Source organism: Streptomyces antnestii, assembly GCF_004005495.1.
In the GTDB taxonomy this organism is placed as follows: domain Bacteria; phylum Actinomycetota; class Actinomycetes; order Streptomycetales; family Streptomycetaceae; genus Streptomyces; species Streptomyces antnestii.
Window position 1 is genome coordinate 111,128 of sequence record NZ_RZYA01000009.1, and the last position, 57,671, is coordinate 168,798.

Here is a 57,671-nt window from a genome sequence, read left to right on the forward strand (position 1 = left end):
GGAAGGTGCGCAGGCACTGGCCGGGGGCCGGCTCCCGGTCGAATTCTTTGCCGTTCACGAGGTAGCTCATGCCAGGTCCCCAGCCGCGAGTTCGCGGCAGATCTCTTCGGCGAAATGCCGTGTCAGATGCCGCCGGTGGTCAGGGGTTCCGTTGGGATCGGCGAACCAGACGTCGGCCGGCACGGCGTCGATGCTCTGCCGCAGGGTTCGGACATCGGGCAGGGAGTCGAAGGCGATGCGGACCGGCCGCGTGGTGCCGGCGGTGATGGTGAGCAACAGGTCGTTCGCTCCCAGCCGTTGCGTGCCGACGAGGAACACCGTCGAACGGCCGAGCCGGGTCAGCGTGAAGCGACGGTGCGCGGTGCGTTTGCGCAGCGCGTGCTCCGGAATGGTGATGCGTCGGAGGATCTCCCCGGGGGCGAGAACGTTGCGGTGGTCGCCCGTGACGAAGTCGAGGGCGTCGACGAAGCGCACGGAGCCATCGGGCGCCCACAGTTCGTACTGCGCCTCCAACGCGACCGTCAGGGTGATCATCGGGCCGGCGGGCAAGGACATGCAGATATTTCCGCCGACAGTCGCCGCGTTCCAGACCTTGAACGAGGAAAGGAATGCCTCACAGCTCTTCCGGAAAAGAATTCCGGCGGTCCAGTCCTCCGGCCATGGGAAGGCGTACAGGTCGCGAATAGTGCATGTGGCGCTGATCTCCAGGCCCTTGTCCATCGGGACAAGAGGCTCCCAACGCAACGCCGTCAGGTCGATCAGCCGTCGCAGGTCCGGCTGCTCCGTGGAATAGAGCCATGTTCCGCCTGCGAGCCAGGCGTCACCCTCGTGCCAGTCCACGCCTGGCCGCTCGGACGGTCGCCGGACTACTTCGGTGATGGTGTTGAGGTCCATGAATGCCGACCTAGGGGGAACGGAATACGGGAAGACAACTGTCCCCTGGCACTGTTGGAGTAGATTTCCTGCTGATCGAGCAGGTGTTGGCCGCCATCCCGCACCGTTCGGGCGGCTGAGCCGCGAGGGACCGGCGGGCCCGGATACTTTTATGCCAGCTTATCGCAGGATACGGGTGAGAGCCCGGCCGAGGGCCGAGAGCAGCCGGCCCCACCCGGACAGTCACCCCGGTGTTCGTCGGGCGGCCATGTCCCAGGTCAATCCCGAACAGTGGGTGAGTGTGTGACCGGCGGTGTCAGCGCAGACAGCCGGAATTCACCGGTCAAACGCGGGGACACTCCACGCAAGCGTGACAGCAGAGCACTCGACAAGAGTGATTCACCGCTGCCTCCACCTGCATTTCAAGGGGTCCGACACGGTGATCGTATGGATATCGAAAGCCGCGGGTCAACTTCAGTCGCCCCTGCGGGATTTCTGTAACGTTCCCGCCATATAACCGGGGGAGCCTGCGTCCCGGCGGTTCACCAACCGGGGTCGGCCTGCTGACGCGGTTCGCCGTTGCCCCACAGCCGCGGTCCCTCGGTCGGAGCCTATGACACTCGTCTCCCCGGTTCGGGCCATTCGTAGCGATTTGAGAGTTCTACTGTTGCGACAATGCGAACCCTGAAACATCTTCGCAATCCAAGGTCAACGAGCATGTCAACCTTGGGATTTGCCGTATTGCAGGCCTGGCGATCTTCCGATCTAATGTCCGGCGTCCGGAGCGGAGACCCCGTCTCCGGCGTGATCCAGGGCGCTCCTCCACAGCTGGAGCGGCCGAGGCAAGTCGGGAGTGCGGCGGCATGGCAGCGGTATCGGTGGCACACGCGTTCCGGCGCGACCGGTTCGGAATCGTCTCGCTCGGCGTCGTCGGGTTCTTCCTGCTTCTCTCCGCCGCCGCACCCCTCGTCGCCGCCCTCTACGGCAAGAACCCCACCGAGCACTACGGCCAGAACGAGACCGGCCTGCTGAGCCCGGAAGGCCTGCCCCTGCTGCCCAACGGCGGTGTCTCCGCCCAGCATTGGTTCGGCATCGAGCCCGGCCTCGGCCGTGACGTCCTCACCCAGCTCCTCTACGGCATGCGCACGTCGCTGCTGATCGCCCTCGCCTCGGCCGCTGTCGTCGCCGTCATCGGCGTGGTCGTCGGCGTCACCGTCGGCTATCTCAGCGCCCTCGTCGACAGGGCGTTCACCTTCGTCTGCAACGTCCTGCTCGCCTTCCCGGCCCTGCTGTTCCTGATCACGCTGGGCCCGGTCATCCAGACCCGCTTCGTCGGGCCCGGCGAGGACGAACCGGCCTGGATGCAGTTCGCCGTCCTCATCCTCGTCTTCTCCGCCTTCGGCTGGGTGCCGCTCGCGATGGTGCTGCGCACCGTCGTACGGTCCCTGCGCGAGCGGGAGTTCGTCGAGGCGGCCCGGGCTCTCGGGGCGAGCCGGCGGCACATCGTCTTCCGTGAACTACTGCCGAACGTCTGGGCGCCGGTCCTGGTGCACCTCACCCTCGCCGTGCCCGCGATGGTCACCACCGAGGCCGCGCTGTCCTTCCTGGGCGTCGGCATCAACGAACCCATCCCCGACTGGGGCCGCATGATCTCCCGGGGCTCCGACGTCTTCTACGACGACCCCACCTACATGGTGTTCCCCGGCGCCTCACTGCTCGTCTTCGTACTGGCCTTCAACCTGCTCGGCGACGCCGTACGGGACGCGCTCGACCCGCACACCGTCCGCTGAGCCCCCGCAGCACCACTCACCCTCACCCTCACCAGCAACACCCGCACCAGGTAACGGAGTTCGTCATGCCCGTATTCACCCCGCGCGCCACAGCCGTCCCGGCTCTGGCCACCGCCGCCGCCCTACTGCTGTGCTCCTGCTCCGCGGGCGCGGGTGCGAACACGGGCGCGGACAAGGCCAGGAACAGCACCGCGGCCAAGAGCGGCCAACGGCTGACCGCCACCCTCGGCACCGCGAAGGACAGCCAGGGCCCCGCCCCCGAGATCCCCGGCGCGCGCAAGGGCGGCACCGTCAACGTCGCCAACGAGGCCGACTTCCCCCACCTCGATCCGCAGAAGATCTACGCCGGCGAGAGATACAGCACCTCGCTGCTGTGGGGCAGGCAGCTGACGCAGTATCAGATCATCCACGGCAGGCCCCGGTTGGTCGGTGACCTCTCCACCGACACCGGCACCTCCTCCGACGGCGGCCGCACCTGGACGTACCACCTGAAGAACGGCATCGCCTGGGAGGACGGCAAGCCCGTCACCGCGCAGCAGGTCAAGTACGGCATCGAGCGCACCTTCGCTCCCGGCTTCGAGGTCGGCCCCACCTACTGGCAGCCGTGGCTCACCGGCACCAAGGACCTCACCGAGGCGGTGAAGAAGTACGGCGGCCCCAAGAAGGACGGCGACCTCGAGGCCATCGAGACGCCCGACGACAGGACCATCGTCTTCCACTTCCCCCAGCCGCAGTCCGACGTGCCGTACATGGCCTCCCAGTCCTCCTCCTCGCCGGTCCGCAAGGACAAGGACACGGGCACCGGCTACGACGTGAAGCCCTTCGCCACCGGGCCGTACAAGATCGTCGAGCACAAGCTGAACAAGAGCCTCACCCTGGAGCGCAACCCGTACTGGAAGCCGGAGACGGACTCGATCCGGCACGCCTACCCGGACCGCTTCGAGTTCACCTTCGGCAAGGCCGCCCTCAACACCGCGCAGGAGGTGTTCAACGGCCAGGGCACCGGCGCGACCACGCTCACCACCAAGGACAAGCTGCCGCCGGAGCTGATCTCGACGGTCGAACGCGACCCCGCCAAGCGGAAGCTGGTCGTCTCGGGCAGTCAGGGCGCCTACACCCAGGACCTGTACATCAGGAACGACCGGGTCACCGATCCCGAGGTCCGCAAGGCCATCCACTACCTCTTCCCGCGCGAGCAGGCCCGCCAGGTCCTCGGCGGCCGCTACGCCGGCGACTTCGCGACCACCCTCTCCTCGCCGGCCGTCGTCGGCTGGAAGAAGTACGACCTCTACCCCGTCGCCCCCACCGGCGACATCGCCAAGGCCAAGGAACACCTGGCCAAGGCGAAGACGAAGGTGACCAAGCTGACGTACGCGTACCCCACCGAGAGCCCGCAGGACGACCAGGTCGCACAGGTCCTCGCCGACGCCTTCGCCAAGGCCGGCATCAAGCTCGTCGTGAAGGGCCTTCAGCCCGGCGCGTTCAACGACCAGATCTTCGGCGGCGAGGACAGCCCGTACGACCTGTTCCTGTCCACCAACTCCGTGGACTGGCCCACCCCGTCGACCCTGCTCCCCCTCGGCTACGAGAGCCACCTGGACGCGGTGTCCAACAACACCCGCTACAGCAACCCGCAGGTGGACAAGGAGCTGTCCCGCATCGCGAAGATCGGTGACGCCCAGAAGAAGGCTGAGGAGCTGATCGGTCTGGAGGAGACGGTCATGAAGGACGTTCCCCTGGTGCCCTTCCTCTACAAGAGCATCTCCCAGTTCCGCGGCGAGAAGATCGGCGGCGCCGCCACCCACCCGATCTACGGCGTCCCGGCCCTGGCCAACGTGTACGTCAAGAACTCCTGACCTCCTGCGACCATGACCCGATACCTCATCAAAAGAGTCGCGCAGGCAGTGGCGGTGCTCCTCGCGATCAGCGCCACTGCCTTCGGGCTCTTCTACGCCGCCCCCTCCGATCCGGCTCTGATCGCCTGCGGCCCCAAGTGCACCTCCGCACAGCTCGCGGCCGTCCGCACGAGCATGGGACTCGACCAGCCGATCGTCTCCCAGTTCACCGACTACGTCGGCGGCATCGTCACCGGCCGCACCATCGCGGACGTCGACGGCACCCCGATCCCCTGCCCGGCCCCCTGCCTCGGCTACTCCTACAGCCTTCACCAGCCCGTGCTCGCCGCCATCGAGGACCGCCTCCCGGTGACCGTCTCCATCGCGGTCGGTGCCCTCGCGGTGATCCTCGTCCTCGGCGTCGGCTCGGGCCTGGCGGCGGCGCTGCGCCGGGGCAGGGCGACCGACCGTCTGCTGTCCGGCTTCAACCTGCTGGGCGCCAGCGTCCAGATCTACTTCCTCGGCTACGTGCTCCAGCTCCTGCTCGTCTACTCCACGGGCCTGTTCGCGCCCCCGCGATACGTCCCCTTCACCACCCAGCCCGCCCAGTGGGCCCTGGGCCTGCTGCTGCCCTGGCTGGTGCTGGGCTTCGTCAACGCGGCCGTGTACGCGCGCCTCACCCGCTCGCAGATGCTGGAGACCATGCACCACGGGTACGTCCGCACGGCCCGCGCGAAGGGTCTGGGCACCCTGCGCACCCATCTGAAGTACACCGCCCGCGGAGCGGCCGGCCCGCTGGTGCAACTGCTCGGCCTGGAGGTCGGTGCGCTGCTGGGGGGCGCGTTCATCACGGAGACCGTGTTCGGGCTCGGCGGCGTCGGCAAGCTGGCCGTCGACGCGGTGAACGGCAACGACCTGCCCACAGTCGTCGGCACCGTGCTCCTCGCCGCGTTCTTCGTCGTCGTGTTCGTGGCCGTGGCCGACCTGGTGGTGGCCTGGCTGGATCCCCGAGTGAGGTTTGCATGAGTGCTCGACCCGCCTTGCGTGTCCGTGACTTGACGGTCACCTTCGGCACCGCACGCGGCCCGGTACCGGCCGTCCGGGGCGTCTCCTTCGACGTGGCACCGGGTGAAGTGCTCGGCCTGGTGGGGGAATCGGGCTCGGGCAAGTCGACGATCGGCCTGGCGTCCCTGGGCCTCCACGACCCGGCGCGCACCCGTGTCGAGGGGAGCATTCAACTGGGCGACGCTGGAACCGAGTTGGTGGACGCGCCGGAATCAGCCCTCAAGAGGATCAGGGGATCCCGAGTCGCGATGGTCTTCCAGGACGCCCTGGACGCGCTCTCGCCGTACCACACCATCGGCGCCCAGATCGCGGAGGCGTACCGCATCCACCACCCGAAGACGGGCCGCAAGGAGGCGCTGGAGCGGGCGGCGGCGATGCTGGAACGGGTGGGCATCGCGGCCGCACGAGCCTCGGACCACCCCCACCACCTCTCGGGCGGCATGCGCCAACGGGCGGTCATCGCCATGGCGTTGATCAACCATCCGGACGTCCTGATCGCCGACGAACCGACCACGGCGCTGGACGCCCGAGTCCAGCACCAGGTCCTCGACCTGATCCGCGAACTCCAGTCGGAGACCGGCACGGCCATGCTCCTCATCACGCACGACGTGGGCGTGGTGGCGGCGACGTGTCACCGCACGCTGGTGCTGCGCGACGGCGAAGCCCTGGAGGAGGGGCCCACGAAGCGCCTCCTGACCTCTCCCACCCACCCCTACACCCGAGCCCTGATCGGAGCCGCCCCCACCCTGAACACCCCGCCCGGCACCCGCCTCCCCACGGTCGACGACCCGAAGCCGAAGCCAAGGACGAAGGCCCGCCTCCGTACGGCCCCCGACCGCGACCGCGGCGTCCTGGCCGAAGTGCGCGATCTCCGAGTGGACTACCCGGGCCGCCGTCGCGCCCGCCCCCACCCCGCGGTCAAGGGCGTGAGCCTGCACGTGGCGCGCGGCGAGACCCTGGGCCTGGTCGGCGAGTCCGGCTCGGGCAAGTCCACCATCGCCCGAGTCCTGGCCGGCCTGCGCCGCCCCACGAGCGGGGAGGTCCGCTTCGACGGCAGGGACATCTCGGGTGCGGCGACGAGCACGCGTCTGCGCCGCGAGCTGAGCCGGTACGTCCAGCTGGTCTTCCAGGACCCGTACGCGTCACTGAACCCACGCCACACGGTGGAGCAGATCGTCACGACGCCGTTGCGTATCCACACCGACCTGGACGCGGCGCGGCGCAGGAAGCGCGCGGCGGAACTCCTCGAACAGGTGGGTCTGTCCGCGTCGCACCTCTCCCGCCATCCGCACGAGTTCTCCGGCGGCCAGCGTCAACGCATCGGGATCGCACGAGCGTTGGCCGTACAACCCCGCCTGATCATCGCCGACGAACCGGTCTCCGCGCTGGACGTCTCCGTTCAGGCGCAGGTCCTGAACCTCCTCATGGACCTGCGCGAGGAACTCGACCTGTCGCTCCTCTTCATCTCCCACGACCTGGCGGTGGTACGGCACTTCTGCGATCGGATCGCGGTCCTGAAGGCGGGCGAGCTGGTGGAGGTGGGCCTACGGGACACGGTCTTCGACGCACCGAGCACGCCGTACACCAAGGAACTGCTGGCGGCGGTTCTGTGACCGGGCGTGCGTGAGGACGGGGTGTCAGGTGGGGTGGGGTGGTGGACCCTCCTGGGCCGAGTCGCCCGCCCCTGGGACTCGCAGGAACGGCGGGGGCTTGCCGTGGCCACTTCGCGGCAAGCCTCCGCATCACCACCGCACCATCGGCTCAGTGCAGTCGATCCTTGGCCTTGTAGTAGGCGCCGCCGAACGGCAGGAACCAGGCTGTGCCGTTGTAGAAGGGGACGGGGACCTTGGGGAAGCCGAGGCCGCGCAGCGGGTTGGCCTCCGGCCTGCCGTCCATCATCTCGGCGACCGCCCGGCCCATGTACGTGGCCATCTGCACGCCGTGGCCGCAGTAGCCCATCGAGTAGTACAGGCCGTCGAGCTCGCCCGCGTGCGGGAGTCGGTCCCAGGAGAAGCCGACCATGCCGCCCCACACGTAGTCGACCCGCACCCCGGCCAGTTGCGGGAAGATCTCGGTCATCTCCCGCTTGAGGACGTCCCCGCTCTTGACGTCGGAGGCCGGGTTGGAGGGCGCGAAGCGGGCCCGGCCGCCGAAGGCGAGGCGGTTGTCGGGGGTGAGGCGGACGTAGTGGCCGATGTTCTTCGAGTCGACCACCAGGCGGGCGTTCGGGATCAGCTCCTTGGCGCGGGCCTCGCCGAGCGGCTCGGTGACGATGATGAAGCTGCCGACGTTGATCAGCCGCTTGCGGAACCACGGCATCGCCTTGTCCGTGTAGGCGTCCGTGGCCGCCATGACCTGCTTGGCGCGGATCGTGCCGTGCAGTGTCTCGACCAGGAAGCCGCCACCCGGAATGCGGGTGAGACCCGTGGCCGCGTTGCGTTCGTGGATCTCGGCGCCGGCGCGTTCGGCGGCCTCGGCAAGGCCGTGGACGTACTTGCCCACGTGAAGTCCGGCGCTCAACGGGTCCAGCAGGGCGCCGTGGTAGTAGTCCGAGCCCAGTTCGGACTTCAGCTCGCTGCGGGTCAGGAGTCGGGTCTGGTGGTCGAAGTTCTCGGCCAGGTCGCGCTGGGTGGCCTTCATCGACTCGAAGTGCTGGGGCTTGAAGGCGACTCCGAGGCGTCCCGAGCGGTTGAAGTCGCAGTCGATCTTCTCGGTGTGGGTGAGCTCCTCGACGACGTCGACCGCCTCGCGGAACGCGTCGTACAGCTCGCGGGCGCGCTCCTGGCCGAAGCGCTTACGGGCCTCGCCGACCCCGATGGTGATGCCCTGGGTGCACATGCTGCCGTTGCGACCGGAGGCGCCCGAGCCGACCTTGTCCTTCTCGACGAGGACGACCCGGGCGCCTTTGCTGGCGGCGTGGTAGGCGGTGGACAGGCCGGTGAGGCCGCCGCCGATGACCACCACGTCCGCCTCGTCGGGCAGGTCCTTTCCGGACCGGTCGGGCAGGGCTGGAGCGGTGTCGAGCCAGTAGGGGATCTGCTTCATGGCGTGCGTCCTCTGTGTTCTCTGTCCTGTGTCGCCCTGGTTCAGCAGCCGAGCAGTGCGGGCAGGCCCGACAGGTCGGGCAACTCGTCGTAGGGCTGGTAGTCCGCGCTGCCCCGACGGCCGTAGCGGTTGATCCACACCCGGCGCTTCAGGCCGAGGTCTCGGGTCGGGATGTGGTCGTACTCCCAGCCCTGCGCGGTGTGGATGACCTGTGACGGTTCGACGCCGATGGTCTTGAAGGCGTGCTCGAAGGTCTGGCGGTCCGGCTTGTACGCGCCGGCCTGCTGGGCGGTGATGACGTGGTCGAACTCGACACCGATGTTCTCGACGTTCCGCGCGATCAGGTTGTCGTCACTGTTGGTGATGATGGCGATCTCGTATCGGGACTTCAGCGCCCGCAGGGCGTCCGGGACCTCCGGGAAAGGGCCGAAGGCGGGGACGGCCTCGACGAGGGCGTCCCCGTCGGACGTGCGGTACTCTAGGCCGTGCAGACGCATGGCCATGCGCAGGCTGGAGTGCAGGATCTCGTGGTAGGGGCGGTACGCCTCGAGGACGGCCTGGAAGCGCATGACGCGGAAGTCGTCGAGAAACTCGCCGACGTCCAGTCCGTCCAGGTCCAGCCGGTCGGAGAGAACCTTCAGGGTCGTGGGGCCGAGCTGGAAGTCGATCAAAGTGCCGTAGGCGTCGAAGGTGACTATCTCTCGCATGGTGTTCAGCCTCGATTCACGTCTTTTGAACGGGGGTTGGGGTGACAAAGCGCTTCAGACGACGCGTTCGCCGGGGGTGACGATGGCGTCGAGTGCGGCCATGTCGGCCGTGTCGGGGATCCAGTCGGCCGCCGCCGCGTTGGCGGTGACCTGTACGGGAGTCATGGCGCCGCAGATGACCGAGCCGACGGCGGGAAGGGCGGCCAGTCCGCCCACCGCGACCTGGAGGAGGGTCAGGCCGCGTTCCGCGGCGTACGCGGTCAGCGCCTCCACCCGGTCGAGGGCCGCGTCGGTGAGCCAGCCCTCACGCCAGGACAACCGGCTGCCGGCCGGGGGCCGCTCCCCGCGCCGGTACTTGCCGCTGAGCAGTCCATTGGCCAGCGGATAGTACGGCAACAGGCCGAGGCCGTGGCGCAGACAGGCCGGGATCAGGTCGTCCTCCACGCTTCGGTCGAGCAGGTGGTACCGGGCCTGGGTGGACACGAAGGCGTCCGTGATCTCCCCGGCCGGCAGATTGGAGCAGCCGATGTGGCCGATCTTGCCCTCGTCCACCAGCTCCAGCAGCGCCGCGACCGTCTCCTCCAGCGGGGTGACGCCGTCCGGCTCGTGGTACTGGTACAGGTCGATCCGGTCGGTGCCGAGCCTGCGGAGCGACGCCTCGACGGCATACCGGATGTAGGGGCGTGCACCGCGTGGGCCGTGGCGGTCGGCCTCCGCCCCCATCTCCATGCCGAACTTGGTGGCCAGCACGACCTCGTCACGCCTGCTCTTCAGCGCCGCGCCCAGCAGCCGTTCGCTGTCACCGCGCGAGCCGCCCGAGTCACCGAACCCTCCGTACATGTCGGCAGTGTCGAACAGGGTGATCCCCGCGTCGAGGGCCGCGTGGACGACGGCCTTCGTGCCGTCGTCGTCGAGCCGGGAGCCGAAGTTGTTGCCGCCGACGCCGACGACGGAGACCGTCGGTCCGCGTTCACCGAGCTTGCGGTATCTCATGACCGGTTCCCGAATCCGATGCAGACGTTCTTGGTCTGCGTGTAGCTCGCAAGGGCTTCGAGGCCCTTCTCCCTGCCCCAGCCGCTGTGCTTGTAGCCGCCGAAGGGGAGCTCGACGCCGGTGCCGACGCCGGTGGCGTTCACGTACACCTGGCCGGCCCTGATGCCCTCGGCCATGCGCATCGCCTTGTCGATGTCACGGGTCCAGATGTAGGAGGAGAGGCCGTACGGACTGTCGTTGGCGATCTCCAGTGCCTGGTCCGCGTCGTCGAAGTCGATGACGGTGACGACCGGGCCGAAGATCTCCTCGCGAGCGCAGCGGGCGTCGTTCGTCAGGCCGGTCAGGACGGTCGGCTCGACGTAGTAACCGTCTGCCAGGTCGGGGGCGGACGGGGCGCCGCCGCCGGCGCGGACCGTCGCGCCCTCCTGCCGGGCCAGGTCCAGGTAACCCAGCACCCGGTCGCGCTGCCGGGCGGCGACCAGCGGGCCGATGTCGGGGTCCGTCAGGCCGGGGCCGACGCGCAGGGTGGCGATCTTCTCGACCAGCCGGTCCAGGAACCGGTCGGCGCCGCGCTGCAGGAGCAGCCGGGTTCCGGCCGAGCACATCTGCCCGGCGTTACTGAACGACGCGCCGAGGATCGCGGTCAGCGCCAGGTCGAAGTCGGCGTCGGCGAAGACGACGATCGGCGACTTTCCGCCCAGCTCGGTCACGGACGGCACCACGTTGGCTGCGGCCGCCTGAGCGACCTTGATGCCGGTCGGCACCGAGCCGGTGAAGGTGACCTGGTCGATGTCCGGGTGCCCGGCGAGGGCGGCGCCCGTCTCTACGCCACCGGGGACGACATTCAACACCCCGGGCGGAAGCCCGCACTCCAGAGCGATCCTGCCGATCTCCAGCGGGGTGAGCGGCGCCTCGGGCGACGGTTTGAGCACCACCGTGCAGCCCGCGGCCAGCGCCGGGGCGGAGCCACGCGCGGTGTTCTGCAGCGGGTAGTTGAACGGGATGATCTGCCCGGAGACGCCGATCGGCTCACGGACCGTGTAGTCGATCAGGCCGGGACCGAGGGGGATCGTGGTTCCGCCGAGCTTGTCGGCGAAGCCCGCGTAGAACTCGAAGTAACGGGCGGCGGCTTCGACGTCGGCCTTGGCCTGGCTGAGCGGCTTGCCGGTGTCCTGGCTCTCCAGCCGGGCCAGCCGTTCGCCCTGGTGGCGGATCGCGTCGGCGATGCGATGCAGCAGCCTGCCCCGGTCGGCGGCGCGCATCCGGGCCCACTCCGGTGCCGTGAAGGCCGCCCTGGCCGCCGCCACCGCCTGGTCCACGTCCGCCGCGCCGGCGAGCGCCACCTGGGCGATGGCCGTCCCGTCCGACGGGTCGAGGACGGTGAAGGTGCGGCCGTCGGCGGCCGGGACCTGCTTGCCGTCGACCAGCAGCTCGGTCAGCTGCAGTTCGGCGGTCACGGCTGGATCTCCCCCTGCACCTCGCCGAAGATGACGACCTCGTCGCCGGGGCGGACGGTGCGGATACGGCGGACCCAGAGAACGACGCCGTCCTGCGGAGCCCGGACCTCCTCCAGCGTGTTGCCGTAGTGGTCGACGATGTGGGCGATCAGATCGCCTTCCTTGCAGTTCTCCCCCGGCTCGGCATGCCCGAGGAAGAAGCCGCCGGCGGCGGAACGGGCGAAGGTGCCGGAGACCGTCGTGTAGCTGTCGCGCAGCTTCGCCTCGCCGTCGATCATGCCGAGCTGCCGCATGATGTTGCGGATCGAGGCGATGTGCAGCTCGACGTTGGCCTCGCGGTACGTGCCGCCGCCCGCCTCGATGGTGATGGCGGGCTTGCCCGCCGCGAGCGTGGGGTGGCGCACCGTACCGCCCCACTTGCCGCCCTTCCAGACCAGCTCGTGACCGGCCGCGAGGGCGAGGTCGGTGGCCAGGTCCTCGTAGCCGCCCTGGAGGATGGCGAGAGGGGCGATCTCGCCGAAGGTTCCGCCGGTGTGCAGGTCCACCAGCGCGTCGATGACCGGGACGACCTGCTCGACGAAGGTGGCGGCCAGGCGCAGCGAGTACGAGCCGTCCGCGTCGCCGGGGAAGATGCGGTTGAGGTTCAGGTGGTCCAGGCCGCTGGTGCGGGCGGCGGCCTCGAAGGCGGGGGTGTTCATGCAGGGAATGCCGACGACGGTGCCGCGCAGGGTGGCCGGGTCGGTCTCGGCGAGGACGCGGCGGATGGCCTCCTGGCCGTCGTACTCGTCGCCGTGCACGCCCGCGTCCACGCACAGCACCGGGCCGTCCTGGGCACCGTTGACCACGATGACCGGTATGCCGAGCTCCACGCCGTAGCTGCTGGTGCCGACCGGGATGAGGCCCTGGGCGCGCTCGCCGGGGGCGACGGTCAGCGGACCGATGGAGTACATCAGGGGATTCCTTTCGAAAGCGTGTGTCGCAGGTGTCATGCGTGGATCACAGGCGGGCGGACGCCTCGTCGAGCGCGTCGGCGAGGATGTCGGCGATACGGTCGAGGAGTTGGCGGTCGCTGATCAGCGGGGGCGCGATCTGGACCAGCGGCGCGGCGCGGTTGTAGACGCGGGCGAGGAGCCCCGCCTCGCGCAGCCGACGTGGGATGAGGTCGGCGACGAGCGCGGCGCGGGCGGTGTCGCCGAAGCCGCCGCCCTCCTGGTCGCCGACGAGTTCGCAGGCGTAGAAGAAGCCGGCGCCGCGAACGTCGCCGACGATCGGCAGGTCCACGAGGGACGCCATGCGGCCCGCGAGGTGGTCCTGGAGGCCGCGGACGTTGTCCAGGATCCGGTCGCGCTCCATGATCTCCAGGCTGCGCAGGGCGATGGCCGCGCTCAGCGGGTGTCCGGCGAAGGTGTAGCCGTGGTTGAGGACCGTGCCCGGCCGGTTGATGACCTCGACAACGCGTTTGTTGACCAGGGTTGCCCCCATGGGGGCGTAGCCGGCGGTGATGCCCTTGGCGACGGTGACCATGTCTGGGCGGGCGCCGTAGCGGTCCCCGCCGAACCACTCCCCCACCCGTCCGAAAGCGGTGATCACCTCGTCGGCGACGAGCAGGAAGCCGTACCGGTCGGCCAGCGACCGCAGCCCCTCCCAGTAGCCGGCCGGAGGCGTGATGCATCCGCCCCGGTTCTGGACGGGTTCGGCGATCAGCATCGCCACGGTCCCCGGGTCCTCGGCCAGGATCGCGGCCTCCAGTTCGGCGAGCAGCCGGGCCGTGAACACCTCGTCGTCGGCGTACTCGGCAGCCAGGCCGAAGCGGTTGGTGTTGGACACGAACCGGGTGTCGATCGCCGCCGGGCCGTACGGCTCCTTCAGCCCGGGGTCGTCGGTGAAGGACAGGGCGCCGATGGTCAGGCCGTGGTAGGCGCCGCGCCGGGCGATCGCCTTGACCCGCCCCGGTTCGCCGCGCAGGGCGTGATAGCGGCGGGCGATCTTCCAAGCCGTCTCGACTGCTTCGGCGCCGCCGCCGGCGAAGAAGGTGTGCTCGACGTCCACGGGGGCGAGCCGGGACAGCCGTTCGGCCAGTGCGATGGCCGTCGGGTGTGCGGAGGAGGACCACAGCGGGCTGAAGCACAGGTCGCGCAGCTGCTTTTCGGCGGCCTCGGCGAACTCGGGGGCGTAGGAGTAGCCGAGCTGGCAGCAGTACAGGCCGGAAAGGCCGTCGATGTAGCGCCTGCCGTCGGCGTCGTCGACGTAGGGGCCGTCGCCGCGTTGTACGACGAAGAGGTTCTCTCCCTCCGGGCCGAGGGAACCGTTGGGGGTCATATTGAGGAGCAGGTGTCTGGCCGCCGTGGCGGACAGTTCACCGGCCGGGGTTCTGGTGCTGGTGCTGGTGCTGGTGCTGGTGGTCATGATGAGGTCTCACTTCCGGCGGTCAGGCCCACTGTGGGCTCAGTGAGCAGCAGGCCGTCCTGCTTTCCGGAGCCGCCGAGCTTGCGCACCACTGCGACCAGGGCGAGGGCCACGACGGCGACGGCGATGAGGATCGCGCTGACGGCCGTCACGGACGGATCGACGTTGTACTGAAGGACGTTGAACACCTTCACGGGCAGGGTCACGGTGTCCACGGAGGACAGGAACTGCGAGATGAAGAACTCGTCGAAACTGGTGATGAAGGAGAAGATCCCTGCTGCGACCAGGCCGGGCGCGGCCAGCGGGAGGGTGACCCGTCGCCAGACGGTCAGCCGGCCGGCGCCCATGCTGGCGGCCGCGTCCTCCAGCCGTTCGTCGATGCCCTTCAGCGTGGCCATGAGGATCATCACGCCGATCGGTGCGGCGAGCACGGTGTGCCCGAGGGCGATGGCGATCGGACTGCCGAGCATCGCGGCCGGTTCGAAGAGCAGGAACAGACCGAGGGCGATGACGACCTGGGGTATCACCAAGGGGGCCAGGACCAGGCCGTAGACCGCAGAGCGCAGCGGGAGTTCGCTGCGGACGAGGGCGGTGGCCGCGGTCATGCCAAGGACGAGGGAGAAGACGGTGGTGAGGGAGGCGACCAGGGCGCTCAGGGAGAGCGCGGCCGGCCACTTGCTGCCGTCGGCGAAGAGTTGCTTGTACCAGCCGAGCGTCCAGGAGCTGGGCGGGAAGTTGCCGAAGGCGTCCTTGCCGAAGGAGGTGACGACGATGACGATGATCGGCATCGCCAGGAACAGCAGGATCAGGGTCGCGAGCACGGCCAGGGTGATGCGTCCGGCCAGGGTGGAGCGGAGCTCGATCATGACGCCTCCCCCCGCTTCCGCAGAGCCTCGCCGGCCGACTTCAGCAGCCTGAGCAGCAGCAGTCCGGCGAAGGTGAGCAGCAGCAGGATGATGCCGAGCGCCGAGGCGCCGTTCCACTGGTTCTGCTTCATGACCTGTTCGTCGATGAGCGAGGCGACCATGGTCTGCTTCTCGCCGCCCATCAGGGCGGGGGTGAGGTAGTAGCCGAGGCAGAGGATGAAGGACAGGACGCCCGCGTTGACCAGGCCGGGGGCCACCAGGGGGACGTAGACGCGACGGAAGATGGTGATCCGTCCGGCGCCCATGCCGGCCGCCGCGGCGAGCAGTCGCCGGTCGATGCCCTTCATCACGGCGTAGAGCAGCAGAACGGTGTAGGGCAGCATCACCGCGGTGGTGCCGATGACGACGCCGATCTCGTTGTAGAGCAACTGGAAGGGCGCGCCCGGGAAGTGAAGGGCCGTCAGGAGGTTGTTCACGACGCCGTTGTCACCGAGCAGGATGATCCAGCCGTAGGTGCGCACCAGGGCGCTGATGAAGTGCGGCACGACCACCACCAGCATCGCCAGCCCCGCCCACAGCGGCTTGAGCCGGGAAATCGCCGAGGCCAGCGCGAAGCCGACGACCAGGGCGAGCAGGGAGGTCTCGGCGGAGATCCGCAGGGTGGTGAGCAGGATCTCCAGGTTGGCGCCGCGGAACGCGTCGGCGTACCAGTGCAGCGTGAAACCGCCGTTCTCGGCCTTGAGGCTCAGCATCAGGGTGCTGAAGATCGGATAGACGAAGAGGATCAGCAGGTACACGACGACGGGTGCGGCGTTGAGCAGACCGAAGCGGGTGCGGCGCTCGGACAGCACGCGGCCCAGTCGTTTCTTGCGGGGCACCGGAGCGGCGGAGCCCGATACGGGGGCGAGCACGGCCATGGTTCTCACCCTCCCTGTTCCGCGTCGGGGAGCACGTCGGGGAAAACACTCACGTTCGCGGGGTCCGCGGTGAGGCCGACGCGTTCACCGAGGGCGGGGGCGCGTCCGGCCGGCAGCTCCAGCCGTACGAGCTCGGTGTCCGCGCCCTGGACGGGGCGGACGGTGACGCGCACGAGCGTGCCGACATAGGTGACCGTCTCCACGGTCCCGGTACAGAACCCGTCGCCCGGTGGACACAGGACCAGTCGGCCGGGCTGGACCGCCGCGCGTACCCGCGTGCCGTCCGCAGCGGCCTGCGGGCGGGCGGTGACCAGACCACCCGTGTCGAGTCGTACGACGGTGTGGTCCGCCGTCTGCTTCTCCAGGCGGCCCGGGAGGAAGTTGGCGGCGCCGAGGAAGTCGGCCACGAACGGGGTGCGGGGGCGCTCGAAGAGCTCCTGCGGGGTGTCGAACTGGTCGATGCGCCCGTCCCGCATCACGGCGATGCGGTCGGAGAGGACGAGTGCCTCCTCCTGATCGTGTGTCACATAGATGACGGTGAGGCCGAGTTCCCGTTGAATGCGCTTGATCTCGGTCTGGAGCTGGTCGCGCAGTTTCTTGTCGAGGGCGCCGAGCGGCTCGTCCATGAGGATCACCGGCGGCCGGTAGACCAGGGCACGGCACAACGCGACGCGCTGCTGCTGGCCGCCGGACAGCTCGCGCGGGCGGCGGCGAGCCATGGCGGACAGTCCGGCCATCTCCAGGGTCTCGCCGACCCGGCGACGCTGCTCGGCCTTCGACACGCCGCGCAGTTGCAGCGGGAAGGCGACGTTGTCCCACACCGTCATGTGCGGGAAGAGCAGGTACTGCTGGAAGACGAAGCCCAGGCCGCGCTTCTGCGGGGCCAGCCGTGTCACGTCACGGCCGCCGACCACGATGCTGCCGGCGTCGGGTTCGCAGAACCCGGCGATCATCATCAGGGTGGTGGTCTTGCCGGAGCCGGAGGAGCCGAGGAAGGTGACGAACTCACCGGCCGCGATCTCCATGGAGACCTCGTCGACGGCCGTGACACCGCCGTACGTCTTGCGAAGTCGGGTCACGGACACGGGCTTTCCGGTGCCGGTCACCGACGCCGCGGAGTCGAGTGCCGGCTCGGGGATCACGTCGGTCTCAGGCATGCGTCCACTCCTGCCAGCGCTTGGACACGGCGTCCTGGTTCTTGATCCACCAGTCGACGTCCAGGTCGAAGCCGGACGCCAGGTGCTCGGGCGAGCTGCCCAGGTTCGCGGCGGTGGCGGTGGAGAGCTTCTTGTAGGCGGCCGGCACCGACGGGGCCATCGGGTAGATCTCGGCGTAGTGGGCCTGCACCTCGGGCCGCAGGGCGAAGTCGATGAGCTGGTAGGCGGCGTCGAGGTCGGCGGCGCCCTTGGGGATGCCGAGGGCGTTGCTCTGTCGGCGGGCGCCGTTCCACTGGTAGGCGAGCGGGGCACCGCCCTTGATCAGGGCGTCCAGGCGGCCGTGCCAGACGCTGGAGGCGACGACCTCCTTGCGGCCCAGGAGCACACCGGGCAGGGCGCCGGTGTCCCAGAACTTCCTGACGTGGGGCTTGATCTCGCTCAGCACCTTGAAGGCACGGTCCACGTCCAGGGGGTAGAGCTTGTCCATCGGTACGCCGTCGGCGAGGAGGGCGAACTCCAGCTCGGGCAGGTCGGCGTCCAGGGCCTGCAGAGCGCGGTTGCCGGTGAACGCCTTGGTGTTCCAGAAGTCGGCCCAGGAGGAAGGTTTCTTCCCCCCGAAGGCGTCCGTGCGGTACGCCATCACACTGGCCCAGTAGTTCTTGCCGACCGCGTTGGAGTTGACCAGGTTCTTGGCGATGCCGGCCTTCTTGAAGTTCTTCAGCCGGTCGTACTCCAGGTCCTCCGTGGCGCCCTGTTGCTTGAAGAGCACGAAGTCGGCCATGGAGTCGTCGATGACGTCGAACTGGGGGCGGCCCTGCTTGATCTGGGCGAGCATCTGGGCGTACTCGATGTTCACCACCTTGACCTGGATGCCGGTCTCCTTGGTGAACGGGTCGTAGATCGCCTGCTGGTTGGCGTCGCCGTAGGTGCCGCCGCTGTTGCGGACGACGACCGTCTTGGAGCTCTTGCCGCTGCCGACCGACCGGCTGGTACCGGTTCCGCAGCCGGTGAGCGAGGTGGCGGCGACACCTGCGGCGACACCGCCGACTCCGCGAAGGAACACTCTGCGGTCGATACGGAAGTCATTCATCGGGGCCTCCTGGTGGGTGCCGGTACGAGGGGAGGGGAGGTGTGGGGGTGCGGGCTGCTGTGGTCTCTCGTTCTTGTCGTGCGGGTGGGGCTGTCGGGGTGGGGAGTCAGTGGCCGGGGTCCCGCGGCGCGGAGGCGGCGATGGCGGCCAGTTCGGCGCCGGAGGCGACGGTCAGACCGCGCAGGCCGTAGAAGATCCGCCCGGTGGCCGGCGCGAGGACCTTGTGCTCCCGGCCGTCGGCCGGGTCGAGGACGCGGCCGAGGACCTGGCCCTCCGTCACGTCGTCGCCGGCACCGAACTCCGGGTACCACAGGCCGGTCGCCTCGGCGGTGACGCCGGCGACCCAGACCCATGCGCGGACGGCCGTGTCGTTCGCCGGCTCGATGTCCAGGACGCCGAGCCGGCGCAGTACCCCGTACAGACCCCCGACCAGACGACGGGCGGTGTCCTCGTCGCGTTCGCCGAGTTGGCCGGTCTCCACGAGGATCGACGGGACGCCCTGGCGGGCGGCGGCCGCGTGACTGTTGCCGCCGTCCGCGTTCGTTCCGAAGATGACGTCCTCGATACCGACGGCGCCGGCCAGGTCCGCGGTCTTCGCGTCCAGTTCGGGGTCGCCGGTGAGGCGGTAGCCGACGAAGTCCGTCAGGACCTCGTCGATACCGCCGGAGTGCAGGTCGACGTAGGCGTCGGCGCCGTCCACCAGGTTGGTGAACAGCCACGCCGCGAGACGTCCGGTGGGGCCGCCCTCGGAGTCGCCCGGGAAGACTCGGTTGATGTTCACGCCGTCGAGCGGGGAGACGCCCAGCCTGCCCTGGTACACCGCCGGCGGGTTGGCGACCGGGCAGACGATCACCTGGCCTCGCACCTCGGCCGGCTCCAGCAGGGCGGCGAGTCGGGTGGCCGCGTCGATGCCGGTGAACTCGCCGCCGTGCACACCCGCCGTGATGAGGACGCGGGGACCGGGGTGGGTGCCGTTGACCAGCGTGAGCGGGATGTCGACGGTGAGCGTGCCGAGGTCGGCGGCCAGGGTGCCGCGGGTCTTGCGGCCGGGCTCGGCACTCAGCGTGCCGACGATCAGGAGGTCGGTGGTGGCCATCGTCGTCACGCCTCCGTCCGGTCGATGGTGGAGACGAAGTCGATGGGCCGGGGCGAGGTGCCGTCGAGCGCCAGGTCGGCCGCGATGTCACCGAAGGCGGGCGCGAGCTTGAATCCGTGACCGGAGAACCCGGCGAGCAGGACGACGTTCTCGGCGCCGGGCAGCGGGCCGACGAGCGGGCGGCTGCTCTCGGTGTAGCCCTCCATGTAGACGGAGAGGCGGACCGGGTCGGGGCTCAGGTCCGGCATGTACCGGCCGATGAGGTCGGTGAAGATCTCCAGCTCCTCCGGCTGCACGGTCCGGTCCAGCTGGTTGGGGTCGCCGGCGGGCCGGTGCAGGGCACGGGAGAGGCCGAGCTTGACGGAGACGCCGTCCGGGGAGGGCAGGCCGTAGCAGTGCGTGGGCGCCGTACGGATGAACGCGGGGCGCTCCTCGCCGAACCAAGCGTCGGCGGTGGGCACGTACCAGGCGCTGATGAGGCGGCGGATGTCCACCTCCCAGGGCAGTTCGGGGAGCAGGTCGTTCACCCAGGGCCCGACGGTCACGACGGCGGTGTCGAAGTGCTCGCTGCCGGCGTCGGTGCGGATCTCCACGCCGTTCGCGACGGGCACGATCTCGCGGACCGTGGTGTAGCGGTGGATGCGGGCGCCGAGCTGCTCGGCGTGGCGGGCGGCGGTCTGGATCGTCAGCTCGGGCCGGATGTAGCCCGCGTGGCGGTCGAGCACGGCCGCGTCGCCGTCCTCGATCCGGAACTGCGGGAAGCGCTTGGCGAGGCCTTCGGCGTCGAGTACCTCGTGGTCCAGGCCGTGCTCGGCGATGGACTCCAGGACGGTGGCCATCTGCTGGTGCCCGGTCGGCCCCATCAGCAGGCAGCCGGTCAGCCGGCGCAGCTCCCGGCCGGTCTCCTGCTGAAGCTGCTCCCACAGGGCGTCGGCGTGCTTGAGCAGCGGGACGTATCGGGAGTCCTCGAAGTGGGCGCTGCGGAAGATGCGGGTCTCGCCGCCGGCTGCGCTGCGGTCGTGGCCCGGGGCAAAGCGGTCGTACCCGACGACCTCGGCTCCGCGGGCGGCCAGGCGCCAGGCGGCTTGGCTGCCCATCGTTCCGACGCCGACGACGGCGACGCGCTTGCTGGCTGACACGAGGGTTCCTTTCGTCTCCCGGGGCGGGGATGCTGGGCGCCCGGTATGCGGATTAGTTGATTCCGGATGCAAGGAGGCCAGGGGGTTGCCTGCTCAGGCTTTCCGGACAGAGGGGGCTTCGGGCCACTTCTTCACCCGTGCCACAATGTGGAACGCCGTGCTAGAATCTGGCACGAGGATGGCAGTGGGGTTCGGAGGGAGTCAAGAGGTGTACACAAGGAAATCCGAGAGTTAACGGGGGAAATCAGATGGAAATGAAGAGCGTCACCAGGTCCCTGCGGATCCTGGAGGCGGTGGCGCAACACCAGCCGGTGACAGTGGGGGAACTGACCAGGCTCTTCGGCCTGCCCAAGTCGACCGTGCAGCGCACGCTGGTCACCCTGAACGAAGCCGGGTGGCTGCGCGCCAACCGCAAGGACACCACCCGCTGGGAGATCGGCGCGCGGGTGCTCGCCGTCCGCCCGGCGGCGCTGCAGGGTTCGAGCCTGTTCGCCGCCGCGCGCGAGCCCATGATCCGGCTCCGGGACACACTGAACGAGACCATCCATCTGTCGGTGCCGGACGCGCTGCAGTGCATGGTGGTCGTGGACCGGGTGGACTGCACCCACGCGGTGCGGACGTTCTACGCCATCGGCGACACGTCGCCCCTGCACGCCACCGCCACCGGGCGCGCCATCCTCGCCCATCTGCCGAAGGCGGACGTCGACGAGCTCGTCGAGCGGGGGCTGGAGAGCTTCAGCGAAGCCACGCCGACCGACCCCGCCCGGCTCCGCGCCGAACTGGACCGCCTGCGCGCCGACGGATACTCCGTCAACCGCAACCAGTACCGGCCGGACGTGTGCGCGGTCGCCGCGGCCATCCTGGACGAGGGCGGCACACCGCTCGCGGCGGTCGCCGTCTCCATGCCCGATTCACGCTACGAGGCGGAACGGCTGCCGGAGATCGGGCGCCTGGTCGCCGACACGGCCAAGGAGATCGCGGCGCGGCGCGCGGGCGCGTGAACACGGACCGGCACACAGGCGTGTGAACGCGCCGCCGACTCCAGCAGCGAGAGCTGCTGGAGTCGGCTGTCTTCCCCGTGCCCGGCGGCGTGGGCACGGGGCACGGGGAGGCCCGTCGCGGTCCGCGATGCGGAGGAGTCAGGGCATGACCCCCGTCATCGCACGGGCACCGCGAGGTACTGGTACTCCAGGAACTCGTCGATCCCCACCCGGCCGCCCTCGCGGCCGAGCCCGGACTGCTTGACGCCGCCGAACGGCGCGGCCGGGTTGGAGACGAGACCGGTGTTGAGGCCGACCATGCCCACTTCCAGACGTTCACTGACGCGCAGGGCGCGGTCGAGGCCCTCGGTGAAGACGTAGCCGACCAGCCCCCAGGGGGTGTCGTTGGCCCGGTGGACGACCTCGTCCTCGTCGTCGAAGGCGAGGATCGCCGCCACCGGTCCGAAGATCTCCGTCTCCATCAGCCGGCTGCCGGGGTCCACGTCGGTGAGTACGGTCGGCGGGTAGAAGCTGCCGGGGCCGTCCGGTGTGGTCCCACCGACCAGCGGTCGAGCGCCGCGCTCCACCGCGTCGGCCACCAGCTCCTCGACCTTGGCCCGCCCGGCGGCATCGATCAGCGGGCCGACGTCGACCCCGTCCCGGATGCCCGGGCCCACGACGAGCGCCCCCATCCGCGTGGCGAGGCGCCGCGCGAACTCCTCCGCCACCGACCGGTGGACGAAGAAGCGGTTCGCGGCCGTGCACGCCTCCCCCATGTTGCGCATCTTGGCGAGCATCGCACCGTCCACGGCCACGTCCAGGTCGGCGTCCTCGAAGACGATGAACGGTGCGTTGCCGCCCAGCTCCATCGAGGTGCGTACGACCTTGTCGGCGCACTGAGCGAGCAGCAGGCGCCCTACGGCGGTGGAGCCGGTGAAGGACAGCTTGCGGATCCTCCCGCCGCGCAGGAGCGGTTCGCACACCTCCCCCGCGCGGGAGGTGGGGACGACGTTCAGCACGCCGTCCGGCAGTCCGGCCTCCTTGAGGATCCCGGCGAGGGCCAGGCTGGAGAGCGGGGTCTGCGGCGCCGGCTTGAGCACCATCGTGCAGCCGGCGGCGATCGCCGGGCCGATCTTGCGGGTGCCCATGGCCAGCGGGAAGTTCCACGGGGTGATCAGCAGGCAGGGGCCGACCGGGCGGCGGGAGAGCAGCATGCGGTTGCGGCCGTCGGGCAGGACTCCGCCGCCGCCGTCGATGCGCACGGCCTCCTCGGAGAACCAGCGGAAGAACTCCGCCGCGTACGCCACCTCTCCCCTGGCCTCGGCGAGCGGCTTGCCCATCTCGGACGTCATCAGACGGGCGAACTCGTCGGTGCGCTCGAGGATGAGCTCATAGGCGCGGCGCAGGATCTCACTGCGCGCCCGCGGTGCCGTACGGGCCCACTCCTCCTGCGCCCGCACGGCCGCCTCCTCCGCCAGCCGGGCGTCCTTGGGGCCGGCGTCGGCGACGTGGCAGAGGATCTCGCCGGTCGAGGGGTCGTCCACGGGCAGGGTGGCGCCGTCCGCGGCGTCCACCCATGCCCCGCCGATGAACAACTGCGTGGGTGTGTCGGTCATGAGGTCTCTCCTGGTCGGTCGGCGGCGGGGTCGAGCAGTTCCGCAAGATGCCGGGCGCGGATGCCTCGGTCACCGGCGAGGTGGTCGATCTGGGTGGCGCAGCTGAAACCGTCGGCCACGACGACGCCCGGCGCGTCCTGGCCGATGCCGTCGAGGCTGGGTTTCAGCGCCAGGTCGGCGACGGCCATCGAGGTGTCGTAGTGCTGTTCCTCGAAGCCGAAGTTCCCGGCGAGTCCGCAGCAGCCCTCGGCCTCGTCGACCTTGTGCACACCGAGTTTGCGCAGCAGGTCGTGCGGGCGGCGGCCGGCGAAGGTGGCGTACTCGTGGCAGTGGGTCTGCAGGACGACGCTGGTAGGCAGCCGCGGCGGCGTCCAGCCGGGCGCGGCAAGGTCGGTCAGGGCGCCGGTGAAGGTGTGGACGCGGGCCGCGACGCGACGGGCGGCGTCGGTGCCGAGGAGTTCGGGCACGTCGCGCTTGAGGGCGGCGGCGCAGCTGGGCTCGGCCACGACGATGGGCCGCTCGTCGCCGTTGTCCAGGCGGGCGACCGTACGGGCCATGACTCTGCGCGCGACGGACAGCTGGCCGGTGCTGGCCCAGGTCAGGCCGCAGCACAGGTCGTCCTGTGCCGTGCAGGGAATTCCGGCGTCAGCGAGCACGCGGCTCGCGGCTCCGGCCACCTCGGGACGGAAAGCGCGGGTGAAGCTGTCGACGAAGAGCAGTGCCTTCGCCGGTTCGCCCGTCCTCGCCGCGCGCAGGACCCTGCGCAGGGCGCGCCGGGAGGCGAAGACCGGGATCCTGCGCTTGGTGGTCACGCCTCCGAGACGGGCGAGCAACCTGCCCACCGGTCCGCGCAGCAGCGCGTTGAGGGGGCGGGCCGTGTATCCGGCGAGGACGGAGGTCAGGGGGAGCCAGCCCAGCGAGTAGTGGGAGCGGGGTCTGAGCCTGCCCTTGTAGTGCTGGTGCAGGAACTCGGCTTTGTAGGTGGCCATGTCGACACCGACCGGGCAGTCGCTGGAGCACGCCTTGCAGGACAGGCACAGGTCCAGCGCGTCCTTGACCTCGGTCGAGCGCCAGCCCTCCTGGACGGTCCCGCCCCGCACCATCTCCTGGAGCAGACGGGCCCGGCCCCGGGTGGAGTCGTTCTCCTCGCCCGTGGCCCGGTAGCTGGGGCACATCACGCCGCCCGTGTCGCTGCGGCAGCGGCCGACGCCGACACAGCGGCGCACGGCACCCGTGAAACCGTCCTCGTCGTGCGGGAAGGAGAAAAGGGTCTCGACCGGGAGCACGTCAGAGGGTGTGTGCAGCGCGAGATCGACGTCCAGCGGGGCCGGAGTCACGATGACGCCCGGGTTCAGTAGCCCCTCGGGGTCGAAGACCTCCTTGAAGGCGGCGAAGGCACGGATCATGCGGTGGCTGTACATGACCTCCAGCAGTTCGCCGCGCGCCCGCCCGTCCCCGTGCTCGCCGGACAGTGTTCCGCCGTGCTCGACGACCAGGGCGGCCGCCTCCGCGAGGAACCGGCGGGCGGCGGCCCGGCCGGCGTCCGTGGCGAGGTCGAAGTCGATGCGCACATGCACGCAGCCCGCGCCGAAGTGGCCGTAGAGCACCCCGGTCAGGCCGTGCGTGGCCAGTAGCTCGCGGAAGTCCCGCAGGTAGCGGGCGAGTTCTTCGGGGGCGACGGCCGCGTCCTCCCAGCCGGGCCACGACTCCCCTCCGTCCACGAGACGGGCGGCGAGCCCTGCCCCGTCCTCGCGGACCCGCCACAGCGAGCGCCGCTCGGCCGCGCTCTCCACGACCCGACCGCCGGTCATCCGGCCCCGGGTCCTGAGCTCGTCCAGCAGTTCGGCGGCGCGTGTGTTCACCGTGGCCTGGTCGTCGCCGTCGAGCTCGACGTACAGCCAGGCGCGCCCCTCGGGCAGTCCGGTCACGGAGTCCGGACCGCGGCGGGCGCGCATGGTGGCGACGATCGCCTCGTCCATACCCTCCAGTGCGGTCGGGTTCCAGCGCAGGATCTCCGACACGTCCTCGGCCGCGTCGACAACGTCGTCGTAGCCGAGGGTGAGCAGCGCCGAAGCCTGTGCGGTCGCCACCAGGCGGACCGTCGCGGCGGTGACGACCACGCAGGAGCCCTCGGTACCGACCAGGGCGCGGGCCATGTCGAAGCCGTGCTCGGGCAGCAGATGGTGCAACTGATAGCCGGAGACCTGGCGGGGGATGCGGCCCAGTTCGGTGCGGATCGGAGCCAGGCTGTCGTCGATCAACCGCCGTACGTCCGCTTCGAGCCGGGCGACGCGCCGCACCGCGTCCGGGTCGTCCGGGTCGGCGGCGCGCAGTCCGGCGCGGTCGGCGACGGCCCGCACGCCGTCGGCTGTCACGATCTCCAGTGCCTCGATGTGGCCACTGGTGCGACCGTGCCGCACCGAACGGTTGCCGCACGCGTCGTTGCCGATCATCCCGCCCAGCGTGCAGCGGCTGTGCGAGGACGGGTCGGGTCCGAAGGTCAGCCCGTCCGGGACGGTCGCGTCCCGCAGCGCGTCGAGGATCACTCCCGCCTCGACGCGCGCGGTCCGCGCCTCGCGGTCGATGTCCAGGATCCGGTTCATGTACCGGGAGAAGTCCAGGACGACACCCGGCCCGACCGCGTTGCCCGCCATGCTGGTGCCGCCGCCGCGCGGGGTGATCGCAACCCCGGCCTCCCGGCAGGCCAGCAGCACCGCGACGACGTCGTCGGCGGTCCGGGGGAAGACCACGGCGAGCGGGGGCACACGGTAGTTGGAGGCGTCGTAGGCATAGAGGCCGGTGGCGCCGGGGCCGGTCTGCACGCGCAGGCCGGGAGCGGTCTCGGCGAGCCGCGCGACCAGCGGCTCCGGGGTCGCGGTGGTGCCCGTCATCACCCCGCCGCTCCTGATGTGCCGACCTCCACCGCGGTCGCCCAGGCCTGCAGCCCCTCGTCCACCGCCGTCCCGTCGATCACCAGAGCCGGGATCATCCGCACGACCTGGTTCCAGGCTCCGCACAGCAGCAGGAGCAGGCCCTCGTCGATGGCGGCGCGCTGCACGCGGGCGGCGGTCCCGGGGTCGGGGCCGCCGTCCTCGGTGACGAACTCGGTGGCGAGCATCAGCCCGAGGCCCCGCACGTCTCCGATGCCCGGCGTACGGTCCGCCACCGCCTCCAGGCCCTGTCGCAGCCGCGCGCCCATCGCCTCGGCGTTCTCCACGAGCTTCTCGTCGCGTACGACGTCGAGGGTGGCGCAGGCCGCGGCGCAGGCGACGGCATTGGCGCCGTACGTGCCGCCCTGCGAACCTGGCCACGCCTTGGCCATCAGCTCCTCGGAGGCGGCGATACCGGACAGCGGGAAACCGCTGGCCAGGCCCTTGGCGGTGACGAGGATGTCCGGGGTGACGCCGAAGTGGTCGTGGCCCCAGAACCGGCCGGTGCGGCCCACTCCGGTCTGCACCTCGTCGAGGATCAGCAGGAAGCCGTGCCGGTCGGCCCGCTCCCGCAGCCCCTCCAGGAAGGCGCGGGTCGCGGGCACGTAGCCGCCCTCGCCGAGCACCGGCTCGACGATGACTGCGGCAGTGTCGGCCGGGGCCGAAATCGTCTGGAGCGTGTAGTCCAGCTCCTGGAGGGCGAAGCGGGTCGCGGTCTCCTCGTCCCAGCCGTAGCGGTAGGCCGACGGGAAGGGAGTGACGACGATGCCGCTCATCAGGGGTGAGAAACCGGACCGGAAGCGGGTGCCGGAGGTGGTCATGGAAGCGGCGGCCACCGTACGGCCGTGGAAACCGCCGTGACAGACCAGGATGTTCGGGCGTCCGGTGGCCTGCCGTGCCAGCCGCAGGGCGGCCTCCACCGCCTCGCTGCCGGAGTTGGTGAAGAACAGACTGTCCAGGCCGGCCGGCAGCACCTCGCCGAGCTTCTCGACCAGGCGCCGCAGAGGCTGGTGCATGACGGTCGTGTACTGGCCGTGGACGAGCGTGCCCACCTGCTCCTGCGCCGCCGCCACGACCTTGGGGTGGCAGTGTCCGGTACTGGTGACGCCGATGCCGGCGGTGAAGTCGAGGTAGCGGCGGTCGTCCTCGCCATAGAGGTGGACGCCCTCGCCCCGGACCGCCACCACGGGCGTGGCCTGGCGAAGGTGCGGCGACAGTGCGGTCATGGTCGTCTCCCGGCGAATGCGGTGGGGTCTGCTCCGGCATCCCGAGCATCTCGGCCGCCCCGGACAGCGGCAACGCGTGATCTGTCCAGCGAGCAGGCGGTGTTCGGACGTTGTGTCAACCACCCCGGCCGCCTCGCTCGAACCGGGACTCCAGCCGTGACCGCTGGACTGCTCTTGCACAGGTCAGCGCCGCTTGTCAGAGTGTCCGGGCACTCCCCCGGGCTCTCGGCTCGGCTCGAGCAGGGGGACCCTCACGGAGGCGCCATGAACAAGAACGTCGCAACGTCCCCGCCGCCCGGCACCGACGGCCCGGACGCCACTACGGCAGGCCGTCCGCTCACCCTGGCCGACGTCCTGGTCCTCCCCGTCGTCAGGGCGGGACAGCCGCAGGTCGTCATCGGCGCGGCCCACCTCGACCGGCCGGTCCGCTGGGTCCACATCACCGAACTCACGGATCCCGCCTCCTTCCTCAAGGGCGGCGAACTCGTCCTGACCACCGGCATGCCCCTGCCCGAGGAGCCGGCCGGCGTACGCCGCTACGTCGACGAGCTCGCCGACGTCGGAGCCGCAGCTCTGGTCATCGAACTCGTACGGCGCTACCACCGCCCGCCCGACCCGCTCGTCCACGCCTGCCGAACCCGCGGCCTCCCCCTGATCACCCTGACCAAGGACGTCAACTTCCTGGAAGTCACCCAGGTCGTCCACAGCCTCATCCTCGGCAACCAGGCCGACGCGATGCGCCGCACCCAGCGCATCCACGAAGCGTTCACAGCCCTGACCCTGCGCGGTGCCGGTCCGCAGGACGTCGTGCGCGCGGCGGCGGAGATGAGCGGCCGCACGGTCGTCCTGGAGAACCTGGTGCACCTGGCGCTGATCTGCGAGCCCTCCGGGACGACGGTGGAAGACGCGCTCACCGACTGGGAACGCCGCTCCAGGGCGACCCCGCCAGGCGATCACGCCGAGGTGCTCGGCCCCGAGGGCTGGCTCGTGACTCCCGTCGAATACCGGGGAGAACGCTGGGGCCGGGTCGTGATGCTCCCGCCTCCGCCGGGCACGGGCTTCGGCCCCGAGGACGTCACCGTCCTGGAGAGAACGGCGATGGCACTGACCATCGCCCGCCTCACCCACCCCACGCCCTGGGAACGCACCGCGCACCGAAGCGCCCTGCGCGACCTCGCCGAACAGCGCCACCACTCCCCCGAGGACGCACGGGCGCGGTTCACCGCGCTGGGCCTGCCCACCGAGGACAGCGGCTTTCTCACCGTCCTGGTCGCCGGCCACACAGGCGAAGGAGCCGAGCTGGAAGTTCGCCTGTCCCAGGAGCTGCGGACCGCAGGGGTTCCAGCACTCGTCGGCGCGCTGTCACCCGGGCGCCTCGGCGCCCTCCTGGCTCTGCGCCCTTCCCAGCGCTGGCGTCCCACAGTCGAGCGGCTGGCCCGCACCGTCCTGGACTTGAGCCCCGACGCTGTCGTGAGCGTGGGCTCCGAGGTCTCGGACCTCTCCGACTCCGCTCGCTCCTTCCGCGAAGCAGCCCGCGTGTCCGAGGCGGTCCTGCCCGGCGAACACCTTCCCGAAGGCAGGTGCTTCCACGAGCTCTCCGACATCGGCCTGCGCCAACTCCTGTACGCACTCCGCGAGGACACCCGGATCCAGGACTACACCGAACGACAGCTCGGCCGCCTCATCGACCACGACACCCGGCACGGCACCGACCTGCTGACAACCCTGCGCCACTATCTTCACGCCGCCGGCAACAAGACCACAGCTGCCCGCCGTGGAAACCTGTCACGCGAGACCATCTACCAACGACTGCGCACCATCGAGCGGATACTCGGCTGCGACCTCGAATCCGGCGACCAACGCACCGAACTCCACGTGGCGCTCACGGCGCTCGACGTCCTGCAGGTCCCTTGAAGTGGCCTTCGATGCATCGACCGTCGGGGACTGATGCTGAGGGCCGCGCATCCTGGGTTCGGCTCTTCCTCGAGGCCGGGGTCGACGGAGGAGGAAGTCACCGACACGGTCGAACGACTTCACCGACGTAGGACATTGGAACAGATGGCCCAGCAAACGGCTCCGGCTTATGGGCCATTGGATCAATGACGGACGTTCAGAGCGGGCCAGGAGCCCATGCTGGGGGCAGCGTGTCCCAGCGCACTCGGCGCTGCGCGTTCCTGCACAGGAGGCGAGATGACGATCCGCACCAACGAGTCCGGCCCCCAGCACCAGGACGACGACGGCAGCCAACCGGTCGACCCCCGCGAGCGGTACCGGGCCACGGCAGGGATCGGGCAGCTCACCGGTGTTCAAGCGCTGGCCCGGTTGCCGATCGACCAGCACCGGCGCGACCTCGCCGCAGGGCGTGACGTCGCCACGTTCATCTCCGGATACGAGGGCTCACCGCTGGCCGGTTACGACCTGGAGCTGGGCCGGCTGAGGCCCCTGCTGGAGGCCAACGACGTACGGCACGTGCCCGGGCTGAACGAGGAGGCCGCGGCTACCGCCGTGCAGGGCAGCCAGCTGGTCAACACCCTCGACGGCGCCACCCGCGACGGCGTCCTGGGCATCTGGTACGGCAAGGCCCCCGGCGTGGACCGCGCCACCGACGCGCTGCGCCACGGCAACCTCATGGGGGCGCACCCAACGGGCGGAGCACTGCTGCTCGTCGGCGACGACCCGGCCGCGAAGTCGTCGAGCGTGCCCTGCGCCTCCGAACTCGCGCTGACCGACCTCGCCATCCCGTTCCTCCACCCGGCCGACTCCCAGGAGGTGATCGACCTCGGCCTGCACGCCGTCGGACTCTCGCGGGCCAGCGGACTGTGGGTGGGCCTGAAGATCGTCACCGCGGTCGCCGACGGGTCCTCACCGGTCGACCTGGGGGCCGAGCGCCCGGCACCGCTCCTTCCCGAGAACGCCGGCCTCCACCGGCCGACCGCCCATCTCCTCCAGCCCACCCTCGGCTCGCTGGAGCGGGACCTGATGACGAACCGGCTGCGCCTCGCCCGGGAGTACTGCCGTCTCAACCGGCTCAATCGAATCGAGGTCGGCGGTGACGACGACACCGTCGGGATCGCCGCCTCTGGCCGCACCTACCGCGAATTGCGTGCAGCGCTCGACCGGTTGGGACTGACCGAGGAGCGCCTCGATCAGGCGGGCATCCGGCTGCTGAAGATCTCGATGCCCTTTCCCCTCGATCCCGAGACCATCATCGAGTTCGCCGAGGGACTCGACCAGATCATCGTGGTCGAGGAGAAGCGCTCCTTCCTCGAGAGCGCTATGCGCGACATTCTGTACGGCTGCCCCGGCGCGCCGCGGATCTGTGGCAAGGAGGACGGGACGGGGGAGGAACTGATCCCCTCCTACGGTGAACTCGACGCCGACACCCTGATTCGTCCCCTGGCCCGCGAACTCGGCGTCCACGGCGTCCCGGTGGAGCATCGGCGTCCCGAACGCGCCGCGGGCCGCATCCACCTCCCCCTGGTGAGCCCGCCCCGGCGCGGCCCGTACTTCTGCTCCGGCTGCCCGCACAACAGCTCCACCAAGGTGCCTGACGACTCTCTGGTCGGAGGCGGTATCGGCTGTCACGCTCTGGTTCTGCTCATGGACGAGGAACAGGTGGGCACAGTCACCGGACTCTCGCAGATGGGCGGCGAAGGCCTGCAGTGGATCGGCATGGCGCCGTACACGGAACGCGGGCACTACCTCCAGAACCTGGGCGACGGCACCTTCGACCACTCCGGCTCACTGGCCGTCAGGGCCGCCGTCGCGGCCGGCGTCGACCTCACCTACAAGTTGCTGTACAACTCCGCCGTCGCGATGACCGGCGGCCAAAGCGCAGTCGGTGGCATGGACCTCCGCCGGCTTGTCGATGTGCTGCGCGCCGAGAAGGTGGCCCGGATCATCGTCACCACGGACGACGTGCGCCGCACCCGGCGCGCGCGGCTGCCGCGCGACGTGGCCGTGTGGGAACGCTCCCGCATGGCGGAGGCGCAGCAGACGCTGGCAGAGGTCCCCGGCGTCACGGTGCTGATCCACGACCAGGAGTGCGCCACCGAGAAGCGCCGCAAGTGGAAGCGGGGCTTGCTGGAGAAGCCTGGCACCCGGGTCTACATCAATGAGCGCCTCTGCGAGGGCTGCGGCGACTGCGGCCGCAAGTCCAACTGTCTGTCCGTCCAGCCGGTCGAGACCGAGTTCGGTCGCAAGACGCAGATCCACCAGGCCTCCTGCAACGTCGACTACAGCTGTCTGTCGGGCGATTGCCCGGCGTTCGTGACGGTCACCGGCGGCACGTCGGCGCAGCACGGCGACAGTGCGGTCCATGACCCGAGGGTGCGCGGCGATGCGGACCTGGCCGACCCCGTTCCCGCTGTCGGGAGCAGCGACTTCGGCGTCCGGCTCACCGGTGTCGGGGGTACCGGCGTGGTGACGGTCTCCCAGGTGCTGGCCACCGCCGGCCTCCTCGCCGGCTGGACCGCGCGCTCGCTGGATCAGACCGGCCTGGCCCAGAAGGGAGGCGCGGTCGTCTCCGATGTCCGCTTCTCCCGCACGGGGGTGGGGAGCAGCAACAAGATCGGTGCCGGGGAGTGCGACCTCTACATCGGCGGCGACATCCTTGTGGCCGCCGACGAGACCCATCTCGCGGCTGCCTCCCCGGATCGTACGGTGGCGGTTCTCAACACCGCACGGGTGCCGACCGGTCACATGGTCGCCGACGTCCGCAAGCCCTTTCCCGACGTCGCCGGGCTTCGGGAGCAGGTACTGGCGAGCATGCGCCCCGGCGCGCAGGTGCTGGACGCGAGGGAGGCCGTGCTGCGGCTCCTCGGCGACGACCAGTACCTGAACATCTTCCTGATCGGCATCGGCTTCCAGCTGGGCGGCCTCCCCCTGCCGGCCGTGGCGATCGAGGAAGCCGTCCGGATCAACGGCGTCGCGGTGGAGGCCAATCTGCACGCGTTCCGCTACGGACGTCTGTGGGTCGAGGACCGTGACACGGTGACAGCCGCTCTCACAGTGGCCGCGTCGGCTTCGCCCGTGACCACAAGGGAGGACGGGACAGCCGGGACGACGTCACTCGACACGCTCGTGGCCCGCCGCGTCAGCGAGCTGACGGCTTACCAGAATGCCCGCTACGCCGGCGGTTACGCCGAGATTGTGGGCGCCGTCCGTGAGCGCGAACGAGAGGCCGTCCCCGGAACCCACGACCTGGCCGAGGCCGTGGCACAGAATCTGTTCAAGCTGATGGCTTACAAGGACGAGTACGAAGTCGCCCGCCTCGCCCTCGACGACGGCGTCGCGGCCGACCTGGAGGAGCGGTTCGGCCCCGGGGCACAAGCTCAGTGGAACCTGCACCCGCCGGTGTTCCGTGCCCTCGGAATGCAGCACAAGGTCAGCCTCGGGCGCTGGTTCCGTCCTGGCTTCGCCGCGCTCCGCGGCATGCGCCGACTACGCGGAACCGTGTTCGATCCGTTCGGCCGGGCGCATGTGCGCAGGGTCGAACGGGCGCTGGTCGAGGAATACCGGGAGCAGGTCGACCGCTTGCTCGCAGGCCTCGACCCCGGCAACCACGCGCTCGCTGTCGAGATCGCCTCCCTGCCCGACGTTGTCCGCGGCTATGAGCAGGTCAAGCTCCGCAACATCGAGACGTATCACGCTCGGCTGCAAGAACTGAGCGAACGCTACGACCGTGCCGCCGACCTCAAAGAGGCCCGCACTTCCGATCCGGCTGAGACATCCCGTGCTTCCTGACCTCGGCAAACTGGATAGCGCGTGGAGTCGCGCCGCTACTGAGACAGGGGACTCGGAACAGATGGCCCACTGACGCCGTGCCGGGCTAGGGTCCGATGCGTGACGGATCAGGAGACAGCCGGGCCTTCGAGCGTGGTGACCGGGGTCGGGGTGCTCGACCGAGCGATGGCGATCCTCGATGCCGTGGAGCGCAAACCCATGGGAGCGAGTGAGCTCGCCCGCCACCTGGGTCTTTCCGTGCCGACAGCGCACCGGCTCGTCGGCGCCATGGTTCAGCACGGGCTGCTGCGCCGTGACAGCGAGGGGCGCCACCGTCCTGGCACGCGCTTCGACACCTCGGCGCTCACCGGCGCCGCGCGGCCTGTCCTGGAGCAACTGTGCCGGGAGACCAGTGAGACGGCTCAGCTGTGGATGCGCAGAGGGGATGACCGGATCTGTCTGCTGACCGTCGACTCGCAGGAGGAGCTGCGGGCGACCGTGCCCGTTTGGACACGGTTGCCCCTGGCCCGCGGAGGGTCGGCCGCTCTGGCGCTACAGGCCGGTGAAACCGTGGATGCGGGAGGGCAGCCGTGGATGCCCGGGCGCTGGTACGAGAGCCTCGCGCACCGCATTCCGGGGCTCGGCTCGGTGAGCGCGCCGGTGTTCCATCACGGCGCGCTGGTTGCGGCGGTGTGTCTCGCCGCGCCCCTCGCTCGTGTGGGCGATGACGGGCCCGGAGCGATCTACGGCGACAAGGTCGTCGAAGCCGCCACGCGTATCGAGAGGGTGCTGGACGCGGAATGACCGGCAGACCTTGCGCGGGGTGTTGGCGTACCCGTCCATTCCCGTGTCGATGACAGCGGCCTGACCACATCTCATGGGTCTGGCCGGTGTTCCGTGGCCCTGTTCCCCATGACGGCTTTTGACCGCCGCCTGGCCGGCATTCCGAAGCGGGCAGCTCGACAGCGGGGAGTGCGGAAAGTTCCGCCCCACCCCTTGTCGGACGCGCTTCCCGCTTTTACGGTCGACACGTTCGTTCTCGTTTACTGAGTGTCAATGCTCAATATATGAGAACCATCACGCGAAGGGACGCCAGAGTGACAGCCCCATCCACTGTCGGCACGAGTACCCGCGCACCGGTCACGCCCGTCCCCCCGCACTCCGCAGGAGACCGTCCGCTGCCGCTGGAGGGAATCCGCGTACTCGAACTGGGCAACTTCATCGCCGCGCCGTTCGCAACGCGCGTTCTCGCCGACTTCGGAGCCGAGGTGATCAAAATCGAGCGACCGGACACGGGCGACGAGCTGCGCGGCTGGCGTCGGAGCCGGGGGACGACCTCGATGATGTTCCGCACGATCGCCCGGAACAAGCACTCCGTCACCCTCGACCTGCGCGTGGACGAAGGCCGCGACATTGCCCTGGCACTTGCGGCGCAGTGCGATGTCGTCGTGGAGAACTTCCGCCCGGGAACCCTGGAGCGCTGGGGCCTGGGCCCGGATGTCCTCACCAAGGCCGCCCCGGACCTCGTCATCGTCCGGATCTCCGGATACGGCCAGACCGGCCCGTACCGCGACCGTGCCGGATTCGGTGGCGTGGCCGAGGCGTTCGGCGGCCTGCGGCACGTCACCGGATACCCGGACCGCGAGCCGGTGCGCCCGGCGGCTCCCGTGGGCGACTCCCTCGCCGGGCTGTACGGCGCGATCAGCGCGCTGATGCTGCTGCTCGGCAAGGCCCGCGGCAAGGCCCACTCCGGGCCGCGGGTCGCAGATGTCGCCTTGTACGAGTCGGTGTTCATGACGATGGAGTCGCTGATCGCCGACTACGACGCGTATGGCACCGTGCGCGAGCGCACCGCAGGAAACCTGCCCGGTGTGGTCCCCAGCGGCAGCTACCCGACAGCCGACGGCCAGGCCGTGATGATCGGCGGAAACTCCAGCGGTGTCTTCTCCCGGCTGATGACTGCCGTCGGACGGCCTGACCTGGGCGAGGAGCCCAGCCTGGCCGACGGGAACGCCCGCGCCGAGCGCGAGCCCGAACTCAACGGCATCATCCGCGAATGGACCGGCCGGCACACGGCAGCCGAGGCAGTGGCCGAGCTGAGTGAGGCGGGTGTGCCCGCCGGACCGGTGTACGACGCCCAGGCCATCACCCACGACGCGCACTACCGGGCCCGCGGCATGCTCGTGCCGATGAAGGTCGCCGTCGAGGACGGACAGGAGGCGGAGGAGATCCGACTGCCCGGCGTCGTACCGAGGATCGAAGGAGCCCCCGGTCAACTCCGCTGGGCCGGCCCCGACCTGGGCGAACACACCGACGACATCCTCGGCACGGTGCTTGGGCTCGATGCCCAGCGCCTTGCCGGACTGCGCGATCGGAAGGTGATCTGACATGACCGCCCCGGTACAGATCACCGATGTCTTCCTGCGAGACGGGCTGCAGGACGAGCCGGTCTTCGTCCCTGTACATGACCGGCTTTCCATCGCCGAGGCCCTGACCGCTGCCGGTGTGCGGTCGCTGGAGGTCGCCTCCGTCGTCAACCCAGCCCGGGTGCCGCAGATGGCGGGCGCTGACGAACTCATCGCCGCACTGCCCCCCGGCGGCCCCGCCCGCCACAGCGTTCTGGCGCTCAACGGGCGCGGCGTCGAACGAGCCGTGGCCGCCGGCGCCCGCGAGATCAACGTGGCGGTCTCGGCCGGCCAGAGCCACAGCCGTGCCAACGCCGGACGCACCACCGAGCAGGCCCTGGACGAGCTGGCCGCCGCGATCGGCAAGGCAGCCGCCGACCACCCGGAGATCACCTTTTACGGGGCCGTCTCGACAGCCTTCAACTGCCCCTTCGACGGCGAGATCCGGCCCGACCGACTCGGTGCGATCGTAGGCCGGTTCACCGAGATGCGCGTCGCCCGGATCGGCCTCGCCGACACCCTCGGCACCGCGCCGACCACCCAGGTCGTCCGCGCGCTGAAGGCGGTCCGGTCCGCCTTCCCCGACGCGGTGCTGAGCCTGCATCTGCACAACGCGCTGGGACAGGCCCTCGCCACGGTCGATGCCGCGCTCGAACTCGGCGTCACCCACTTCGACTCCGCCGTCGGCGGCTACGGAGGCTGCCCCTTTGCCCCTGGCGCGCACGGCAACCTCGACACCCGCGAGCTCGTCGCCCACCTGCATGCGAGCGGCGTCATCACCGGGATCGACGAGGGAACCCTGGCCGAGGCGTTCGCACTGGTCCGCGCCCGCCTGGCCCGCGCAGAACCGGTCACCTCCTGAGCCGCAGCGCATACCCATCTGCAACGTGCATTCCATCGCCCGCAGTTGTCGCGCAGTGGGCACGGCCCGTCGTGTCCGCGCGCCTCATCCCGTACCCCTCTCCCGGTTTCTCCGCAACCCGGTCAGACCGCGCCACCGCACTCCCGCCCAACAGCCGAGCAAAGGAGCTCAGACGCCATGTCCGCATACGCAGTTCCCCCCACCGAGGTCGCGGCACGACTGGATCGGCTGCCCGTCTCCCGCTGGCATCTGAAGGTCACCGCACTCATCGGAATCGCCACCTTCTTCGACATCTACGAACTGCTCATGAGCGGCGTACTCGGCAGTGTCCTCAGCGAGGAGTGGGATCTGGGCCGTACCACCAAGGCCCTGCTGATCGGGGCGCCGTACTACGGCATGGTCCTCGGAGCGATAGGCCTCGGCGCGATCGCGGACCGGTACGGACGCCGCCGCATGCTCATGGTGAACCTCGCCGGCTACGCACTGCTCTCCCTGGCCGCCGCATTCGCCACGGACGTCTCGACGCTGATCGTGCTCCGCATGGCCGCAGGGATCTTCATGGGAGCCGAACTCCCCCTCGTCGACACCTACATGAGTGAACTGATGCCACGAGCCAGCCGCGGCCGCCTCACCGCGATCGCCTACACCATCGGCTTCTGCGGCGCACCCGTGACCGGGCTGCTCGGCGGCCTGCTGGTGGCCAAGACGCACGTGCTGATCGACGGATGGCGCTGGTTGCTCGTCTTCGGCGCGGTGGGCGCCCTGACCACCTGGATCCTCCGCCTGGGACTGCCGGAGTCGCCTCGCTGGCTGGCGGCCCAGGGCCGGCACGCCGAGGCGGAAAGCATCACCCGGGACATCGAGCAGACAGTGCAGCGCCAGCACGGCAAGCCGCTGCCCGACCCCGGGGCCGACGCCCCTCGCGGCCCCCAGCGCCCCGTCGCACTGCGCGACATGTTCCGTGGGACGCTTCGCAACCGGACGATCATGCTGTGGATCTTCCACCCCCTGCAGACCCTCGGCTACTACGGATTCGCCTCCCTGGTGCCCCTGATCCTCGTCAGCAAAGGCTTCAGCGTCACCGAATCCCTCTGGTACACGACTCTCGTCTACCTCGGGTACCCCGCCGGCTCCGCCCTCTCCCTGCTCGTGGTGGAACGCTTCGAGCGCAAGTACCTCATCATCACGACACTGGCAACGGCGACCCTGCTCGGCTTCGTCTTCGGCACGGCAACCACACCCTGGCTGATCGCGACGTCCGGCGTCGGCATTTCACTGGTCAACAACGTCTTCTCCAACGCCTACCACGTCTACCAGGCTGAACTGTTCCCCACGTCGATCCGCAGCCGCGCCATCGGTATCCCCTACAGCCTCTCCCGCGTCACGTCCGCTCTCCTGCCCTTCGGCGCTCTCGCCCTGCTGGACAGCTTCGGCGCACTGGGGATCTTCACCGGGTCAGGCATCGCCATGGCTGTCGTCTGTATCACCGTCGCCACGCTCGGCCCCAAGACCACAGGCCGCAGCCTCGAGAACGTCGAGGACACGGCAGACGCCCCCGTGCCCGCCCCTGTCAAGACCTGAACAACTGCCCACCTCACGCCGCTCAGTACCCGGATGTGCACCAGCGCATCCGGGTTGCCGGCGTTTGACGTGGTCGATCCGCATGCTGCATCCGATGCCGCTGAAACACGGTAGGCCAGTGGCGCAGTCGACAGCCTGCTCGGCGGCCGAACGAGAACCCCCTTCCTCACCGATATCGAGAGTCCGTATGGTCACTATCGACAGTCTGGACGTGTCCATCCTTCGAGAGCTCCTTGCTCGGCCCCGAGCTGGGATGCGCGAGTTCGCTCGCACACTCGGCATCGCCCGCGGGACGGTGCACACGCGGATGAGTCGCCTGGAGCGGCTCGGCGTGATCACCGACTATGCGCCGCGCATCTCACCGGCGCAGCTCGGCTTTCCGGTCCTGGCATTCGTCCATCTCCACCTGGCCCAGGGCCGGCTCACACGAGTGACGCGAGCGTTGGTGCTGGTTGATGAGGTGCTGGAGGCGCACTCAACGGCCGGCGAAGGTGATGTGCTGTGCCGTGTTGCCGCCAGGGACACGGAGCACCTCGAGGAGATCATCCAGCGCTTCCTGCAACTGCCTGGGGTGGTGCGTTGCCGTACCGAGATCGCACTCAGCGAGCGGTTGCCAAGCCGAATAGCATCGCTCCTGTCCCTGGTCGCTCAAGAGCTTGGGACGAACGAGACGAAGACATCCGCACCCGCGGCGGATTGACCGCAGGTGGGAGTTCGCCGGGGTTGGCGGAGCAGCGGCCACACGGCCCGACTCACCATCCGCAAAGCCGGTGATGCCCTGGCCGCCCAGTTGGTTGGTTCTGCGACCTGTTGTATCTGCGACTGGGTGCCGCAGATACTGGCCGCCGCCGTACACGTACAGGGTTCTCGGCAGATCACGGACAGTGATACATCAGGGGGCGAGGACACCGCCGAGCCGGGCCCCGGCGATGGTGCCGAGCAGGGTCTTGCCGTTGTAAGTGGTCGAGCTCAGGCCCAGTCCCGAGCTGTTCGCCGGTACGTAGAGGAACACACCGTCGCCCGCGTCCTCGCCCGCCGCGCCGAGCACCAGGTCCGTGCGGCCGTAGCCGGACAGGTCGGCCAGGGCGACGGCTGAGCCGAGGGTGTCGCCGGACTCGGTGGAGCCCGGCACGCCGCCGGTGTCCTGCGAGACGGCGAGCGCCCCGGTGCCGGTCAGTCCGGCCGAACTACCCTTGAGGAGCAGGGCCGTTCCGGCGTTGGAGCGGTTCACTCCGTCGCGTGTGATGTCCTCGTTCGGGGCGCCCGTGAGGACGTCGGCGTAGCCGTCACCGTCGTAGTCGCCGACCGCGACGGAGGTGCCCATGGCGTCGCCGGACTCGGCCGCTCCGGGCACGCCGGAGGTGGCCTGGTTGACCGACGTCGCGCCGGTCGATGTCAGGCCTCCGCCCAAGGTCCCGTACACCGTGGCGACTTGGCCGCCCGTGTACGCGCCGGACTCTGCGGCGTACGGCTGGCCGATGGCGAGGTCGTCCGTTCCGTCGCCGTTGACGTCGCCGGCGGCGACGGAACGCCCGCCCTTCACCGACAGGACACCGACCTTGGTGAGCCCGTTGGCGCCGCCCTTGAACCAGACGACCCGTCCGATCCCGCCCGTGTCACGGTAGTTGAGGGCTACGTCCGCGTACCCGTCATGGTTGAAGTCGCCGCTGGTGGCGTCCTCGTAGGCCGGGGTGCCGGTGGTGGTGAGGGTGCCGTACTGGGTGGGCTTTCCGGTGAGGTGGGTGTTCCAAGTGCCGCCGGCGCCCGTGCCGGCGGCGAACACGTCGGCCTTGCCGTCCGCGTCGAAGTCCGCGACGGCGAGCGCCGAGCCGAGTCGTGCGCCGGATGCCGTCACACCTGAAGTGGTGTAGGTGGAACCAGAGTTGAGGCCAGGGCCGTTCAGGATCGTGACGGCGCCGCGGTCGGCGTGGCCGCTCGTGTCGTCCTCGCCGGGCTGGCCGATCACGACGTCCGCGTAGCCGTCGCCGTTGACGTCACCGATCGCGGTGGCCGCGCCGAACTCGTCGCCGGGCTCCCCCGTTCCCGGAACCCCCGAACTCGACTGCGAGATCAGCTTCTTGCCGCTCGCGGCCGGGCCGGAGATGTTGCCGGGCACGACGGCTATCTGCCCGCCGCTCGCCCCTGTGGGCATCCCCGCGACCAGGTCGTCGATGCCGTCCCGGTTGGTGTCGGCACTGGCCGGGGACGCGGATGCGGTCGGTGAGGCGGCCAGCGCGCGCAGGTCGGTGAGCCGGTCGTGCAGGTTCGCGCCGGGGCAGGCGGTGGCCATCAGGTCCTGGTGGCTGGTGATACGGGGGACGGTGGCCTGCTGCCCCGCCGTGTAGCGGCCGTTGTCGAACTCGGCGGTCAGCGTCGCCGTCGAGTTCGGGTCCTCGCCGTACAGGCCCAGCTTCCACCCGGCGATCCGCGCGATGGCGGCGAGCGCTGCCTTCGTCGGCTTCGCCGTCTCCATGTTGCCCAGGAGCGAGACGCCGACCGTTTCGGGGTTGAAGCCGAGCGTGTGCCGCGCCTTCACCGGCAGGCCGACGCCACCCTTGCTGCCCTCGAAGATCTGCCCGCATTTGTCGACGACGAAGTTGTAACCGATGTCGCCCCAGCCCTGCGTCTTGACGTGGTACGCCTGGATGGAGCGGACCATCGCCGCGGACTGCGCGCAACTGTAGGAGTTGTTGCCTGCCTCGTGGTGCACCACGACGGCCTTCACGCTCGGGCTGTAGACGGTCGGGCATTGCACGATCGACTCGTCCGCGCCCCACTGCGACCGCGAGATGATCGCTGGCTTCGGGACCGGCCCTGAGGCGGGAGTCGCGGGCGGCGCGCTCAGGCCGTCCAGACAGCGCGGGCCCGTGACGGAGGTGGGCGACGGTGACGGCGACGCGCTCTCCGCGCTGTACGCGACCGGCCCGAAGCCGCTCGGCGCGGCCCGCACCCCCGGGTCCACGAGATCGAGCCGCAACGACGCGGGAAGCTTGCGCTTGCCGTCCACCCGCGCCTCGACACCGTCCGAAGGACCGACCCACAGCGGCTCGGTGGCCCCGCGCAGTCCGGTCCCGGCACCGTCCCGACCCAAGTCGGCCGGAGTGTCGGGGAGTTCGAGGGTGCGCCAGTCGCTCCAACGGCCATCACCCGCAGCGCGGGTACGAACCTCGACAGTGCCGGCGATCCGCTGCTTCGCCCCGGGCCAGCTCACACCCACCATCGAGAACAGCTCCGTCGTGGTGCGCGACCGCGAGCGCAGGGTGTCGGAGGCCCCGCCGAGCGCCAACGTCCGCACTCCCGCGGGGCGGGCCCGCGGCCCCTGCGCCTGCTGGTCCCCGTCCGTGACGCCGAGGGCTATCGCGGCCAGCACCCCGGAGCCGAGGAGGGCAGTGGCCAGGGAGGGCACCCCGATCGTGCGCCAGCGGCGACTACGCAGCCGCCGTCTGCCTTTCGACTTGCGGCCACCGGCTGTTCTGTCGTCCATCAAAACCCGTTCCGTCGCAGTCCGCGCGCCGTGCGCCCCCTGGGAACACGACCGTTGGTTACTCCAGCGCATCAGGCGCCTCAGCCGTCACACGCGCTTCACGTATCTCTCACCCCTAGCGCGGCGCAGTGGGACACGACCCCGCTCAGCCGGCCGACGGCGGCCGGATACAGTGCGCGACAGCAGCCTGGTTGCCCGAGGGAGGGGAAGCGTGACAGACACCCGCGAGACGCGATCCGTCGACAGCGCAGCACGCGAGGCCCAGCAGAGACGACTGCGTCGCCTGACGCGCTACCTCCCGCTGATCGCCCCCGTTCTGCTGTGGACGGTGCCCTGTTGGCTCCTGCTGTACGCCGGTCAGCACTGGTCGCTCCCTGTCACGCTGGCGGGCACCGCCCTGTTCGCCCTCGGCCTGATCGGTATGCCGCTCGCGATGGTGCGCGGTCACGGCAGGCGGCAGCGGGACCGGGCGGCGATCGTCGGGGACACCCTGCTGGGCACCAGCTGGACCCTGTTCACCTGGTCCGTTCTGCTCGGCGTCCTGCTGCGGCTCGCCCTGACCGTGACCGGCATCGGCGACGGCCAGGACCGGGCCCGAATCGTCACCTGGGCGTCCCTCGGCACAGCCGCCGTGCTGTTGGCCTGGGGGTACGCCGAGGCTCGCAGGGTGCCACGCGTGCGTCAACTCGACGTCGAACTCCCGCGCCTGGGCGCCGGATTGGACGGCACCCGCGTCGTCCTCATCACCGACACCCACTACGGGCCCCTCGACCGCGCCCGCTGGTCGGCCCGGGTCTGCGACACGGTGAACACCCTGGAGGCCGACCTGGTCTGCCACACCGGAGACATCGCGGACGGCACGGCCGAACGCCGCCGCGCCCAGGCCGCCCCGCTCGGCACCGTGCAGGCCACCCGGGCCCGGGTCTACGTCACCGGCAACCACGAGTACTACAGCGAGGCCCAGGGCTGGGTCGACCTGATGGACGAGCTGGGCTGGGAGCCACTGCGCAACCGCCACCTGCTCCTCGAACACGGCGGCGACACCCTCGTGGTCGCCGGCGTGGACGACGTCACCGCCGAGTCCTCCGGCCTGGCCGGCCACCGCGCCCACCTCGCCGGAGCCCTGCAGGGCGCCGACCCCGACCACCCCGTCCTGCTCCTGGCCCACCAGCCCAAGTTCATCGACCAGGCCGCGGCCGCCGGCATCGACCTCCAGCTCTCCGGCCACACCCACGGCGGCCAGATCTGGCCGTTCCACCACCTGGTCCGCCTCGACCAGCCGGCCCTCGCCGGCCTCAGCCGCCACGGCACCCGCACCCTCCTCTACACCAGCCGCGGCACCGGCTTCTGGGGCCCGCCCTTCCGCATCTTCGCCCCCAGCGAGATCACCCTGCTCGTACTCCGCTCACCGCAGCCGTCCGCCGGACAACACTGATGAGCCCTGACCCGGTGTCGTCCGTTCAAGGTCGGGACACCGTGTCGAAGTCCGGGTGGTGGCGGATCGGCGACGAGGTCGACCCATTGTTGCGGTGGCCGAGTTCGGTGAGGGCTCGGTCGAGGTTGTGCGTGAAGTAGTCGACGGCGGTGGTGTCGACGCACAACGGGGGCTTGATCTTGAGGATGTTGAGGTGGTCGCCGGTGGGCTGGACGATGACGCCGAGGTCGAGCATGCGGTCGCACAGCTCGGCGGTCTCTTCGGTGGCGGGTTCCAGCGTGATGGGGTCGCGGACGAGCTCTAGGCCGAGGTAGAGACCGGAGCCGTGTACGGCCCCGATGATCGAGTGGTGTGCGGCTAGGGCCTGCAGGGCTGAATTGAGGCGCGCGCCGGTGCGGACGGCGTTGCCCTGGAGGTCTTCGTCGCGGAGGGTGTCGAGGACGGTGAGGCCGGCGGCGCTGGAGACGGGGCTGCCGCCGGTGGAGGAGAAGAAGTAGCCCTGGTCGCGGTAGCGGTCGGCGATGGCCCGGGTGGTGATGACGGCGCCGAGGGGGTGGCCGTTCCCCATGGCCTTGGCGACGCAGACGATGTCGGGGACGACCTGTTGCTGCTCAAAGCCCCAGAACCAGGTGCCCAGGCGGCCGTATCCGACCTGGATCTCGTCGGCGATGGCCAGTCCCCCGTGGCGGCGGACCGCCGCGTACACCTGCTCAAGATAGCCGTCGGGCAGGGCGACTCCGCCGGCGTTGCCGTAGTACGGCTCGCTGAGGAAGGCGCCCGCCGGGCGGCCGGAGGCGGCCAGGTCGTCGATGATCTGAACGGCCTCGGGGGCGTAGTTGCCGGCGTCGGGGCCGCGCCATCGCCCGCGGTAGGAGTTGGGCGAGTCGACGGTGTGGACCCAAGCGGGGCGGGTGGCCAGCGCGTTGGGGTTGTCCTGGAGGGAGGTGGAGACGGCGTCGGAGGCGTAGGTCCAGCCGTGGTACGCCTCGCGCAGGGCGACGACGTCGTGCTGCCCGGTCGCGCCGATGGCGAGGCGGATGGCCAGGTCCACCGCTTCGGAACCGGAGTTGACCAGGAACACGGTGTCGAGAGGATCGGGAAGAAGGGAGGCGAGGCGTTCGGTGAACTCCACGACGGCTGCGTAGTGGAAGCGGGAGTTGGTGTTGAGTCTGCGCAGCTGCCGCGAGATCGCCTGCTCGACGCGAGGGTGGGCGTGGCCGAGCGGAGTGACGTTGTTGACCATGTCCAGGTAGGACCGGCCCTCGGCGGAGACCATGTGGTGCCGCCAACCGCGTTCCATGCGGGGCGGGTTGTCGTAGTAGTGCTCCTGGGCCGTGGCGAAGGTGGCCTCGCGGCGCGCGAGCAGGTCGTCCTCCGGAGTGGTACCGGCGGCGAGCAGGTCGTCCTCCGGAGTGGTACCGGCGGCGGGCAGGCCGATCAGCGGGGCGGGGTCTGCGGTGAGCGCGAGCCACCCGGCGGCGTACTCGGGACGCACCAGTGGCGGGATCGTGGGTGCGTCGGGTTGCTGGAGCGAGATGTGGACGCGGGTGCCGGCCGGAAGGGCGACCAGGCGGTCGCCCGCGCGGACGGGGGTGGCGGCGGGGAAGGCGGGGCGGAGGGCGTCGGGGAAGGACAGGTGCAGCACGTGGGGGCCGCAGGTGACGGCCACGTGGCCGGGCGCCGCCGCCAGCATCTCGCCGTCGCCGGGCGCCTGCAGGACGGCGGGTTCGTCGAGCCACAGTTCGATGCCGGTGGCGATGGTGGCGGGCGAGACGGCGGACAGGGCCGGAGCCGCGGTGAGTCGCGCCTGCCCGTAGCGGGTGGCGACCGCAGCGGCACCTCGGGCGAGGAGGTTCGCCGCGAGGCGGTCGTCTGCCGTCTCCTCCAACCAGGCGCCGTGGTCCATGGTGTCGGCCTCGACGGAGAGATCGAGCACGCCGATGCCGACGGGGTCCACTCCGGCCACCAGCGGCCGTACGGGCGCGAGTGCGGTGGTCCGGCTCCGGGGCAGGCCGAGGGTCTTGGTGATCAGGTTGGTCATGACCGCGGCCGGTACGGCAGTGGCCTGTTCGAACATGCGCCACTCACGGTCGAGAGCGGCGTTGACGTAGGCGTTGTCACCGTCGACGGCCGCTTGGTGTCGTCCGCTGACCACCAGGGTCGCTGTCCGGAGCACGACCAGCGGCCACAGCGCCGCCGCCTCGTCGGCAGACAGCGGGCGGACCTCGTGGAAGGCCCGGACGGCGGGAAGGACGTGGTGCGGCTCCATACCGTCGTGGTGGAGCATCGAGGACAGCGGCATGGCCAGCTCGCACACCGCCCAAGTGTCCGTCAGGTCACCGAAATCGATGATCCCGTCGGGCAGCGGCACAGGGCTGTGCGGTGAGCGGACGAGGTTGTCGTCGGTCAGGTCCAGATGCACGGCCTGGCGCGGCAGCCGGTCGGCGACTTCCAGCACAGCGGCCCAGGCATCCGTGGTCGCAGCCTCGACGGCGGCACGCCGGTCCGCTTCCGGGACGTGGTCCAGGAGCTTGACGACCACGCGGTCGGCGTGGCGGGGGTCCCACTGCAGGACGCGATCAAGTCCCGAGTGCCGGAAGGAGCTCAGGGTGGTGCTGACCTGGCCGGCAATGCGGCCCATGGCAGCGACCGTCCGGGGTGCCAGGTGACGTGAACCGGAAAGCGTCCCGCCGGGCAGGTGGTGCAGCAGGCGGGCGGTGACCGGCCCGGCATCGGTGTCCACGGTGGCGGTGCGGCGGTTGCCGTCGGCGTCGCGCAGGACGGTCGCCAGACGCAGGCCGGGCTGCGCGTCGGCAATCAGGTCCGCGGCAGTGTCCTGGGCGTCGATCTCGGTCCCGGTGAAGACCGGGTTGGCGATCTTGAGTACGGCCGCGGGCGTGCCGTCGTCGTGGACAAGCAGGAAGTTGGCGTCCTGCTGGCTGCCCAGCGACTCGGCGCGTACCGCGAGCCGGAAGTGCTCGGCGGCGATCCGGCGGGCCTGGTCGACCGTTACTCGCGGGGCGGGCAAGGCGTGGCGGGTGAAGAAGTCGACGTTGAGGGACGGTTCGTGCGTCATGCCGGAAACCTCGGCTGCTCGGAGGTGGAGGGATGGGTGATGCGCGCCGGAAGGGGGTGCGTCGGTGAGGCAGGGTGCGTCGGTGAGGCACCGGGCCGTGCGAGGACGGCGGTGACTGCCGCCCCGAAGGGCAGGTGCTCCCGGGGAAGGCGGCGGACGCGCCGGGTAGCGCCGGCCTCGCGGTGCGCGGGCGGGACAGGTTCCCCTGCGGCGTGAGCCGCCGGAAGGAGGTCAGGAGGGTGCGCCGGTAACCGGCGGAGTGGCTGGCCGGGCCGCGTCGTCCTCCGTGACGTCAACCGGCAGCGCAGGCAGGCAAGCAAGGCAGGCCAGGTAGGCCTGCTCAGTCGACGTCCCACAGGAAACGATGGGTGTGGATCCCGAAGTACGGGAAGCTCTCCACCGCCGTAACGCCCTCGATGGGGCGCACCACATCGTTGACGAAGTCGAGCAGGTCATGCGGCCGGCGGCAGACAACCTCGGCGAACAGGTCGAAGGTGCCGGAGGTGAGCACGGCATAGACGACCTCGTCGTGGCGTGAGAGTTCGTCGGCCACCGCACGGGGATCGCCGTCCACGTGCAGACCGAGCAGGGCCATGGTCTGCCCGCCCATGGCCATCGGGTCGGTGACGCCGACGACCTGCACCACCTTCTCGTCGATCAGCCGCTGCAGCCGCTGACGGGCGGCCGAGGCCGACAGCCCGACCTTCGGCCCGAGATCGGAGTAGGGGATCCGCCCGTCCGTCTGCAACTCCCGCAGGATGGCCCGGTCGATGTCGTCCACAGTGTTCCCCTCTCGGTTCCCCTCTCGCCTGCGGAAACAGCCAATCACACGAGTACATCGCGCGCAATAGAGCTCTAGAAGGCTGGAATCAGCTGCCCATACGAACGAATCACGCGCCACCGCTAGATTCCCAGGCTGGTCCGTTGCTGCCCGTTCAGGCGTCAGCCGGATTACAGCCCCTGCGAGGAGCGGAGATGGGTCGCCGGTAGCGCAAAAGGTTGGGCAGCCGCCGGCGCGACGACATCGCGCCCGAGTCCGGTCGGTACGGCCCTGTCCTGACGGCTGACTGAGCCTCACGCAGAAGGCGGTCCAGCCCCGACTCATACGTGGTGGCTCCGGAACGAACCTCCTGCGACTGCGCGGCCCCTGGAGTGCCGGACGATTCGGCGTGCTCCGGGGATCGGCATTCTCGGTAGCGTGGCCATCTGCTGCATGGGGTGTCCATGTGTCCGGATGGTCCGTGCGGGGGCCTTCGGCGGAGAGTGATGAGGCTGCGATGAATGAACTGACGAAGCCCGAAGTCGACGTTCCGGAGGGTGACGCTCCTGCCGAACTGACCATCCGGGACCTTGTCGTCGGGGATGGGGCCGAGGTGAAGCCGGGCATGGCGGTCCGGGTTCACTACGTCGGGGTCACCTTCGAGTCCGGGGAGGAGTTCGATGCCTCATGGGACCGGGGCCAGCCGTTCAAGTTCACCCTGGGCAGTGGCCGGGTCATCAAGGGGTGGGACCGGGGGGTGAGGGGGATGAAGGTCGGCGGCCGGCGCGAGATCATCGTTCCCCCGCGTCTCGGCTACGGCAATCAGTCGCCCTCGCCGTTGATCCCGCCGGGCTCGACCCTGGTCTTCGTGGTGGACCTGCTTGATTCGTATTCCAGCACAGCCGGGTGGACCAACGCCTAGGGCGTGTTGCGAAAGTCCCGCCTGCCCCGCGACGCCTGGCACGCACGCTCGCGGCGTTGCCGAAACGTCCGAGTGGCTCCGCCACTAGGACGCTCCGGCGCCTTGCGATCGCACGCACCAGACGCCGCGGGGCCCGCCCTCCGGGCGGACGACGCTACTTTCGAAACACGCCCTAGCACCCCTGGCCGCTCCTCCGCTTCGACGCACTGCGTCGTGTCCCGGGGTTGACGGACGGCGGGCGTGCGGAGCGGGCGCCGATACGGTACGGCCTCTTCCGGTTCCCGCCTGTCGCGCTCGCGCCGTCCACCCCACCATCGAGCCGCATTCAACGTACGCGCCACGTACAACCACTCGACACCGAGGCACCACTCCACGAACATGTCGGTCACACGCGGGCTTGGCCTATCAGGGTGAACTACGCCGCGCGTACGCACCGCGTACGTACGAATGTCCGGCCGGCCACTCCGACGATGGCCGTCGGCGGGACCGGCCGGTCTCCGCCGTCGCGCACGCACCGAGGTGGAGAGATGCCCAAGCCGTGGGGACGACGCTTCAGGCACCACCTGCTCGCGCTGATTTCGGGCTGTCTGCTGTTGACGGCAGGTGGCGCACTGCCGTCAGATGCGGCCACGGCTCGCACGGCCGAGGTGCCGACCGCGGCCCCGGCGCGCAAGGCCGAAGTGCCGACCGCGGCCCCGGCGCGCAAGGCCGATGTGTCGACGGTCTCGTTCAACAACCTCCGTACCGGCTGGGACCAGAACGAGCCGGGCCTGGCGCCGTCGCAGGTGTCCAGCTCCGACTTCGGGCAGCAGTTCTCCACCGCCGTGGACGGCCAGGTCTACGCCCAGCCCCTGGTGGCGGGCAAGACGGTCGTCGCGGCCACCGAGAACGCCAAGGTGTACGGCCTCGACTCGGCGACCGGGAAAATCAACTGGACGAAGGACGTGGGCCCCTTCTGGCCCGCCTCGGCGATCGGCTGCGGTGACCTCACACCGAACCTCGGGGTCACCTCGACCCCCGTCTACGACCCCGCCACCCAGACCGTCTACCTCACCGCGAAGACCAACGACGGCCCCGACACCAGCCACCCCAACTGGTACGTCCACGCACTGGACGCCTCGACAGGAGCCGAGCGCAGCGGCTGGCCGGTGAAGGTGCAGGGCGCCCCGGTCAACGACCTGGCCCACCCCTTCAACGCGTTCACCGCCGGCCAGCGTCCCGGCCTGCTCCTGATGAACGGAACGGTCTACGCGGGCTTCGCCTCGCACTGCGACATCGGCCCGTACGTCGGCTATGTGCTGGGCGTCAGCACCACTACCCGCAAGACGACGTTGTGGGCCACGGAGGACTCCTCCGCCAACGGCAAGGCCGGCATCTGGATGAGCGGCGGCGGTCTGGTCTCCGACGGGCCGGGACGGATCCTCCTCTCCACCGGGAACGGCGTCTCCCCGGCGCCCGGCCCCGGTTCGAGTCCGCCGGGCCAGCTCGCCGAGTCGGTGGTCCGGCTCGGAGTCAACAGCGACGGCACGATGTCCGCGCGGGATTTCTTCAGCCCGAGCAACGCCCCGACCCTCGACCAGAACGACACCGACCTGGGTTCCGGAGGCCCGACGGCGCTGCCCGATCCAGTGTTCGGGACGAGTGCGCACCCTCACCTCATGGTGCAGATCGGCAAGGACGGCCGGCTCTTCCTCCTCGACCGGGACAACCTCGGTGGCCGCAGCCAGGGCGCCGGCGGAAGCGACGCGGTGCTCGCCACCTTCGGCCCGTACGAGGGCGTCTGGGGGCACCCGGCCGCCTACGGCGCCGAGGGCGGCTACGTGTACACGATCGGCAGCGGAGGGCCGCTGCGGGCGTTCGCGTACGGAGTCAACGGTGCGGGCCAGCCCGCGCTGACCAACACCGGCACCAGCACCGGAACGTTCGGCTACACCTCCGGCTCGCCCGTGGTGACCTCCACCGGCATCACCGCGGGCTCCGCCCTCGTCTGGACGATCTACTCGCGGGGCTCCAACGGGGCGGGCGGCGAGCTCCGCGCGTACGACGCCGTCCCCGTCGGCGGCACCCTCAATCTGCGCTACTCCGTACCGATCGGCACCGCGTCCAAGTTCTCCGTGCCCGCCACCGACGGCGGACGGGTCTACGTAGGCACCCGCGACGGCCATGTGCTCGCCTTCGGCCGGCCGGCCGCCACCGCGCTGAACGGCAGCCCGGTGGACTTCGGCCAGGTCGCCGTGGGCACCACCGGCCACGCCACGGCCAAGGTGACCGCCACCCGGGACGTGACCATCTCCGCGGTGAAGACCCCGTCGGGCAGTCGGTTCTCCGCCGCGCCCACCGGACTGCCGGTCACCCTGCACGCCGGCGACACCTATTCGGTGCCGGTGTCGTTCGCGCCGACCACAGCCGGGGCGGACAGCTCGGTGCTGACGTTCACCACCGACCTCGGCGACATCGGTTTCGGTCTGACCGGTTACGGCACCCAGTCCCAGCTCACCGCTTCACCTTCCCAACTGGCCTTCGGCACGGTGGCCACCGGCACCACCAAGACCCTGGGCGTGACCTTCACCAACACCGGCACCTCGGCCGAGACGGTCTCGGCGAGCACCCCACCGAGCAGCCCGTTCAGCGCCGTGGGCCTGCCCGCGAACGGCTCCGTCGTCCCGCCCCAGCAGTCCGTCACCGTCCAGGTGAAGTACGCCCCGACGACCGCCGGTGACAACACGGGATCCCTCTCCGTCACCTCGACGAGCGGCACCAGCACCGTGCAGCTCACCGGCACCGCGGTCACCGGTCAGGCACATCTGACGGTCACTCCGACCTCCACCGCCTTCGGCAGTGTCGCGGTCGGGAAGTCGGTCACGAAGACCTTCGACATCAGCAACACGGGCAACATCCCCCTCACCATCACCAAGGCGGCCCCGCCCACGGCACCCTTCCACGTGACGAACCCGGTGAGCGAGGGTCAGGTCATCGGCCCGGACGACGTGATCCACCAGTCCGTCACCTTCTCCCCGACCGCCGTCAGCGCGGCCTCCGGCGCCTATCAGCTCACCTCCGACGACGGCCGAGGCCCGCAGAACGAGGCACTCACCGGTATGGGAACCGCGGCCGGCGGGGTCACCGTCCCGACGCCCGGGGCGGGCGGCTGGAAACTCAACGGCTCCGCGAAGCTCTCCGGCAACGACCTCCAGCTCACCCAGACCGGCACGCACCAGGCGGGCTCGGGCGTCTTCCCCGTGGCGGTGACCACCGACGGCCTCAAGGCGACGTTCACCACCGACATCGGCGGCGGCACCGGCGCAGACGGCCTCACCTTCGGCCTGCTCGACCCGGCCAAGAACACATCCAGCGCGCTGGGCACGGACGGCGGCGGCCTCGGCTGGGGCGGTAAGGCGGGTGTGGCGATCACCTTCGACACGTACCGCAACTCGGGTGACCCCTCGGCGAACTTCGTCGGCATCACCACTTCCAGTACCAACACCGGCTTCACCTACGCGGCGACCAGCACCAGCGCGCCGGACCTCCGCTCGGGCCCGCACGCCGTCGCCGTCTCCATCACAGGGAAGACCCTCACCGTCTCCATGGACGGCACCCAGCTGCTGAAGACGACGGTGCCCTCACTGACCCCGACGGCCCTGCTCGCCTTCACCGGCGGCACCGGCGGCCTCACCGACATCCACACCGTCCGGGACGCCGCCATCACCGCGAGCTCATATGTCCCCGGACCCAGCAGCTGGACGTTCAACGGCGCCGCGGCGGCCTCCGGCACCGACCTGGTGCTCACGCAGCCCGTACAGAACACCAAGGGGAGCGCCGTTCAGAGTTCCCCTGTGGCGTCGGCGGGGCTGAAGGTGAGCTTCAAGTCGACGATCGGCGGTGGCACCGGCGCCGACGGCCTCGCCCTGATGCTGCTCGACCCGTCCAAGACCTCACCGGCCGCGCTGGGCCTCGGCGGTGGCGGTCTCGGCTACGCGGGTCTGCCGGGCATCGCGGTCACCCTGGACACCCATCGCAACACCGGTGATCCCTCGGCCAACTTCGTCGGGGTGGCCACCGGCGGGAACGGGTCGCCCTTTCAGTACGCCGCCACCTCGACCGCCGTACCTGCCCTGCGCACCGGTACGCACACCGTCGTCGTGAGCGTGACGACCGCCGGTCACCTCCTGGTGAAGGTGGACGGCACCCAGGTCATCGACACCGCGGTGACGCTGCCGAAGAACGTGCTGGTCGGGTTCGCCGGGGCCACGGGCGGCCTGACGGACAAACACACGGTCGGCGGAGTCAGCATCACTTACTGAGGCACCGGCACAAGAACGGGCAGCACCTGCCGAAGGTGCGACAGAGCTAGGAGAACATCATGCGTCGACGTGTCACCCCCTTGCCGGTCGCGGTGGCGTTCGCGTCCTGCCTCGGACTGTCCCATCCAGCGCCGGCCGCGCCCGAACCCCCGCCGCTGACCGTCATGGTCGCCGACACCGGGTCGATGGGGCGCGTCCTCACGGACCTGGACGGTCGTACGCTCTACCGCTACGACCTGGACACCGCCGGCAGGGTCCGCTGTCTCGGGGCGTGCACGGCCACCCGCAAACCGCTGCTCCACGCGCCCGGCACGGTGCTGAGGCTGCCGCCCGGCATCGCCGGAACGCTCGGCATCGTCGCCCGGCCCGACGGCGGCGAGCAGGTCGCGTACGACGGCTCCCCGCTGTACTGGTACACCGCCGACCAGCAGCCGGCCGACACCGCCGGGGTCGACCTGCTCTGGCACGTCATCAACCCTCCGAACATGCCGGAGCACACCGGGACGACCGACTGACGGACACTGCGAACGTAACCACGGATCACAGCACCGATGCGCCGCCACCACCCGACTACAGCCATGTAGACGTACCTCGCCAGATTTATTAAGGTATGCCTTCGCTAACTTAGGCGAGGCGCGCCTTGGCGGGGCTGGGGAGAACGGCATGTGGAACGACGCATTTCCAAGCTTCTTGATCGGGCTGAGGGAGGGACTGGAAGCCGGGCTGATCGTTTCGATCCTGGTCGCCACCCTGGTACGGGCCGACGCCAAGTCACGGCTGCCGCAGGTGTGGACGGGCGTCCTGGCGGCGGCCGCACTCGCCATGAGTTTCGGCGCGGTGCTGACCTTCACGGCGGCCACCATGTCCGCGACCGCCCAGGAGACGTTCGGCGGCACCCTCAGCGTGGTGGCGGTCGCGTTCGTCACCGCGATGGTGTTCTGGATGCGGCGCTCCGCGCGCAGCCTCTCCGGTGAGATCAAGGAGAAGGTCACCGGCGCCCTGGCCATGGGCGCGGGCATGCTCGTCGTCACCTCGTTCCTCGCGGTGGGCCGCGAGGGCCTGGAGACGGCGCTCTTCCTGTGGACCACCGCTCAGGCGGCCAGAGAGTCGGCCGGGCCGATGACCGGCGCCGGCATCGGCCTCGTCATCGCTGCCGGGCTGTGCTGGGGCCTGTACCGCCGGGTCCTGAAGATCAACCTGACGAAGTTCTTCACCGCCACCGGTGCGGTGCTGATCGTCATCGCTGCCGGAGTGCTCGGCTACGGGCTGCGCGATCTGCAGGAAGGCGGCGTACTGCCGGGGAAGAGCGCATACGCCGTCGACCTGGCCCAGAGCATCGATCCCAGCGCCTGGTACAGCACCCTGGTGCAGGGCGTCTTCAACCTCACGCCGACGATGACGTGGCTGCAGGTCATCGCCTACGCGGCGTATCTCGCCGTGGTGATGACGCTGTTCGTACGCGGCGTACGTGCACCCGCCGCCCCACCCGCGCCGCCCGCCGAGGGCAAGAGCGCCGACGAGACGGTGGTGGTGCGTGCCCGGCGGCCCGTCTGGGTGCTGCCGGTGGCCGTCGTCGCCGTCCCCGTCGCGGGCGCGGCCGGACTGGTCGCCTTCGGCACCTCCAAGTCGGCCGGTGCCCAGACCGTCGCCGTATCGCAGCAGGAGTGCGGCAAGGGATTCGCCGCACCCCGGACCGGCCGGCAGACCTTCCAGATGCACAACACCGGGGACAAGGCGGCCGAGGTCTACCTCGTCGACCCGGCAACCAATGCGGTGTACGGGGAGATCGAGGGCCTGGCACCCGGCACCACGCGTGACCTCGTCGCCACGGTCGCAGGCGGCTCCTACGCCTGGCGGTGCGTGCCCCTGGGCGGAAAGGCCGTCACCTCAGCGCCCGTACACGTCACCGGCAGCGGCGCCGCGAAACCGGTCGCGCCCGTCTCCGAGGGCGACCTCGCCGCACCGCTCGACGCGTACAAGAAGTACGTCGGCCAGGGACTGACCCGGCTCGTCGCACAGACGAAGAAACTCAGCGACGACATCGAGGGCGGACACCTCGACGCCGCTCGCGACGACTGGCTCACCGCGCACCGTACCTACGCCTCGCTGGGCGCGGCCTACGGCACGTTCCAGGACTTCGACAACAAGATCGACGGCCGGACCGCCGGGCTCCCGGGCGGAGTGAACGACAAGGCCTTCACCGGCTTCCACCGCATCGAGTACGGCCTGTGGCACGGCCAGTCCGCGCACACCCTCACCGCACCCGCCGCCCGGCTCGCCGCAGACACCGCGGGCCTGCAGAAAGCCTTCCCCACACAGGATTTCGCACCGGGCGACCTGCCGCTGCGCACCCACGAGATCCTGGAGAACACCCTCCAGTTCGAGCTGACCGGCGACGCCGACCAGGGAAGCGGCACCAGCCTCGCCACCGCTGACGCCAACCTCTCAGGAACACGCGAACTCCTGGGTGTGCTCCGGCCGTTGCTCGCCGCACGTGACCCGCAGCTGCTGACGAGGGCGGACGGTGACATCGCCCGGTTGCAGGGGCTGCTCGACGCCGCACACGACAAGCAGCGCTGGACGCCCGTCGGAAAACTCGACACGACCGTACGACAGCGGCTGAACGGTGCGACCGGGCAACTGCTCGAAGACCTGGCACCGGTGCCGGACTTCCTCGAGATCCGCAAGTCCGCCTGATGCCCGCCGACAGCACTGCCGCGCACCCCGAAAGGACCCCCGACATGCCCGCCGAATCCCCCACCCCGCCCGGCCGCTGCCCCGCCGGCCGACGCTCGTTCGTCAAGACGGCACTGGGCGCGGGCGCGGCCGGAGCGGCCCTGGCCGGCGGCGGATTCGCGATCGGCCAGGCCCGTCCGACCACGGCAAGCGCAGCCGACGGGACGACCTCCACGAAGGTGGCCTTCCACGGGGCCCACCAGGCAGGCATCATCACCCCCGCCCCGGCCGCCGCGGCCTTCGTCTCGTTCGATGTGATCGCCGACAGCCGCAAGGACCTGGCCGGCCTGCTGCGGACCATCACCGAGCGGGCCCGTTTCCTGACCTCGGGCGGCACACCGGCGGACCTGGGAGTGGGCGCCCCGCCCTCCGACAACGGCATCCTGGGCCCGGTGGTCCCGGCCGACGAACTGACCGTCACGGTCGGCGTCGGCGCCTCTCTCTTCGACGACCGGTACGGCCTCGCCAAGGCCAGACCACTGCGGCTCACGCCCATGCGGACGTTCCCCAACGACAACCTCGATCCTGCCGAATGCCACGGCGACCTCTCGCTGCAACTCTGCGGCGCACGCCAGGACGTGGTCCTGCACGCCCTGCGTGACATCGCCCGGCACACCCGGGGCGCCATGCAGATCAAGTGGCGCATCGACGGCTTCCAGAACGCGCCCCGCCCGGCCGGCGCCCAGCGCAACCTCCTCGGCTTCAAGGACGGCATCGCCAACCCGGACGTCCGCTCCGCGCGCGAGAGCGACCGGCTGATCTGGGTCGGCGACGCACTCGGCGAGCCCGCCTGGACGCGGGGCGGCAGTTACCAGGTGATCCGCATCATCCGCATGCTCGTCGAGTTCTGGGACCGCGTCTCGCTGACCGAACAGGAGAAGATGTTCGGCCGCCGCAAGGACACCGGCGCCCCGCTGGACGGCGCGACCGAGACCGACATCCCCCGCTACGCCAAGGACCCGCACGGCAACGCGATTCCGCTGGACGCCCATATCCGCCTGGCCAACCCCCGCACGCCACAGACGGACAACACCCGCATCCTGCGCCGCGGTTACAACTACGACCGCGGTATCGACAAGGTCGGCAACCTCGACATGGGCCTCGCCTTCTGCAGCTACCAGCAGGACATCAAGCGCCAGTTCGAGGCAACCCAGGAGCGCCTGATCGACGAACCGCTCGTCGACTACATCTCACCCACCGGCGGCGGCTACTTCTTCGCTCTGCCCGGAGTCCGCGACGGCCGGGACTGGCTCGGCAGCGGACTCCTCGCGACCTGACCCGCCCGCACCGCGCGGCACCCGGCCGGGCCCACCCCGCTCGCACTCACGGCGCCGGGCCCGCACGATCAAGACGCGGGAGGTCACCGGGCCGTGCAGGCCCGCTTCTCCCCCGTCCCAGTCGTCCCGGCGCGGAGGTGAAGCGAGCTGTGCACCCTGGCCCCGCCGTAGCCACGCCCCCTGCCGGCCAAGAACGCGTCGCGCACCTTCCTCGCAGGGTGCGCGGCGCGCTGCGCAGAGCGGCGCCGGCCCTGGCGCTCTATGCGGCGGCGCGCCTGGCCGGCCTCGCTGTGGCCGGTGCCGTCGCCCTCAGGACGCACAGGTCGCTGTGGACCGCGCTGGGCACCTCCTGGGACAGCAACTGGTACACGGGCATCGCGCAGCACGGCTACGGGACGACGCTCGCCGGGAGGCACGGATTCACCTACACCGACCTGGCGTTCTTCCCGCTCTATCCCGCCCTGCAGCGCTCCCTCGCCACGCTTGTTCCCGTCCACATGACCGTTGCCGGTCTCGTGGTGGCGTGGCTCTCGGCGCTCGCCGCCGCCTGGGGCATCTACGCCGTGGGAGAGCTCCTCCACGGCCGCCGGACCGGCATCGCGCTGGCCCTCCTGTGGGGGACCCTCCTGCATGCCGTCGTGGAGACCATGGCCTACAGCGAGTCGCTGATGACTGCTCTGTCCGCCTGGTCGCTCTACGCTCTGCTCACCCGTCGCCGGCTCTGGGCAGGCGTCCTGGCCCTGCTCGCCGGGCTCACCCGGCCCAACGGCGTCGCCGTGGCGGTTGCCGTCCTCTGCGCCGCGGGGCTCGCCGTGCTGCGGAGCCGCCACGACCGCCGCGACTGGCGTGTCTGGGTGAGCATGGCCCTTGCACCGCTCGGCTGGTTCGGGTACCTGGCCTGGGTGGGCACTCGCTCCGGTGGCCCGCTCGGCTACTTCGAGATCGAGCGGGACTGGGGCTCCCGATTCGATTTCGGGGTCAGCGAAATCCGGTTCCTCAAACACGTCTTCACCGACCGGGGCACTCCCCCGCATCTCGCCTACTACATGGGAGCCGCCGCCGTCCTCGTCGCTCTGGCCGCACTCGTGCTGCTCGCCCTCGACCGGCCGCCGCTGCCCGTGCTCGTGTATGCGATCGTGCTCGTCGTCATCGCCGTCGGCGGATCCATGTTCTACGCCTGCAAACCACGCTTCCTTCTCCCCGCGTTCCCCCTGCTGCTTCCCGCCGCCGTCGCCCTGACCAGAGCGCGACCGCGCGCCGGTGCGGCACTCCTTGCCGGGTTCGCCGTCGTCTCCGCCGTCTACGGCGCGTACACACTCTTCTACGCCGGCACCGCCCCCTGAAAGGTCCTCAGGAATGCGGGTTCAGGTTCCGGGTGCCAGAAGGCAGGCGCCGAGGCCGGCCGCCCGGGTGGGCCTCCCGATCCGGCCGGGTCCGGTCCTTCGCTCTCCTCGTGGCGCGTTCCCCTGGTCGCTCGACGTCGAGCGGGCCGGCTCTTCTACGACGGCACCTTCAGCGCCGCGAAGTACCGTGCCTGGCTGGATCGTTGGGCGGTGGGTCCGGTCGTCCTGCCCGCCGGCCGCCCCGACGGTGCCGGCGTCGCCGAGGCCGGCCTGTTCGTGCACATGCCCTCAGCGGGGTCGACGACCGTACGAATCGCCTACTCCCTTTGGCTGAACGCACCGGGCGCATGCGTCGAGCGCGCCGGCGCCTGGACCCGCCTCGCGGTTCCCGAACGGGGCGACTACCGCCTCGGATCGGCCTGTCGCCTCCCGAGGTCGAACGGCTGTGGCTGAACATCGGGGCGTACTGATCCTCCGACGGCCCCATCGGTTCGGTGGCCCGCTGCTCAGTACTCCAGGCGGTATCCGTGTCCCCGCAACGTGGTGATGCGGGGCAGGCGGGCCGGCGGGGGCGATG

40 protein-coding genes (2 of these 40 running past the window's edge) are annotated in these 57,671 nt (G+C 70.2%); 19 read left to right on the forward strand and 21 right to left on the reverse strand.

What is annotated here, in order from left to right; genetic code table 11:
* A protein-coding gene (locus EOT10_RS20335; RefSeq protein WP_127829676.1) for a molybdopterin-dependent oxidoreductase crosses the window boundary here: on the reverse strand, window positions 1-70 show its beginning. 2,648 nt of this gene lie to the left of the window's left edge; the window shows 70 of its 2,718 coding nt (coding positions 1-70); it begins with the start codon at window positions 68-70; its stop codon lies off the left edge, out of view.
* Window positions 67-894 (reverse strand): FAD binding domain-containing protein, encoded by an 828-nt coding sequence (locus EOT10_RS20340; RefSeq protein ID WP_127829677.1) that lies wholly within the window; start codon window positions 892-894, stop codon window positions 67-69. The genes EOT10_RS20335 and EOT10_RS20340 overlap by 4 nt, the downstream gene beginning before the upstream one ends.
* A gap of 842 nt (window positions 895-1,736) precedes the next feature.
* Between EOT10_RS20340 and EOT10_RS20345 the strand changes: the two genes are divergently transcribed.
* From EOT10_RS20345 to EOT10_RS20360, 4 genes are all read left to right on the forward strand, one after another.
* Window positions 1,737-2,663 carry an ABC transporter permease gene (locus EOT10_RS20345; protein WP_127829678.1) on the forward strand — a complete coding sequence of 309 codons (927 nt, stop codon included), beginning with the start codon at window positions 1,737-1,739 and terminating at the stop codon, window positions 2,661-2,663.
* Window positions 2,664-2,728: 65 nt separating this feature from the next.
* Window positions 2,729-4,519 carry an ABC transporter substrate-binding protein gene (locus EOT10_RS20350; RefSeq protein WP_127829679.1) on the forward strand — a complete coding sequence of 597 codons (1,791 nt, stop codon included), beginning with the start codon at window positions 2,729-2,731 and terminating at the stop codon, window positions 4,517-4,519.
* Window positions 4,520-4,531: 12 nt separating this feature from the next.
* Window positions 4,532-5,524 (forward strand): ABC transporter permease, encoded by a 993-nt coding sequence (locus EOT10_RS20355; RefSeq protein WP_127829680.1) that lies wholly within the window; start codon window positions 4,532-4,534, stop codon window positions 5,522-5,524.
* A complete protein-coding gene (locus tag EOT10_RS20360; protein WP_127829681.1) occupies window positions 5,521-7,176 on the forward strand; it encodes a dipeptide ABC transporter ATP-binding protein in 1,656 nt (551 codons plus the stop codon). The genes EOT10_RS20355 and EOT10_RS20360 overlap by 4 nt, the downstream gene beginning before the upstream one ends.
* 148 nt (window positions 7,177-7,324) lie before the next feature.
* On the opposite strand, the gene EOT10_RS20365 is transcribed toward EOT10_RS20360, so the two are convergent.
* The 12 genes from EOT10_RS20365 to solA form a co-directional block, all read right to left on the reverse strand.
* The gene (locus EOT10_RS20365; RefSeq protein WP_127829682.1) at window positions 7,325-8,608 is read right to left on the reverse strand and encodes an NAD(P)/FAD-dependent oxidoreductase; all 1,284 of its coding nucleotides are present in this window, start codon (window positions 8,606-8,608) and stop codon (window positions 7,325-7,327) included.
* 41 nt (window positions 8,609-8,649) lie between these two features.
* Window positions 8,650-9,315, reverse strand: coding sequence for a haloacid dehalogenase type II (locus EOT10_RS20370; RefSeq protein WP_127829683.1), 666 nt, complete (start codon window positions 9,313-9,315; stop codon window positions 8,650-8,652).
* Window positions 9,316-9,369: 54 nt separating this feature from the next.
* The gene (locus EOT10_RS20375; protein ID WP_127829684.1) at window positions 9,370-10,308 is read right to left on the reverse strand and encodes an aldo/keto reductase; all 939 of its coding nucleotides are present in this window, start codon (window positions 10,306-10,308) and stop codon (window positions 9,370-9,372) included.
* Window positions 10,305-11,765 carry an aldehyde dehydrogenase family protein gene (locus EOT10_RS20380; protein WP_127829685.1) on the reverse strand — a complete coding sequence of 487 codons (1,461 nt, stop codon included), beginning with the start codon at window positions 11,763-11,765 and terminating at the stop codon, window positions 10,305-10,307. The genes EOT10_RS20375 and EOT10_RS20380 overlap by 4 nt, the downstream gene beginning before the upstream one ends.
* Entirely contained in the window at window positions 11,762-12,715 is a 954-nt protein-coding gene (locus EOT10_RS20385) for a succinylglutamate desuccinylase/aspartoacylase family protein (RefSeq protein WP_127829686.1), read from the reverse strand. The genes EOT10_RS20380 and EOT10_RS20385 overlap by 4 nt, the downstream gene beginning before the upstream one ends.
* Before the next feature lie 46 nt (window positions 12,716-12,761).
* A complete protein-coding gene (locus EOT10_RS20390; RefSeq protein WP_127829687.1) occupies window positions 12,762-14,171 on the reverse strand; it encodes an aminotransferase class III-fold pyridoxal phosphate-dependent enzyme in 1,410 nt (469 codons plus the stop codon).
* Window positions 14,168-15,037: an ABC transporter permease gene (locus EOT10_RS20395; RefSeq protein WP_127829688.1), complete on the reverse strand. Its 870-nt coding sequence runs from the start codon at window positions 15,035-15,037 to the stop codon at window positions 14,168-14,170. Before EOT10_RS20395 ends, EOT10_RS20390 begins: the two co-directional genes overlap by 4 nt.
* The gene (locus EOT10_RS20400; RefSeq protein ID WP_127829689.1) at window positions 15,034-15,954 is read right to left on the reverse strand and encodes an ABC transporter permease; all 921 of its coding nucleotides are present in this window, start codon (window positions 15,952-15,954) and stop codon (window positions 15,034-15,036) included. Before EOT10_RS20400 ends, EOT10_RS20395 begins: the two co-directional genes overlap by 4 nt.
* A gap of 5 nt (window positions 15,955-15,959) precedes the next feature.
* The gene (locus tag EOT10_RS20405; RefSeq protein ID WP_127829690.1) at window positions 15,960-17,111 is read right to left on the reverse strand and encodes an ABC transporter ATP-binding protein; all 1,152 of its coding nucleotides are present in this window, start codon (window positions 17,109-17,111) and stop codon (window positions 15,960-15,962) included.
* Window positions 17,104-18,201: an ABC transporter substrate-binding protein gene (locus tag EOT10_RS20410; RefSeq protein WP_127829691.1), complete on the reverse strand. Its 1,098-nt coding sequence runs from the start codon at window positions 18,199-18,201 to the stop codon at window positions 17,104-17,106. The genes EOT10_RS20405 and EOT10_RS20410 overlap by 8 nt, the downstream gene beginning before the upstream one ends.
* A gap of 106 nt (window positions 18,202-18,307) precedes the next feature.
* A complete protein-coding gene (locus EOT10_RS20415; protein WP_127829692.1) occupies window positions 18,308-19,297 on the reverse strand; it encodes a succinylglutamate desuccinylase/aspartoacylase family protein in 990 nt (329 codons plus the stop codon).
* 5 nt (window positions 19,298-19,302) lie between these two features.
* Window positions 19,303-20,436, reverse strand: a complete 1,134-nt coding sequence (gene solA / locus EOT10_RS20420; protein WP_127829693.1) for an N-methyl-L-tryptophan oxidase — start codon at window positions 20,434-20,436, stop codon at window positions 19,303-19,305.
* Window positions 20,437-20,690: 254 nt separating this feature from the next.
* Here solA and EOT10_RS20425 point away from each other — a divergent pair, with 254 nt between their 5' ends.
* Window positions 20,691-21,437 (forward strand): IclR family transcriptional regulator, encoded by a 747-nt coding sequence (locus tag EOT10_RS20425; RefSeq protein ID WP_127829822.1) that lies wholly within the window; start codon window positions 20,691-20,693, stop codon window positions 21,435-21,437.
* A 155-nt stretch (window positions 21,438-21,592) separates the two neighbouring features.
* On the opposite strand, the gene EOT10_RS20430 is transcribed toward EOT10_RS20425, so the two are convergent.
* From EOT10_RS20430 to EOT10_RS20440, 3 genes are read right to left on the reverse strand one after another with little or no spacing between them, the layout of a single operon-like run.
* Complete coding sequence (locus EOT10_RS20430) at window positions 21,593-23,032, reverse strand: NAD-dependent succinate-semialdehyde dehydrogenase (RefSeq protein WP_127829694.1); 1,440 nt, start codon at window positions 23,030-23,032, stop codon at window positions 21,593-21,595.
* Window positions 23,029-25,923, reverse strand: a complete 2,895-nt coding sequence (locus EOT10_RS20435) for an FAD-binding and (Fe-S)-binding domain-containing protein (protein ID WP_127829695.1) — start codon at window positions 25,921-25,923, stop codon at window positions 23,029-23,031. The genes EOT10_RS20430 and EOT10_RS20435 overlap by 4 nt, the downstream gene beginning before the upstream one ends.
* Window positions 25,923-27,188, reverse strand: coding sequence for an aspartate aminotransferase family protein (locus EOT10_RS20440; RefSeq protein ID WP_127829696.1), 1,266 nt, complete (start codon window positions 27,186-27,188; stop codon window positions 25,923-25,925). The genes EOT10_RS20435 and EOT10_RS20440 overlap by 1 nt, the downstream gene beginning before the upstream one ends.
* A gap of 264 nt (window positions 27,189-27,452) precedes the next feature.
* On the opposite strand from EOT10_RS20440, the gene EOT10_RS20445 reads away from it, so the two are divergent.
* The 7 genes from EOT10_RS20445 (at window position 27,453) to EOT10_RS20475 (ending at window position 38,460) form a co-directional block, all read left to right on the forward strand.
* Complete coding sequence (locus EOT10_RS20445; protein WP_127829697.1) at window positions 27,453-29,102, forward strand: PucR family transcriptional regulator; 1,650 nt, start codon at window positions 27,453-27,455, stop codon at window positions 29,100-29,102.
* 276 nt (window positions 29,103-29,378) lie between these two features.
* On the forward strand, window positions 29,379-32,933 hold the full coding sequence (locus EOT10_RS20450; RefSeq protein ID WP_127829698.1) for an indolepyruvate ferredoxin oxidoreductase family protein: 3,555 nt from the start codon (window positions 29,379-29,381) through the stop codon (window positions 32,931-32,933).
* A 99-nt stretch (window positions 32,934-33,032) separates the two neighbouring features.
* Entirely contained in the window at window positions 33,033-33,716 is a 684-nt protein-coding gene (locus EOT10_RS20455) for an IclR family transcriptional regulator (RefSeq protein WP_223281109.1), read from the forward strand.
* 293 nt (window positions 33,717-34,009) lie between these two features.
* Window positions 34,010-35,299 (forward strand): CaiB/BaiF CoA transferase family protein, encoded by a 1,290-nt coding sequence (locus EOT10_RS20460; RefSeq protein WP_223281110.1) that lies wholly within the window; start codon window positions 34,010-34,012, stop codon window positions 35,297-35,299.
* A 1-nt stretch (window position 35,300) separates the two neighbouring features.
* Window positions 35,301-36,179 carry a hydroxymethylglutaryl-CoA lyase gene (locus EOT10_RS20465; protein WP_127829700.1) on the forward strand — a complete coding sequence of 293 codons (879 nt, stop codon included), beginning with the start codon at window positions 35,301-35,303 and terminating at the stop codon, window positions 36,177-36,179.
* A gap of 177 nt (window positions 36,180-36,356) precedes the next feature.
* On the forward strand, window positions 36,357-37,760 hold the full coding sequence (locus EOT10_RS20470; RefSeq protein ID WP_127829701.1) for an MFS transporter: 1,404 nt from the start codon (window positions 36,357-36,359) through the stop codon (window positions 37,758-37,760).
* A gap of 187 nt (window positions 37,761-37,947) precedes the next feature.
* The gene (locus EOT10_RS20475) at window positions 37,948-38,460 is read left to right on the forward strand and encodes an Lrp/AsnC family transcriptional regulator (RefSeq protein ID WP_127829702.1); all 513 of its coding nucleotides are present in this window, start codon (window positions 37,948-37,950) and stop codon (window positions 38,458-38,460) included.
* Between the two features lie 192 nt (window positions 38,461-38,652).
* On the opposite strand, the gene EOT10_RS20480 is transcribed toward EOT10_RS20475, so the two are convergent.
* Window positions 38,653-41,244, reverse strand: a complete 2,592-nt coding sequence (locus EOT10_RS20480; protein WP_223281111.1) for an FG-GAP-like repeat-containing protein — start codon at window positions 41,242-41,244, stop codon at window positions 38,653-38,655.
* Between the two features lie 211 nt (window positions 41,245-41,455).
* On the opposite strand from EOT10_RS20480, the gene EOT10_RS20485 reads away from it, so the two are divergent.
* The gene (locus tag EOT10_RS20485) at window positions 41,456-42,679 is read left to right on the forward strand and encodes a metallophosphoesterase (protein WP_127829703.1); all 1,224 of its coding nucleotides are present in this window, start codon (window positions 41,456-41,458) and stop codon (window positions 42,677-42,679) included.
* Between the two features lie 25 nt (window positions 42,680-42,704).
* Here the strand turns inward: EOT10_RS20485 and EOT10_RS20490 are convergent, their stop codons facing one another.
* Both EOT10_RS20490 and EOT10_RS20495 read right to left on the reverse strand, forming a co-directional pair.
* Complete coding sequence (locus tag EOT10_RS20490) at window positions 42,705-45,755, reverse strand: aminotransferase (RefSeq protein ID WP_127829704.1); 3,051 nt, start codon at window positions 45,753-45,755, stop codon at window positions 42,705-42,707.
* 340 nt (window positions 45,756-46,095) lie between these two features.
* Window positions 46,096-46,536, reverse strand: coding sequence for an Lrp/AsnC family transcriptional regulator (locus tag EOT10_RS20495; protein ID WP_127829705.1), 441 nt, complete (start codon window positions 46,534-46,536; stop codon window positions 46,096-46,098).
* Window positions 46,537-47,032: 496 nt separating this feature from the next.
* Between EOT10_RS20495 and EOT10_RS20500 the strand changes: the two genes are divergently transcribed.
* From EOT10_RS20500 to EOT10_RS20530, 6 genes are all read left to right on the forward strand, one after another.
* Complete coding sequence (locus EOT10_RS20500; RefSeq protein ID WP_127829706.1) at window positions 47,033-47,437, forward strand: FKBP-type peptidyl-prolyl cis-trans isomerase; 405 nt, start codon at window positions 47,033-47,035, stop codon at window positions 47,435-47,437.
* A 527-nt stretch (window positions 47,438-47,964) separates the two neighbouring features.
* On the forward strand, window positions 47,965-51,738 hold the full coding sequence (locus EOT10_RS20510; protein ID WP_189491847.1) for a choice-of-anchor D domain-containing protein: 3,774 nt from the start codon (window positions 47,965-47,967) through the stop codon (window positions 51,736-51,738).
* A 59-nt stretch (window positions 51,739-51,797) separates the two neighbouring features.
* A complete protein-coding gene (locus tag EOT10_RS20515; RefSeq protein WP_127829709.1) occupies window positions 51,798-52,253 on the forward strand; it encodes a COG4315 family predicted lipoprotein in 456 nt (151 codons plus the stop codon).
* A 148-nt stretch (window positions 52,254-52,401) separates the two neighbouring features.
* Window positions 52,402-54,435 (forward strand): iron uptake transporter permease EfeU, encoded by a 2,034-nt coding sequence (gene efeU, locus EOT10_RS20520; protein WP_127829710.1) that lies wholly within the window; start codon window positions 52,402-52,404, stop codon window positions 54,433-54,435.
* A 44-nt stretch (window positions 54,436-54,479) separates the two neighbouring features.
* Window positions 54,480-55,751 (forward strand): iron uptake transporter deferrochelatase/peroxidase subunit, encoded by a 1,272-nt coding sequence (efeB, locus tag EOT10_RS20525; protein ID WP_127829711.1) that lies wholly within the window; start codon window positions 54,480-54,482, stop codon window positions 55,749-55,751.
* A gap of 218 nt (window positions 55,752-55,969) precedes the next feature.
* Window positions 55,970-57,094, forward strand: coding sequence for a glycosyltransferase 87 family protein (locus EOT10_RS20530; protein WP_223281112.1), 1,125 nt, complete (start codon window positions 55,970-55,972; stop codon window positions 57,092-57,094).
* Between the two features lie 506 nt (window positions 57,095-57,600).
* On the opposite strand, the gene EOT10_RS20535 is transcribed toward EOT10_RS20530, so the two are convergent.
* On the reverse strand, window positions 57,601-57,671 hold the 3' end of the coding sequence (locus tag EOT10_RS20535) for a response regulator transcription factor (RefSeq protein ID WP_127829713.1). The gene runs 655 nt beyond the window's last position; only the last 71 of its 726 coding nucleotides appear in the window; its start codon lies off the right edge, out of view; its stop codon occupies window positions 57,601-57,603.

Bases quoted from the DNA above. Each gene is read 5' to 3' on its own strand.
- EOT10_RS20340 (WP_127829677.1), bottom strand. From the start codon at position 894: ATGGACCTCAACACCATCACCGAAGTAGTCCGGCGACCGTCCGAGCGG.
- EOT10_RS20345 (WP_127829678.1), top strand. From the start codon at position 1,737: ATGGCAGCGGTATCGGTGGCACACGCGTTCCGGCGCGACCGGTTCGGA.
- EOT10_RS20350 (WP_127829679.1), top strand. From the start codon at position 2,729: ATGCCCGTATTCACCCCGCGCGCCACAGCCGTCCCGGCTCTGGCCACC.
- EOT10_RS20355 (WP_127829680.1), top strand. From the start codon at position 4,532: ATGACCCGATACCTCATCAAAAGAGTCGCGCAGGCAGTGGCGGTGCTC.
- EOT10_RS20360 (WP_127829681.1), top strand. From the start codon at position 5,521: ATGAGTGCTCGACCCGCCTTGCGTGTCCGTGACTTGACGGTCACCTTC.
- EOT10_RS20365 (WP_127829682.1), bottom strand. From the start codon at position 8,608: ATGAAGCAGATCCCCTACTGGCTCGACACCGCTCCAGCCCTGCCCGAC.
- EOT10_RS20370 (WP_127829683.1), bottom strand. From the start codon at position 9,315: ATGCGAGAGATAGTCACCTTCGACGCCTACGGCACTTTGATCGACTTC.
- EOT10_RS20375 (WP_127829684.1), bottom strand. From the start codon at position 10,308: ATGAGATACCGCAAGCTCGGTGAACGCGGACCGACGGTCTCCGTCGTC.
- EOT10_RS20385 (WP_127829686.1), bottom strand. From the start codon at position 12,715: ATGTACTCCATCGGTCCGCTGACCGTCGCCCCCGGCGAGCGCGCCCAG.
- EOT10_RS20390 (WP_127829687.1), bottom strand. From the start codon at position 14,171: ATGACCACCAGCACCAGCACCAGCACCAGCACCAGAACCCCGGCCGGT.
- EOT10_RS20395 (WP_127829688.1), bottom strand. From the start codon at position 15,037: ATGATCGAGCTCCGCTCCACCCTGGCCGGACGCATCACCCTGGCCGTG.
- EOT10_RS20400 (WP_127829689.1), bottom strand. From the start codon at position 15,954: ATGGCCGTGCTCGCCCCCGTATCGGGCTCCGCCGCTCCGGTGCCCCGC.
- EOT10_RS20405 (WP_127829690.1), bottom strand. From the start codon at position 17,111: ATGCCTGAGACCGACGTGATCCCCGAGCCGGCACTCGACTCCGCGGCG.
- EOT10_RS20410 (WP_127829691.1), bottom strand. From the start codon at position 18,201: ATGAATGACTTCCGTATCGACCGCAGAGTGTTCCTTCGCGGAGTCGGC.
- EOT10_RS20415 (WP_127829692.1), bottom strand. From the start codon at position 19,297: ATGGCCACCACCGACCTCCTGATCGTCGGCACGCTGAGTGCCGAGCCC.
- EOT10_RS20425 (WP_127829822.1), top strand. From the start codon at position 20,691: ATGAAGAGCGTCACCAGGTCCCTGCGGATCCTGGAGGCGGTGGCGCAA.
- EOT10_RS20430 (WP_127829694.1), bottom strand. From the start codon at position 23,032: ATGACCGACACACCCACGCAGTTGTTCATCGGCGGGGCATGGGTGGAC.
- EOT10_RS20435 (WP_127829695.1), bottom strand. From the start codon at position 25,923: ATGACGGGCACCACCGCGACCCCGGAGCCGCTGGTCGCGCGGCTCGCC.
- EOT10_RS20440 (WP_127829696.1), bottom strand. From the start codon at position 27,188: ATGACCGCACTGTCGCCGCACCTTCGCCAGGCCACGCCCGTGGTGGCG.
- EOT10_RS20445 (WP_127829697.1), top strand. From the start codon at position 27,453: ATGAACAAGAACGTCGCAACGTCCCCGCCGCCCGGCACCGACGGCCCG.
- EOT10_RS20450 (WP_127829698.1), top strand. From the start codon at position 29,379: ATGACGATCCGCACCAACGAGTCCGGCCCCCAGCACCAGGACGACGAC.
- EOT10_RS20465 (WP_127829700.1), top strand. From the start codon at position 35,301: ATGACCGCCCCGGTACAGATCACCGATGTCTTCCTGCGAGACGGGCTG.
- EOT10_RS20470 (WP_127829701.1), top strand. From the start codon at position 36,357: ATGTCCGCATACGCAGTTCCCCCCACCGAGGTCGCGGCACGACTGGAT.
- EOT10_RS20475 (WP_127829702.1), top strand. From the start codon at position 37,948: ATGGTCACTATCGACAGTCTGGACGTGTCCATCCTTCGAGAGCTCCTT.
- EOT10_RS20480 (WP_223281111.1), bottom strand. From the start codon at position 41,244: ATGGACGACAGAACAGCCGGTGGCCGCAAGTCGAAAGGCAGACGGCGG.
- EOT10_RS20490 (WP_127829704.1), bottom strand. From the start codon at position 45,755: ATGACGCACGAACCGTCCCTCAACGTCGACTTCTTCACCCGCCACGCC.
- EOT10_RS20500 (WP_127829706.1), top strand. From the start codon at position 47,033: ATGAATGAACTGACGAAGCCCGAAGTCGACGTTCCGGAGGGTGACGCT.
- EOT10_RS20510 (WP_189491847.1), top strand. From the start codon at position 47,965: ATGCCCAAGCCGTGGGGACGACGCTTCAGGCACCACCTGCTCGCGCTG.
- EOT10_RS20515 (WP_127829709.1), top strand. From the start codon at position 51,798: ATGCGTCGACGTGTCACCCCCTTGCCGGTCGCGGTGGCGTTCGCGTCC.
- efeU (WP_127829710.1), top strand. From the start codon at position 52,402: ATGTGGAACGACGCATTTCCAAGCTTCTTGATCGGGCTGAGGGAGGGA.
- efeB (WP_127829711.1), top strand. From the start codon at position 54,480: ATGCCCGCCGAATCCCCCACCCCGCCCGGCCGCTGCCCCGCCGGCCGA.